Origin of the sequence: Candidatus Thermokryptus mobilis (assembly GCF_900070205.1) — a bacterium.
Classification (GTDB): domain Bacteria; phylum Bacteroidota; class Ignavibacteria; order Kryptoniales; family Kryptoniaceae; genus Kryptonium; species Kryptonium mobile.
On sequence record NZ_FAOO01000009.1, the window covers coordinates 1 to 57671 of the forward strand.

The window sequence follows — 57671 nt, forward strand, 5'->3', positions numbered from 1 at the left end:
AAAAGGGCGACAACGCCAACGACAACTGAAGTTAAAACGACCAAGGTTCTTCTTTTATTTCGCCATATGTTTCGCCAAGCAAGTTTCAGAAGCATTTATGTAAATCTTATGCCTTTTAAAGGTTCAAGCTTATATAACTTGTAAAGTGGGAATAAAGAGAAAACGATTGAAATAAATAACATACTCAATGTTGTGTTTATAAAAATTCTCGGTTTCAACGAGGATGTAAATTTTGGCTCAAAGCCAAACTCCTCATAGACAGCGATGTATTTTCCCCCAAGGTTTATAGGATTTTTAACTAAATAATAATTGAACAAAAATCCAAGAAAATTCCCAAACAAAATCCCAATCAACGCAATAAAAATTACCTCAAAAAGGACAATCAAAACAAGATCTTTATTTTTAAAGCCGATCGCAAGGCAAATGCCAAATTCATTTGAACGCTCCAAAACAGACATTGATACGGTGTTAAATATTCCAAAAGCGACAATTACAATTAGAAAAAAAAGAAATAAAATACCAGTGGCGTTATCAAAATCAATTGACTGTTTAAACTCGGGCATGGTTTCCTCCCAACTTAAAACAGCTAAACCATAATCCTTCAATCATTTCAATCACACCATAAGAGGTTTCACCCTTTATCTTCTCTTCTGAGCGCCTTATTATCTCATATGGGGTTTGCGCATAGAGGCAATTAATCAAAATTAAAACTGAAATAAGCACTTGCATCTTTAAGAAAGCTATCCTTTAATGGCTTCAAATTTAAAAATTGAACCTATATCAATCTTCATCTCCTCGCAGATCCTTTGAAGTGACTCAATCTCATCTTCAAAAAGTTCCCTCAACAACTCAACCACCGCCTTGCTTTCTTCACCGCTCCTGCAAGTCGTCCAAATATAGCGACCCTTAAAATCAAGCTCAATTCTTGTAAATCCCTCGCCGAGCTTTTGAGTCCTCAATTCAAGATAGCCAAATTTTTTCCTTTCCATATCATAACTGATTTTTATTTTTAGATTTGGATGCTTTTAAATAGAGTTCCCCGTAAAGATAATAGACAACAACATTTGCCCAAAAGGCAGTGAAAACTATGCCTATGAGAAAAATCACAAATCCAAGGGAGGCGAGAAACGAAAGAAAAACACTTAGAAGTAAAACAATTACAGCGTCACCGAAATTGTTACGAAACATTTCCAAAATTTCGGAGAAAGCAAAAGCATCGTTCAGCGATTCATTTTCAGCATACCTCCCAATGATAAATGGCAAAGCTAAATCAAACAAAATAAAATAAATGAACGCCGAAATAAGAAAAAGCCAATAAATGTCACCGGAGTTCAACATCGCCACTATCTCCCTATTCTTAAATCCATTAAAGTCCGCTTCGAAAAATGACGACAAAACTAAAAGAAGAATTGGTGGGATCAAATAGACTAAAATAACTACCAGAATCTTAAACCCGTTTGAAATTTTATGACCGATGTTGTCCCAATCTGGTAAAAGTTGTTCTTCACCTTTTATCACACGCCTTGTCACCTCAACTAAATATCCATAATAAATTAACAGCGGGATTATCAAGAAAGAGAATAAAATCATCAAACCGCCGACGACAATTTTAGCAAGCCAATTTTTCTCTTGAAAAACAAATTTAAAACCCCTCTCAATATTCATTGCTCCCTCCTTTTTGTTTTGCTATGTCAATTATCCTCCCTTCAATTTTTGAATTTATAATTCTTTGCCTTTTCACCGCCTCAATAAATACGTCTCTATCAACTGCCCCCAAATTCTCAACTTTGACGCTATTTTGCGGGATTCCGAAAAGTTCGTATAAATGATCTGCAACCCAATTGTTCGTTACGATTGAATATCTCTTATTTTCATCAAGGGGTTTCCCACCGACTTCAATTGAAATCACTCTCTCGCCGATATTCTTTCTTGAGTCAAAGACATATTTTATACCAGAAACTTGCATCAATTCAACCTTCCCAGAAGCTTGCCATTCAATCATACTTTTAAGCGTTTTACCGTCAACTTCAAACACAACAAAAGTATTTCCAAATGGGTTTATTTCCCATATATCACGGACTTTTATCTCACCTTTTGGCAGGTCCTTCCTCAACCCACCCGAATTTTGAAAAGCAATATCCGTCTTCGCAAATTCCCTCATGACATCAGCTTCCCAATTCCCAAGATTGCTTTCGCCGTAGAAGTTTCTCTTCCAATCAACTTCAAGATAGCCGATAACCTCACCAAATTCTTTATCAACAATTTTTTCAAGTTCCTCAACTTTTTTTAACGCAATTGGATCTGGCTCAATGACGCCATTTATTACACGAATTAACTTGCCATTATATGAATAAACCGAGTCACCATCAAGATCAATTTCAAGTTCAAGATATCCAAGATATTCACCTCTTGAGCCTGCTTGACAAATTATAGTTTTGTTGACATACTTCGGCTCAAATAAAGCAGTGTGACTATGCCCTCCAATTATAACGCCAATTTCAGGAAATTTAACCGCAATGATAGAATCGCCCTGAACCCCTATATGAGTTAGAGCTATAATTAAATCAACCTTTTCACTTTTCAATTTGCTGATATATTGCCTTAAAACTTTCTCAATGTCAAGAAGTTCAAGGTCCTTCAAGTTTTCTCTTAATGAAAGTTTAAAAAGTTCTGGAGTTATTAAGCCAATTATTCCAACTTTTGCCCTTCCTATTTTTTTGACTACATATGGCTTAACAAATAATTTTCCCTTTCGTTTATCCCAAAGATTTGCGCTTAAAACATTAAATTTGGCGATTTTTAAATTTTCCTCAAGTGATTCTCTTCCATAGTCAAACTCGTGATTCCCAAGCGTCATCGCATCCGGATTTATGATGTTCATCAATTCAATTTGTGATCTCCCCTTCGTTAATGATGAAACGGGCGTCCCTTGAAAATCATCTCCAGCGTTTAAAACGAGGACATTTTTTTGCTCTTTTCTAAATTTGTTTATCAACCCCAAAAGATTGGCTGTTCCTCCAACATAGCAAGGCGTATCGGCACAGATTGAACGCATCGGGTTATTTTGAGAGTGGAAATCGTTCCAATGAAGAATTAAAATTTTTTCAATGTTCTGAGAAAACAGAAACTCGTATAGGACAAGAACAAGGAAAAATAACAGTGAGGCTCTCCGTTTCATATCACAACACCTTCTTGTTTTCCGTTGCGTTAATATACAAAATGTTACCTTGATTATCAAGGAACGTTTTATTAACTTTTATCAGACCGATTAAAAAATTTTTCAACTGGAATGCGATACCTCACTTGGTTTCTGATTGGTTATTCGCTTGGTTCAATCCCAACCGCTTATATTTTCGTAAAGGTTTTCAATGGTATTGATATACGCAAAGCCGGAAGTGGAAATGTCGGTGCTCTTAATGCTTATGAAGTGTCTGGTTCTGTGTTGGTTGGTCTTTCGGTTCTTTTAATTGATATAATGAAGGGATATTTCGCTTTTAAGTTTAGCGAAAATTTATCCGATGGTGATGCGGTTGCCTGTCTGATAGCGGGAGCATCTGCTGTTTTAGGACATAATTTTTCAATTTGGATAAATTTTTACGGCGGTAGAGGTCTTGCAACCTCGCTCGGCGTCTTTTTAGCACTGAACCCGATATTAATCTTCATTTGGTGTCTCTTGTGGTTTATCGCATTTTTGAAGTTTAAATTGATCCATGCTGGAAACATATTGGCGACCGTTTCAACTCCGATAGCGATTTTACCATTTTTAAAATTTCTCAACTCATTTAGTTTCACAAAAATTGAAGACGTAAAATTCCTTGCGTTCATCTTAGTGATATCTTTGCTTATCTTTATTAAACACCTTAAACCGCTCTTTCAATTGATGCATCTGACAAAGGAAGGAAGCTATTTAAAAAATAAAAAACTTGAGTGATAGAGATGAATTCAGCGGTTAAAAAGCGAAAGGTAAGTGTGATGTTTCTTTTGTCATTTTTTATCGTTCTGCTTGTTGGAATTTTAACCGGATATTCCCTTAATCCGTTAGTGGCGAAATTTTTAAACGAAGGTTTAAATGCGAGAGTTGAAAACACAAGCGACAAATTTTACTTAGAGGCGAAGCATGACGAGAACTCGCACTATGATGTTTCGCAGGAGCTTTACGACATAAGACACAACGCCATAACAAAAGCAGTTGCGAAAGCAAGTTCCGGTGTTGTTGGGATAAATGTCACTGCAATTGAAGAATACACGGATCCATTCTTCAAATTTTTTGAAGACGACCCCTTTTTTAGATATTTCTTCGGGGATAGATTTAAATATCGCGTTCCTGTAAGAAGTTTGGGTTCTGGATTTATAATCTCCCCCGATGGTTACATTGTTACGAACGATCATGTGATTGGAAATGCAAGGGAAATAATCGTAACTCTATCAACCGGTGAAAAATATAAGGCAAAAGTCGTTGGGAAGGATTATGTCTCTGACATAGCTGTTTTAAAAATAGAGGCGGGTAAAAAACTTCCATATCTTGTTCTTGGTAACTCTGATGATATCATAATTGGTGAGTGGGTGATTGCGATGGGGAATCCATTTGGATTATTTGAGCTTGGGAATCAGCCAACGGTAACGGTTGGAGTAATAAGCGCAGTGAAAATGAACCTTCATTCGGTTGGTGGACGGATTTACAGGGATATGATCCAAACGGACGCTGCAATAAACAGCGGTAATAGTGGCGGTCCACTTTTAAACGCATTGGGTGAGGTCATTGGAATTAACACTGTCATTTACACCCCAAATCAAGGGAATGTTGGGGTTGGTTTCGCTATACCGATCAACAGGGCAAAAGCGATAATTAACGAGTTAATAAAAAAAGGTAAGATTGATAGAAACTTCAAAATAGGGATGAGAGTTCAAACGCTTGATGAGAACCTTGCGAGATATTTTAAGCTTCCCAAAGTTGAAGGCGTAATAGTTACAGATGTGGTTTCAGGAAGTCCAGCACAAAAGGCGGGATTTAAAGAAGGGGACTTAATTGTTGAAGTTAACAATGAGCCGATAAAAGATGACCAAACACTCATTGAGATAATCCAAATGGCAAAAGTTGGCGATGTTTTAAACTTTAAGGTGTTAAGGGACGGAAGAGAAATTTTCATAAAAATGAAACTTGAAAAATCATAACTTCTTCAGATATGATCCCGAGATACACAAGAGAAGAGATGGGAAGAATTTGGTCGGACGAAAACAAGTTTAACATTTGGCTTCAAATTGAGATTTTTGCCCTTGAAGCTAATTCAAAGCTTGGTCTTGTCCCAATTGATGCAGTTGATGAGATCAAGAGCAAAGCAAAATTTGACATCCAACGCATACTTGAAATTGAAAAAGTCGTTAAGCACGATGTCATTGCTTTTCTGACAAATCTCGCAGAAAATGTCGGAGAAGCGTCAAGGTATATCCATTATGGTATGACATCGTCAGATATACTTGACACATGTCTTGCGGTTCAAATGAAGCAAGCTGGTGAGTTAATAATCTCTGAGCTTGAAAAACTTTCCGAAGTTTTAAAAGGGAAAGCGAAGGAACATAAATACACATTGATGATCGGCAGAACGCATGGGGTTCACGCTGAGCCGATAACTCTTGGATTTAAATTTGCCCTTTGGTATGAGGAGACGAAAAGGAACATTGAGAGAATGAAAAGGGCTACGGAGAACATCGCATACGGAAAAATTTCTGGCGCGGTTGGAACTTATGATAATGTTGACCCATTCGTTGAAAAGTATGTATGTGAAAAGCTCGGTCTTAAAGTTGAACCTATCTCCACCCAGATAATCCAAAGGGATAGGCATGCGGAGTACTTAAACACGCTTGCTATAATTGCATCATCGCTTGAAAAGTTCGCCACAGAGATAAGACATTTACAAAGGACAGAGGTTCTTGAAGCCGAAGAATATTTTTCTGAGGGGCAAAAAGGTTCTTCAGCTATGCCACATAAAAGAAATCCTGTAAGATGTGAGAGAATAGCAGGGCTAGCTCGCATTGTGAGAGCAAACGCAATCGCTGGAATGGAAAATATACCACTTTGGCACGAAAGAGATATATCCCACTCATCTGTTGAAAGGGTCATAATCCCAGACAGCACAATCTTGGTTGATTTCATGCTTGATGAGATGATAGATATAATTGATAAACTTATCGTTTATCCGGAAAAGATGTTGAAAAATCTAAATCTGACAAACGGGTTGATCTTCTCACAAAAGGTTTTACTTGCACTTATTGAAAAAGGATTGACAAGGGAAACAGCTTATAAAATTGTCCAGAGGAATGCGATGAGATGTTGGCAAACGGGAGAAAGTTTCCTTGAGGTTTTAAAAAAAGACGAAGACATTATGAAGCATCTTGGGAACGGTGAGCTTGAAAAAATTTTTGACTATAAAAGCATCTTGGAAAAAATTGACTTCATCTTTGAAAAAATAGGAATTGAAAAATAAAAAGATTTATCTATGATCGCACAGATAGACAAGGGGAGAAATGTTTCCGACTTGACGGTTGGTGAACTTGTTGAGATAATAGAGGAAATAGTTGAGCGTAAGATTTGCGAGCTTGGTTTTGACCCCGATGAAGGTCATGAATTGAAACCCGAAATAATTGAACGACTGAAAAAATCTTTCGCCGAGACGGAATCAGGCAAGCGTGGTATAAGAAGTGGCTAAAAAACTCGGTCTTGAATGGTGATTTACTCAGTTGAATTTACAGATGAAGATGAAAAAGATTTGGCGAGAATTGATAAGAACACGGTCCAAAGGATTTTAAACAAATTGAAGCCAGAGCGATTGAAAGGTGAGATGTAGGAAGACAAATTTAAGCTCAAGGTTGGAGATTACAGTTCATCTAATTGGTCATAGAAGTGAAATTTATAAATAAAAAAAGGAGAAACGACTTATGGCAGAGGTATTCAAAAATTACATCAATGGCAAGTGGGTTGATGCAAAATCAGGGAAAACTTTTGAAAACAGAAATCCCGCCAATTGGGACGACATAATAGGAATTTTCCCGAAGTCGGGTCCTGAAGATGTTGAAGAAGCTGTTAAAGCAGCTCGTAAAGCATATCAATCTTGGCGACTTGTCCCACCGCCGAAGCGAGCCGATATAATAAAAAAAGCAGCGGACTTACTCGTCCAGCGAAAAGAAGAGATAGCTCGTGAGATGACCCGCGAGATGGGGAAAATTTTACTTGAAACCCGCGGTGATGTTCAAGAAGGAATTGACACTGGATATTATGCTGCTGGTGAGGGCAGGCGATTGTTCAGTTACACGACAACGTCTGAACTCCCGAACAAATTTGCCATGGCGATTCGCTTACCTGTCGGTGTTGCTGGGGTGATAACCCCGTGGAATTTCCCAATGGCTATCCCGACCTGGAAGATATTCCCGGCTCTTGTTGCGGGAAATACCGTTGTTTTCAAGCCAGCTTCTGATACACCTAAAACAGCAACAACGCTTGTTCAAATCCTTGAAGAAGCTGGTGTTCCAGAAGGTGTTGTGAATCTCGTCCATGGTGGTGGTAACGAAGTCGGAATGGCAATCGTAAGACATCCCGATGTTGACCTTATAAGTTTCACAGGTTCAACAGCTGTTGGAAAGGTCATCTCAAGAGAAGCAGCTGATACACTAAAACGTGTTTCTCTTGAAATGGGTGGGAAAAATGCGCAAATTGTTTTAGAAGACGCAAATCTTGAGCTTGCGCTTGACGGAGTTCTCTGGGGTGCCTTTGGAACAGCTGGTCAAAGATGCACCGCAACAAGTAGATTGATCCTTCACGAAGTGATATATGATCAATTCATTGAAATGCTTGTTGAACGCGTTAAAAAATTAAAAGTTGGGAATGGACTTGACGAATCAACTGAAATGGGACCGATAATAAACGAAGCGCAATTAAATAAAATTCATCAATATGTTGAAATTGGTAAACAAGAAGGAGCAAAACTTCTGATCGGCGGTTACAGATTAACCGGTGGTGAATATGATAAAGGTTGGTTCTATGCCCCAACGATTTTTGTTGATGTTCATCCGAAGATGAGAATAGCGCAAGAAGAGATCTTTGGTCCCGTGCTTTGTGTGATAAAAGTTAAATCATTTGAAGAGGCAATTGAAGTTTTAAATGATACGGTTTATGGCTTGTCCTCATCAATTTACACTCGTGATGTTAATAAAGCGTTCAAGGCGATTCGCGATATACAAGCTGGGATAACATATATAAACGCACCAACGATTGGCGCCGAAACGCATCTCCCATTTGGCGGAGTTAAGCAAACAGGAAACGGACACAGGGAAGGAGGATGGACAGTATTTGATTTCTTCACCGAGATAAAGACAGTTTATGTTGATTACAGCGATAAATTGCAAAGAGCACAGATTGATACTTACAAAGAGTGATGTCGCTGACTTTGAAACGAAAATTTGTCGGGGTTCGTTTAAATTTTTAGAAATAAAACTCAAAAATCACGGAGGCGTTTTAAAATGAAGCGATTTATGTTTTTCTTCATTCTTACTTTGATGCTTGCAACTATTGGCTTTGGGCAGCAAGGTCCTTTCGGAAAGAACAAGGTTCAATATAAGGATTTCAACTGGTATTTCATTCGGACTGATCATTTTGATATCTATTTCACCGACGGCGGTTATGAACTCGCTGAATATACAGCTAAGGTCGCCGAAGATGCCTATGTTAAGATAAGCAAACTTTTGAAATATGAGATAATGAATCGTATACCGATAGTTGTTTACAATTCACACAACGATTTCCAACAGACAAATGTCGTCGCAGAATATCTTGAGGAAGGCATCGGCGGAGTAACTGAGCTTTTCAAAAATAGAGTTGTTATCCCATTTGAGGGTTCATACAGGCAATTTCGCCACGTGATACATCACGAGCTTGTCCATGCTGTTATGAACGATATGTTTTACGGAGGTTCATTACAATCGGCACTAATCAACAACATCCAGCTTCAACTCCCAATGTGGATAGTTGAAGGGCTACCGGAATTTTCCGCCCTTAAATGGGATGTGAATTCAGATATGTTTATGAGAGATGCGACGATAAGCGGTTATCTCCCGCCGATACAATATCTTGATGGTTATTTTGCCTACAGAGGTGGACAATCTGTCTTTTGGTATATCTCAAGGAAATATGGCGATGAGAAGATAGGAGAGATGATAAACAGGATAAAGGGTTTAAGAAGTGTTGAAGCTGGGATAAAAAGCTCGCTCGGAATTTCGTTGAAAGAATTATCCAACCGATGGATAAAGGAGCAAAAGAAATTATATTGGGGTGATTTCGCCAAAAGGGAAGCCCCAGATGAATTTGCAAAACGATTAACAGATCACACCAAACGAGACCATTTCTACAACACAAGCCCAGCAATTTCACCAAACGGTGATAAAATTGCATTCATATCCGACAGGGACGATTATTTTGATGTTTTCATAATGTCAGCCCTTGATGGTAAAATTATAAAGAAAATAGTCAATGGAAACAGAACTAAAAATTTTGAAGAGCTTCACCTTCTAACCCCGGGGCTTACTTGGTCACCAGATGGCGAGAAAATAGCTCTTGCTGTAAAAAGTGGCGATAAAGACGCAATCTTCATAATTGATGTTAAAACGGAAAAACAGCAAAAAATAACATTTGACCTTGATGGAATCTTTTCGGTTGATTGGTCAAGGGATGGGAAAAAACTTGCATTCGTTGGCTTAAAACAAGGGCAATCAGATATATATGTTTATGACCTCTCTAATAAAACACTTGTTAATTTAACAAACGACATTTTCAGCGATTCCGATCCTGTTTGGTCATCTGATGGGAAAACAATTTACTTTTCATCCGACAGGAAGAATTTCACTTCAAAGGAAATGCTCCCGGATGACTTCAAAATGTACAACTTTGACCCAAACCAATACGATATTTATTCAATTGATATTGAAACAGGCGAAATTAAAAGGATAACTCACACTGATTACTGGGATGAAACATCCCCGGTTGTTTCACCCGACGGGAAGAAAATTTTATTTATATCAGACAGAAACGGCATAAACAACATTTACGAGAAAGACCTTGAAACAGGCATTGAGAGACCTATAACGAACTCCGTTAGTGGGATTTACCAGCTTTCAATCACTTATGACGGTTCAAAACTTGCCTTTGCATCGTTTTACAACGGTGGTTTTGATATATTTGTATTGCGCCAGCCGTTTGAGCGTAAGTTGAATGTTGAGGAACTTGAGCCGACAGTTTTCGTGACTGAATTTTTGAGGGAAAAAGAGAGAGAGCTTTCAAGAGCGAAAAAAGAACAAGAACAGAAAATCAGCGTTTCAGACACATTAACTGTACAACCTTATGGAAGTGACATAAAGATAAATCTGCGAAATTACATCTTTGCGGACATTTTCAGGCAGGATAGCTTGGCAATGACGATAAAAGCAAGATCTGATTCACTCAGAGCCCCCGATAATATTGATGAATACGGTCGCTATAAAGTTTACAGATATAAGGTTAACTTCACCCCTGATTTGATTTTCACAAATGCCAGTTATAGTACATTCTATGGTGTCCTCGGTGAAGCTTTTATGATGTTCAGCGATATGCTCGGCAATCACCAAATTTATTTAATAACAAGCTTGGTCTTTGACCTTAAAAACAGCGATTACGCTTTCGCCTACTTTTATCTTCCCAAGAGAATCAATTGGGGATTTGAAGCTTTTCATATAGCGAGATTTTTCGCCGTTGGAAATCAATATTATCCGCTCTATTACAGATATAGGTTATACGGTGGGACACTGATGGGCTCATATCCGATTGATAAATTTAGAAGAATTGATTTTGGGCTTGGATATTACAATGTCGTTGGAGAATACATAGATTTTCCAGAGATCCGAGAAACCTCTGTCATTTTGATGCCTTCTTTAACTTATGTTCACGATAACTCTATTTGGAGATATATCTTCCCATCAAATGGTGAAAGATACTATTTATCGTTTTACACAAGTCCTAAGCTTGGAACAAATGGGATACAATTTTTGACGGGAATTTTTGACTACAGAAGATATTTCAAGCTCTGGACCGATTATGGTTTAGCGTTCAGATTTACCGCTGGTGGGAGCACAGGTCAAAATAGACAAAGATTTATGCTTGGTGGAGTAGATGCCTGGATAAACTGGGCTATTAAAAATGATTACATCCCGATTGAAAACACCGCTGATTTCTTCTTCTTTGAGGCGATTAGCGGTCCGATAGTCCCACTCAGGGGTTATGTTTACAACGAACAAAACGGCTCAAAGTTTGCTCTGATGAACCTTGAATTCAGATTCCCTCTGATAAGATATTTCATAGGCGGAGCTTTACCGCTCGCTTTCAGAAATATAATGGGGGTTTTGTTCTTAGATGCTGGTTCAGCTTGGGATTCCTGGAAAACCTGGCGAGCATTTTATCAACCTGATCCATTCACTGGAACAATGACAAAAGATTTGCTTATCGGGATGGGATATGGATTCAGAATTTATATGTTTGGCTTACTGCTACGACTTGATATTGCGTGGAGATTTAATTGGGATTCGTTCTCTAAGCCAGTATATTACTTCTCATTCGGACCCGACTGGTGAAATTTTTAAACAGGAAAAATGGACGAAGTTCAACAAATCATTGAAAAGTATAACTCCGTTATCAAGAATGTTGAAGCAAAGGCATTAAGTAGCCAAGAACGAGCTTATGGAGGAGTTATAAGATCTGAAAAAGGCAAACTGGTCGAGGAAATAAGCCGTCTCATAATTACTGCTTCAAAGCAACGTTACCCAGATATAAATTTTGTCCTCATACAGCTTGAAAGTCAACTGGGTGGTGATTATTCAAAACTCCCTGCTAAACCATTGGGAAGTCTTTCAACGCACACTTTACTTTCAATTTTGATGTTGATTTGAAAATCATTACCTTATTAAAGGAAGAACGAGATATCAAAAAGCCGATACATAAGTTTTTTAAACCCCTGACAAAAAGAGTTTAAATGCAGCTATAAAAACAATTGCTGAGGTTTTAAAGAGATGGGCTATTCAAACGGGGAAATAGTTGAGGTAAAAGGAAACAAATACAAACGCATTCTAATTGACCTGACTAAAGAAGTATTAGAAGAAGATATACTACCCATCTTGATGAACTCGCTTAACGATTCAGGTTACTTTTTTAATCTTAACGGGGATAAACTTGCTTTCCTTTTTAGAGAAATTGACCTTGGGAATTTTAAGGAAAGGATAGAAAAATTCAAAAATTTTAAAAAACTCTACAAAATTCTAACTGAGTTGATAACAAAAATTGAAGCAATAAAAAGCTATGGGATAAAGGATGGGAAAAGAGTTTATATTGATTATGATGGGGAGAGGAAAGTAAAGGGGAGAAGAGACAAAGAAAATCATCGTGGGAAGTTCTTTTACGCCCTACATCACAAATTTAAAAAAGATAACAATAAGCTACCAGCTGAATTTGAAAACAAAATTATATGTGGCGATAGCGAGAAGGTTCTAAAAAAACTTCCAGATAACTGCATTGACCTCATTTTCACCTCGCCCCCTTATAATTTTGGGCTTGAATATGAAAATCACAACGATGCAATTGAATGGGAAAACTACTTTACAAAACTTTTTTCAATCTTTGATGAGTGTATAAGAGTTTTAAAATATGGAGGTAGAATAGTAATTAATGTTCAACCACTGTTTTCTGATTATATTCCGATTCATCACATCATTTCAAAGTTTTTTATGGACAAGGGACTTATATGGAAAGGGGAAATAATTTGGGAGAAACACAATTATAATTGCAAATACACTGCCTGGGGAAGTTGGAAATCTCCTTCAAATCCTTATTTAAAATATAGTTGGGAATTCCTTGAAATTTTCTGCAAAGGGAGCTTAAAGCATGAGGGCGAAACCAACGTAAGCGATCTAACATCAGATGAATTCAAAGAATGGGTATACGCAAAATGGGATATAGCCCCTGAAAGAAATATGGAAAAATGGGGACACCCCGCTATGTTTCCAGAGGAGCTAGCGAGAAGAGTTATAAAATTGTTTAGCTTCGTTGGGGATGTTGTCCTAGACCCTTTCAATGGGGTTGGAACAACCACAAAGGTAGCAAAAGAATTAAAAAGAAGGTTTGTAGGGATTGATATATCCCCTGAATATTGTAAAAAGGCAGAGATAAGGTTGAGTCAAGGATTAAGTTTATTTGACTCTGATTCATATTAAAAAATAAAAGCATTTTACAGAGGTGGCGAAATATGAAGCACCTAAAAAAACGCATCATTTTGTTTCTCCTTCTCCCATCCATCCTGCTGAGCCAATCTCTAAAGGATTATTTTGATGAGTTTGAAGGGTATTGTCGCAATGTCCGCGGTTACGCAGGCGCTTTAATAGCCGAAGTCCGGAGAGAAAATATTGTGATACCGGATGTAGCAAAGATATACGCTGAAAAGGTTGGCAATTCCCTAAAAGATGCGAAGCAAAGTTATGAAAAAATCAAGAAATCGCTAAAGAAGGGGCAGTTTGAGCTTGTCAAAGGGAATATCGCTTATCTTGATGATTATTGTAAGAGGGCTGAACTTCATTACAAAAATTTGATTGACGAGATCAACAAATCAAACCCAAAACCTGAAAGGGTGAAGGAGTTCTCAACAGCGATTTACAACGAATTTAAAAGAGCAAGTAACGAGGCACGTTTGATAAAAGAAAAGCTTGGGATCAAATAAAAAGATGGGCAGAAACATAGTCGCAATTGTTGGGAGACCGAATGTTGGTAAATCAACGCTATTTAATAGAATAATCGGGGAAAGGGATGCGATCGTTGATCCACAAAGCGGAGTTACGAGGGACAGACACTACGGCGAGGCACAATGGAATGGGAAAAAATTTACAGTTATAGATACGGGGGGTTATGTCCCTGAGTCAAAAGATGTGTTTGAAGCAGCTATAAGGGAACAGGTTTGGATAGCAATTGAGGAGGCAGATGTTATAGTTTTTGTGGTTGACGGAATTACAGGGGTTACACCCTTGGATATTGAGATTGCGAAAATTTTGAGGCAAACAAACAAAAAGGTGGTCCTTGCGGTAAATAAAATTGACAACGAAAAAAGCGAAATTTACACCGCTCAATTTTATGAGCTCGGTGTAGGTGAACCCTTCTCTATATCTGCGCTACACGGTAGGAAAATTGGTGATTTCCTTGATGAGGTTGTAAAAGATTTACCAAGCGTTGACAGCGAAGAAAAAAGTGATGAAGAAGAAATAAAAGTCGCTATCGTTGGGCAACCAAACGTAGGTAAATCATCCTTTGTGAACGCAGTCCTTGGGGAAAACAGAACAATTGTCACAGATATACCAGGGACAACGCGCGACTCAATTGATACTCGGTTTGAATACAACGGGAATAGATTTCTTTTGATTGATACCGCTGGCTTGAGAAAAAGAAGTAAAATCAAGGAGAGCATAGAATTTTATAGCGCTATAAGGGCACTCAAAGCTCTACAAAGATGCGATGTCGCTGTCGTAATGCTTGACGCAACTTGTGGCTTGGAAAGACAAGACCTTAGAATAATCGGTGAAGCAGCTGAGTTGAAGAAGGGGATTGTGATCGCTGTGAATAAATGGGACCTCATTGAGAAGGACGCAAACACAGCTCTTGAGTACGAACATGCGCTCAAATCAAGGTTGAAGGTTTTTGATTATGTCCCTGTGGTTTTCATCTCCGCGAAAACAAAACAAAGGATATTTAAAGTACTTGACCTCGCAAAAGTTGTCTATGATGAGAGAGCTAAAAGGATAAAGACAAGCGAACTTAACAAAGTTTTATTTCCAATAGTAAAAGAAACACCACCTCCGGCGGTATCTGGAAGGGAAATAAAAATCAAATATGTCACTCAGGTCAAATCATCCCCACCGGTTTTCGCTTTCTTTGCAAATTTCCCGGACGATATACCCGAACATTACAAGAGATTCCTTGAAAACAAAATCAGAGAAAATTTCGGCTTCATGGGGGTTCCACTCACAATTATTTTCAAGAAGAAATGATTGACAATTTTGGGGGCTTTTTCTATATTTTTATTGTCTCTAAAATTTTCAGCCGGTGAATTTATGAAAATTTTACTCGTTGATGATGTTCAAGAAAGCTTGGAAATTTTGAGGGAAATCTTTGAAACCCTGGGTTATACGGTTCTTACCGCAAGAAACGGTATTGATGGACTTGAGGTCTTAAAAAGGGAGAAGGTTGATTTAATCATCTCAGATGTTTTAATGCCGAAGATGGATGGTTTTCAATTCTGCAGGGAGGTGAAAAAGCATAAAAATTTTAAAAAGATCCCCTTTATTTTTTATACAGCGAATTACACCGACCCTGAAGATGAAAAATTTGGACTTGGTCTTGGAGCTGACGCCTATCTGATAAAACCCGTTGATGTTCAGGTTCTACTTAACACTGTTGAAAAGTTCCTTGAGAAAAGTAAATCAACAACGACAAAATCTGAAACGATCAGCGATGATGTTGAGTATTTAAGGGAATATAACACTGTCTTGATACGAAAGCTTGAAGATAAAATGTATGAGCTTGAACAGGCAAACGCGATGTTGAGAAAAATGAATGAGGAACTTCAAATTTCTCATGAACAATATAAAAGTTTGTTTGAAAACGCTGGCAAGGCGATATTTATAATCCAACCGGAAACTTGGATTGTGCTTGATGCGAACAATGAGGCGGAAAACCTTTTCAAATGCACAAGAGATGAAATTTTAAATTTGAATTTCATCAAGTATAAAAAATTCTTTCAGCCACTTTTTGAAGGGGAAAGGGTTGTAAATTTTGAAACGACGATATTTGATTTTGAGAATAACGAAAAAATCGTTGAAATGACGGCAAGTTTAATCGGCTACGCACATACAAGCACGATACAAGTTATAGTTTCAGACCTCACGGAGAAAAAGAAAATTCAAGATGAATTAATTCAAGCTGAGAAGTTAGCATCGCTTGGAAGATTATCAGCAGCGATAGCCCATGAAATAAGAAATCCGCTTTCAGCTATAAGTGTAAATTTGCAATTTTTACAGCGAAAATTTGATGAAGGCACAATAGAGAGAAGATACCTTGATCTCGCAATTGAGGGCGTCAAAAGGATAGAGAAAATAGTTGAAGCAACTTTAAGCTTTGCCAGACCGAGCAAGCCGATTGTGAAAGAAGAAAATATAAACGATGTCATAACATCAACACTCCCACTCGTTGAGGTCTCAACGATGAAAAAGAGGATTGAGATAATTACAAACCTTGACCCAAACTTACCGAAGGTAAAAATTGACTTTAAGCAAATTCAACAGGTTTTGCTCAACATCTTGACAAACGCCGTTGACGCGATTGAAAAATCTGGCTGGATAAAGGTAAAATCATATCTTGAGTTTGAAAGTGAGGTCCCATATATCGTCGTCTCAATAAGTGATAACGGGTGTGGGATACCGAGAGAGGACTTAAATAAAATTTTTGAGCCATTCTTTACAAAGAAAAACGATGGGACTGGATTAGGGCTTGCGATATGCAAGCAAGTCATGGCAAACCATGACGGGAAAATTGAAGTTGAAAGTGAGGTAAACCATGGAACAACATTTTATCTAAAATTTAAGGCAAAATAAGTCAGGAGGAAGAGATGAAGTTCAAAGTCATGGTAGTTGACGATGATGAACTGTTCAACAAGTCAATATCACAAGTTTTAACGGATTCTGGCTATGATGTGATCTCATATTTCTCAGGTGAAATGGCGATAAAGAACTTGAGGGAAGACCAACCCGACATAGTCCTTCTTGATATATTTCTTAAAGATGAAAACGGGCTTGACATTCTAAAGCGGATCAAAGATGAGGAGCCAATGCTTCCCGTATTGATGATCACTGCATACTCCGATGTTAGTTTAGTTGTACAGGCGATAAAACTTGGAGCTGATGATTTCATACTTAAACCTCTTGACTTTGAACAGCTTGAAATCGCGATGCAAAAAGCTGTGAAAAACCTTAAGCTTCAGAGGGAGATTCAAATCTTAAAAGAAAGATTATCCGAACAGTTTGGTGAGTATAAGATAATAGGTCAAAGCAAGGGGATAATTGAAGCACTATCACTTGCTGAAAAGTATGCCCTTGGCGATGACACCACCGTTTTGATAAGTGGAGAGACTGGCACTGGAAAGGAATTAATAGCAAGATATATACACGAGAAAAGTTCCAGGCGCGAGGGTCCTTTCATAGCGATAAATTGTGGGGCTATCCCAAAGGATTTAATTGAAAGTGAGCTTTTCGGCTATGAACGTGGTGCATTCACGGGAGCAACGGATAAAATGAAACCTGGGAAATTTGAACTTGCAAACGGCGGGACAATACTACTTGACGAAGTTGGCGAACTAAGCCCTGAAGCTCAAGTCAAACTCCTAAGGGTTCTTCAAGATAAAAAATTCTACCGACTTGGAGGGACGAAAGAAATCAAAGTTGATGTCAGAGTTATCGCATCAACAAACAAAAACTTAAAAGAAGAGGTCAATGCCGGAAGATTTAGAAGTGATCTTTTTTACCGCTTAAATGTCGCGACAATTTACCTCCCACCCCTCCGAGAGCGAAAAGAGGATATACCATTGCTTATTGATGCCTTCATTGATGAGTTCAACAAAAAATTCAGCAAAAATTTTATCGGCGTTGATGAAAAAGCAATGGAAATTTTAAAATCCTATCACTGGCCCGGAAATATCAGAGAGTTAAGAAACACAATTGAAAGAATTATCCTCGTTGAAAATGACTCAAAAATTAGACCAGAACATGTAAAACATCTACAAAGCACCCCAATTCAGCTCGTTAGTCAACAAAACGGTGAAAGTGATTTCGTCTTGAAGATTCCACCAACAGGTGTGACAATGGATAAGGTCTTGCGTGAGCTTATAATTCAAACCTTGAAGATAACAAACGGAAATCAAATTCAAGCAGCGAAAATACTCGGGATAACGCGTTCAAAGTTAAGATATAGAATGGAGCAGTTGAAAATAGAACAGAAAAAAATTTTAAAATAATTCAGGAAAAGGGGATGATTCTTAGCGATAAAAGAATACTTGAAGAAATAGCAAAAGGAAATATCGTGATTGAACCGTTTGACATAAACTGTCTTGGCACAAACAGTTATGATGTTCACCTTGGTGAATGGATGGCTGTTTACAAAAACGAAATACTTGATGCAAAAATTGAAAACGAACTTGAATATTTCAAAATTCCGCCAGAAGGGATAATTTTATACCCAAATCGCCTTTATCTTGGTGTCACGCTTGAATATACCGAGACACACGGGTTTGTTCCCTTTCTTGAAGGGAAATCAAGTGTTGGTCGCCTTGGCATTGACATACACTCAACCGCTGGGAAAGGAGATGCTGGATATTGCAACCATTGGACATTGGAAATATCAGTTAAGCAACCAGTGCGTATTTATGCGGGAATGCCGATCGGTCAATTGATCTATTTTGAAATTTCAGGTGAAATTTTAACCCCGTATAACAAGAAAAAAACGGCAAAATATATTCAACGCTCGGATAAACCAATAGGTTCAATGATGTGGAAAAATTTTCTATAAATTAGAGGAAAAGATATGGCTTCCATTTCTCATCAATTTCGCCAACGAAGTTCCTTATGAAAAATATAGGATTTGGTTTCCTTGGCTTTCTCAAAAGTCGCATTCCTGCCTCCTCAGGTGTCCTATCCCCTTTTTTGTTGTTGCATTCAACGCAGGCACATACAAGATTTTCCCAAGTGTCCTCACCACCTCGCGATTTGGGAATCACATGATCAACCGTCAAAGGAACACCACTACGACCACAGTACTGACATCTGTAATTGTCACGCTTCATTATGTTCTTCCTTGTCAAAATCACCTTGCGATACGGCATATGGATATAATACGACAATCTAACAACACTTGGGAATGGCATAACATACGAGACGGACCTTATATATTGTCCATCCCTTGCAGCGACAAGTTCTGCCTTACCAAGATAAAGAAGGGAAATCGCCTTTCGGACGGGGCAGATGCTCATTGGCTCATAATTTTGATTCAAGACGAGAACCTTCTTGTGAAGTGGATTTGACGATGCCTGTTTCTCGGCTTCGTCGTAAAGGCGGAATTTGAATTGAACTTCCTCTCTGAATTTAAATCACCTCCACTAAAATTTGCGAAATTTTCTTTTAAATTAAAACTCTTTTTGCTCCTATAAAAGTTCTCTCAAGTCGCTCGCTATAGTCAACGCTTTTTCTATCAAGTGAATTTATCTTGACGAATCCCGACGAGTGTATCACTTTTTTGTCCTTGCCGAGATATATTCCGACATGCGTTACCCTTTCGCCATCGGAGCTGAAAAATAAAAGGTCGCCTTTTTTAAACTTTGAAAAATCCATCCCTAAATCATCTCCAACTCCCCACTGCATATCAGCATCGCGGGGCAATCGCACACCGTTTATCCTGAAAACTGTCTGCACAAACCCAGAACAATCAAATCCTTTGGGCGTCTTCCCACCCCAGAGATAAGACACACCAAGAAATCTTTTAGCGGTTTGAATTATATCATTCACATTTCTTTTGTCAATAGCGCGAAATCTCCTCACCTCATTTTTTCTCATCCAGCCAACTTTACCATCAGGTAACTCAACCATAAACCAATTATTTCCCGCCTTTAAAACATTCAAAGCAGAACAAACTACAACATCTCTCACTGGGGTTGATTCTGCATTTGGTTTCTCCCTGACAAAACCAAAATTTTTCTCAAATTGAACCTTTACTTTATCAGAATACTTTGAAAATTCCTCCTGTTTCATCAAAACGACCTGACCTCTATAAATCCAACCGATATATCCATCAAAATGTAACCTTATCCTCACCCAATCATCGTTGAAAATTTCAAGCGTATCAAATGTCTCACCAAGTATAGCTTGCGTAACTTGTTCGCTTCTCATTGATGGCTCTTTAAAAACGGAAGCCGTCCCAACATTGCAAACGCCAAACCTAAACTCACCGCAGGTCTCATCGGGAAGAAGCTTAACCTTCAACTTTGAACCGCCTTGTTTCAGACGGTTCAAAAGCTTGTCCATAATTTTTTCATCGGATACTTTTAACACATTGCCAGAAATCTCAAAAACACACAACCTTGTATCAATACCAAGTTCTTGACGAATTTTCTCAATGCTTAGGGGCATCTTATTTAACCTTTATTTTGTTGAAAATTTAAACCAAAAAATGATAATTGTCAATAAAAAGTCGCTTGATAATATCGGCGTTATAATTTAAATTTTATCTAAGAGCAAATTTTTAAGGATATCGCAAATGAAGAAACAACAAAAGGAAATCAACCTTGACAGGCTCGCCTATCTTATTGCTTTTATTTACTTCATTGCTATTTTGAACTTTTCGCTTTGGATAAGGAAAGTTGGAAACTATGACATTGAAACCGATTTTTTTTGGGATTACGCCGTTGAAGCGAGAAATATATTGAATGGGATAATAAATGTTGGGGAGTTCCGCGGTCCTGGGTATCCAACAATTGTGGCTTTGTTCTCGCTCATTCTTGGCGACTTCTTCAAGTCGGGATTGGTAATCTCAGCGATTTCATCAATGCTGGTGCTCGTGATAACATTCAAATTGATAAGAAAAATTTTTGATGATAAAATAGCCATTGCTGTCTCATTAACATTAATTTTCAACCCAACCTTTTTGAGATATTCTTATGTCTGCGGGACGGACATGTTCTTCAATCTTTTAGTTTCACTTTCAATATATCTCGCTGTGATCGGGGTTTTAAAAAATTCTCCATCTTTACTTTTCATCTCAGGTCTTGCTGGGGGTTATTCATATCTTACACGCTATAACGGTATTTCTCTTTTGATCGCTTTGCCTGCGATAGTTTTAATTACGAAGGGTAAAAATCTCAAAGACGGAATTTTAAAGTCACTGATAACGCTTGCCGGTTATTTCGTTTTTCTTCTTCCGTGGTCAATTTATTCTTACATCAAGCGCGGTGAATTTTTCTATAACCGAAACTATCTTAACATTGCTTATGAAATTTACGCAAAGGGTAAAATCTCTTGGGACGAATACTGGTTTGAAGCTTCAAAAGAATATAAATCTTTCCTTGATGTTTTCATCAAGGACCCGTCGCTTTTCATTGAAAAGGTTATCTTGAACATGATTGATCATTTTTGGCGAGATTTGACTCAACTGTGCGGTTGGCAGTTTGCGATACTTTTTGTCATTGGTGTCTTTTTTATGTTCAAATGGAAAATTGAAAAAATCAAAATTGCATTTCTCTTTTCAAGTATATCTTTCTTCCTTGTTCTCGTTTTTGTATTTTACAGCGAAAGATTTTCAATGTATCTTCTCCCAACTTACCTATCCATCGGTTATTCAATCCTCATGGCAAACCAAATATCGCAGAAAAGATATGCTTGGATTGCGATAGTTGTTTTCTTAAACTTGCTTTCAATTCCAAAGCTATCGGAGATGATCAAAAGAGATATTCAAAATCAACCGATTGATATACTTTACATAGCTGAACAGTTCAATTCAAAGTTCGGTGATAGTGAAAGGGGAAAGATTATAGTTGCACGCAAGCCAAACATCGCATATTACCTTGGCATGGAATTTAAACCTTTTCCACTTGTAAACAATTACGAGCAACTTAAAAGTGAGCTCAAAAAGTTAAATGCGTCATATTTGTACTACAGTTGGATTGAGTATTACTTTCGCAGGGACTTTGAAGGACTTTTCAATTATACTTCCCCACCTTCTTTCCTTGAACCGGTTGCGGTTTCAGAAAATCCGCCAGCGGTTCTTTACAGAATCAAAAATTAAGTTTCCTCTCCTGATTTGTGAATCGGAGGGGTTTGCACATAAACAACACATTTTCTGCGATACTCAGTTACCTTTTCAATGACCTCATCAACGCTTTCCTTCACCATAATCTTTTTTCCGTTTATCAAGGCAATTATCGTATCTGGCGATGCTTCAAGATACTCAATCAAATCCGCATTTATGACTATTTCTTGACCGTTTAACCTTGTGACTTTAATCATTTTTCGTGATGAAATTTATTTTATGCTCGGGGGCGACATCGCCCCCGATTCAAATTTATCGTTTCAAGTTAACGATTTCCTGTAAAAATTCATCGCTTACGGTGATAATTCTCGCATTTGCTTGAAAACCACGCTGGGCTATAATCATACGCGTAAACTCTTCCGCAAGGTCAACATTTGATTGCTCAAGGACGCCAGACATAACCTTTGATTGAATCGCTGAACCGGGTTCATCAATTATCGGCGCTCCGGAGTTGGCTGATATGTCAAACAAGTTGTCGCCCACCCTTAACAATCCGCTTGGATTGTTAAATGTAGCTACGAGAATTTGTGCAAGCACGCGAACAGTGCCATTTGAAAAAATACCAAGAATTTTCCCATCCTCATTAACTGAAATTGTGTTTAAGAAGCCAAGCCCATATCCATCTTGATCCGCTATTAAGCTTGAGCTTCCCTCCATTTGAGTTATCCCGGCAAATTCACCAATTTTTCCAGGGTCAATTCTAATTTCAATTGTTTTGGCAGAATTGTCCCCTGGGTCAACTCTTAAAGTTGAGCTTCCATCATCAAAGAAGAAGCTTCTAATTGAGCCATCCGAGTTAAAAACAATTTTACCGCTTCCACCAGCGACGATAATCTCTTTACCGGTGACCTCCGCCTTCCAGGACCATTGATTTGGCGTGGTGGCATCTTTAACAAATCTCAAGGTTATATTATGCCTGTTTCCGAGTGAATCATAAACGGTTACGGTCGTAGAAACTTCTACATCTTCAGCACGCTGAATCTCAAGCCAATTGCCAGGTTTATTTTCAAAAATTGAATTAAACTTGTCCCTACCGGATGCGGATATACTCAATTCGGTAATTTCATAGGCTTTTCCGCCGTCGGCATAAACAACGAGCGCCCCTGTATCAGGGTCTATTTCAACTCCTTTTGAATTGCTAATTCTAAAAGCATTCTTAACAGCATCAGCAAGGTCTTTATAGGTTGATGTCCCCGAAACGGAAAAATTAACCGTGGATATTGCTCTTCCACTAACCTTTCCATCAATCGTGATCGTATCGCCAGATGTTAAGCCAAGGTCATTTCCTTGAGCATCACGCAAATTAACCAAAAGGTCATCTGGACGAGCTACATGAGAGAATTTATCGGAGTATTTACTTCCACTTGCGGTATAAGTACCACTTAAACCTGAAAGGGCGGTTTCAAAGTTGCGGTTATTACTTGAAATTGAAACGACTTGCGAAACCGCCGAAGTTATCACAATCCTTCCCTGCGAATCAATACTTGCGGAAAGTGAACCAGCAAAGTCATTGTTAATTTCATCAATTAAATCCTTCAAAGTATGGAAATTCCCATCGCCAACGCCTCCATCTTTACTAACATAGGTATATGTTTTGCTTTTAACCCCATCTTGAATTGTCAGTGTTGTTGAACCCGAAATCATACCTGTTATTACAGTGTTTGCCGTTCCGGTTGCAAGTAAATTATTTATATCCGATGTTCCATCTTCAACGGCGTAAAGTCGCGCGCTTCTCAAGATATTTCCTTTCGGAACTCCGCCCGCATCAAGATTTCCCGTCAGTTTTATCAATGATGTTGCTTTTGCCGGGGATTTTTGACCGAATGGGATTTTTATATCCTCAAGTTTTGCCCCCGGCGGGACAACACCAGAAGCATCAGCCATTTTCCCTTGAACGATCGCACCCGTTGCTGAATCAACAAGATTACCGTTCGCATCAAATCTAAATGCGCCAGCCCTCGTGAAATAATTTTTTCCGCCTTTTTTAACTATGAAAAAACCATTACCTTGAATAGCGAGGTCTGTGACTTGACCGGTCGTTTCAAGATTCCCCTGTGTAAAAATGGTATCAATTGAACTTATATTCATCCCAAGCCCAACTTGTAAAGGATTTGTCCCACCTGATTCTGAGGAAGGTTGAGTAGCCCCGCGCAATGTCTGAGCAAATGTCTCGCTAAATGAAACGCGAGCGGACTTGAAACCAATCGTATTGATGTTTGAGATATTATTCCCAATGACATCCATCATAACTTGATGATTCCTCAGCCCCGATACCCCGGAAAACAATGACCTCAAGAATGACATGGCTTCTAACCTCCTTTTAAATTTTTGTTTTACATTTTAACATTTTTTAATCTCGCCTCCGTCGTTCGGCGAGACGCGGGGCCCCCTACAGCGAGGTCCAGCCCCTTAAATTACAACAGCACCGTCAATGTTTGTGAAAACACGCTCACGCATACTATCACCATCAATAACCGTCACAACGGTTTTGTTCCTAACGCTAACGATAAAAGCCATATCCCTCAACAAAATCAAAACATCCCTTGTATTTTTTCTCTCAGCCCTTTCAAGAGCTTCATTTAAAAGCTTTAAATCATCTGCATCAAGCTTTATGTCTCTCTCCTCAAGACGTTTCAAGGCATGGGAGGAAAATTTCAAATTATCAATTTCACCCCTCAAAACTTCTTCAAAACTAACCCTTGCTTCAGGAACTCCAAATACCTCTTTTTTCAGCGCCTCAATTCCACCAGCTGGGATAAACGGAACTCTTACACCATTTATTTCAATTGCCATCTCTTCTCCCCTCTTTAATTTCAACTATGTCCGCAATGCTATACTCAACACCGTTAATTAAAATTACAGCACCATCTGGCTTATACCTGACACCTTCAACAAGCCCGATAATATATGTATCCACTGCAACCGCTTTCCCGTCTTTATCCAAGGCGCTAATTTTCACATTATAATTCCCTGCTGGCAAATCCCTTCCCGAGCTATCTTTCCCATCCCAAGCAAAATCATATCTACCCTTTTTCCTCCCATCAAGTTTAAAACTCCTGACCACATTCCCATCTGAATCATAAATTTTAATCTCAATTTCCTTTGCATCACCCTTTAACTCATAGCCAAAACTTGCACCTTGCGCTGGGTCAAGATATAAAACATCTCCATACACCGAAACGCTTTTGCCGATTAGGTTTGAAACTAAAGCGTTAGTAATTGAGCGATTCGTCGCATAACTTGCATCAATGCTCCTTAAAAGATTTGAATTGATGTTGTAAAGTTGTTCAACTGAGCTGAACTGAGCAAGTTGACTCGCAAATTCACTGCTTTGAATTGGATTCAACGGGTCTTGATAATTCAGCTGCGTTATCAAAAGCTTCAAGAAATCATCTTTGCCAAGGATACTTTTACCCGAGCCCTGAACACTGCTCCCTGTGGATGGCACGCCCTTCATATTTTCAAGTGAATTGATTCTCTCCACGAGGCTCACCTCCTTTTAAATTATCGCTTCAATTGAACTTGAACCGTAAATCTTAACTAAACTGACTTGGTCAAATTCCTTTCGCCTGCTATTACCTTTTTTGAAAAACTGTTCCCTACGCCCACCACCTGAGTTTAAGCCGTCAAACATAACCCCAACCCTTTCAAGTTTAACATCGCTTGACTCCAACATCATCTTCAAACTATCAATGCCTGACTCTATAACCTGTTTAACCTCAAAATTTTTAACCTCAAACAACACGCTAACTCCTTTATCACCCTGCGAAATTTTAACAACGACTTCGCCAAGTTCCTTTGGCTCAAGCTTTAAAACTATCTCTCCCCTTTGCAAATTCTTCCCGCTTAACGCGAATTCCCTGACGCAATCAACGACATCTTGAACTTTAATCCCTTCATAAACAACCTGAAACTTTTCCCCATCCGAATTTCCCATAACCCTTAAACCATCCGAAACAAAATCCTTCACAACAAACTTCGCCTGTGAATTTAATCTCCCAAGCGAAATTTCAAATTCATTTTTGAACTTCTCATATTCACCGAAAGATAAACCCCGTTGATTTGACTTTATATGCTCGCTCTTAATTTGGGAATTAGCCTCGGTTTTCCCCACATTAATTTTTATTTCTTGCGTTTTCTCAAACTTACTAAATTCAAAACCCGCTTCTTTAGTTAATTTGCGAATCGGTTCAAAACCAATATCGCCCAATTCAATTCTTGCTTTAACATCCAATTGACCACTTTCTTCTTCGGAAACACGAGCAATCCGAACTATCCCATCGCCACGAATTTGCTTCGGTAATTCATTCTCGTATTGGGAAAACCTCACGAAAAACTTACCATCAACAGGATCAAACTCGGAATCTAAGTTCAAATGAGATGCTACCTGCGATGAAGTTAGTGATTTCAAAACTTCAACTTCAGAGCTTGAACTTCTTAACTTAACATTCGTAAAGCGATCCAACGGAAGGGGAATTAAACGATTTTAAATTCACAAATTCAAAATCTGCTTTTGCATCTGCTTCTCCAAAACGCTCACCATCAGGCAAGGTTTTAATTTTAAATGTCAAAAGTCCCAAATCAATCTTGGGAAGTTGAGCATTTTCAAAATTTGTGGAAATAGATATCTCACTTGAATTTTTCACTTGCTCATTGGGATTTTCAAATTGAACGCTTGCTGTCTCTTTTGTTTTCTCAGAAAGGGTTGGAGATTCCTGTTTCAAAGTTGTTGAAGCGTTCAAGATATTTAATAAAACCTGCAATAAAATGAGGTCAAACTGTCCCTCAAGTTCGGACTTTTCAATTTTCACTTCCCCGTGACTTAAATCAACTGGCAAATTCAAAATTTCAGATATGTTCAAAAAGTTAAAATTCATTTTCCACTTGATGTAAGTTTCATCGCCTTTTTTGCGTTCAATTCCGCAAGTATTTTCGCTGCTTGTCTTCTTTGCATATTTAAAATTATCTCAAGCGCTTCATCATCCGGCATATTTTCAAGTATTTTAGCAGCTGCTCCCGGTTCCATTGCTTCATAAATTTTTGCAATCGCCTTAGCCCTATCCGTCTTGCTTTCATTAAGCTTCGCTTGTAATTTCTCAATCATAGCGTCTTTCTTTTGCAATTCCATTTTAACTTGCTGAATTTGTCTGTAAAGAACGACGACGCTGTCTTTGTATTTTTTCAATTCAATTAAAACCTTGTCTAACTCCTTATTCAAACTGTCAAGTTTATACGCCTCAACATATTCAAGCCCTATTGAAGTCGTGTCCTCCCAGATAATTCCAGTTGTGTCCTTTTCAATTTTCAACGAATCAACAACTGCAACGGAACTTGGCAACGGTCTAAAAAGTTGTGGATAAACTTTTGAAAGAACATACATCCCCTCAAATATCGTCACAAATGAAAATGTGAAGCCGAGTATGTATCCGAGAATTGTTTTTTCCTCCATGTATCCTACTTGTTTAAAGTTGTCCTTTGAGATATAGCATCAAGGGATAACTGCTCTTTCTTTTGTGTTTCTTTTAAAATGTTGTTGATGAATTTTTCCTTTAACTTTTCCATCATCTTTTTGTCTTGATTTACCTTAACGAGCTCACCTCTCTTCTTCTCCTCCTCTTTCAAAAATTTTTCAAGCGTTGTTCTCTGCGTCTCCACTTGTTTGGCTAAAGAGTTCAAATACGCATATTGAATTTGAAGGTCAAGCACTTTGATTTTATCTTCAACTTCCAAATCTTCCATTTGCTTTTCCTTTTGGGCTTCAAGGTCTTCTAATACTTTTTCGGCATTCTCGCGAATTACTTTAATTTCAAAGAGGTCTCTTTTATGCTTCTTTTCCTGTAATTGACGAACTTTTAAAACCGGGTCAAGTTTAAAACGAGCCATTTTAACCTCAAATTAAATTTGCAAGTTCAATTAAACGATTAACCGAGTCCTCAAACTCTGCTTTTTCCCTCATATCCTGTCTCAAAAATTCTCTTATTTTGTCAATCATTTGAATTGATTTGTCAATTTTCGGATTACTTCCACGCACATAAGCGCCAATGTTTATCAAATCCTCGGCTTCTCTATATGTTGCGAGCAAGTCAATTATCTTTTCCGCCGATTTGCGATGTTTTTCGGAAACTATATCTGGCATCAAACGGCTTATGCTTTCAAGCGGGTCAATAGCTGGGTAATGTCCCATGTTCGCAAGTTTTCTTGAAAGCACAATATGCCCATCAAGTATTGCCCTTGTGGAATCAGCTATTGGTTCAGTTAGGTCATCACCTTCAACAAGGACTGTGTAAAGAGCAGTAATGCTTCCCTTTAATGATGTTCCAGCTCTTTCAACGAGTTTGGGCAACAAAGCGAAAACAGACGGCGTATAACCTTTCGTTGTCGGTGGCTCCCCTATAGCAAGCCCCACCTCACGCTGTGCCATTGCAACACGCGTTAAGGAATCCATCATAAACATAACATCAAGACCTTGGTCTCTGAAGTACTCGGCTATTGTGATAGCAACAAGCGCTGACTTAACTCTTATAAGCGGTGGTTTATCACTCGTTGCAACGACAACTACACTTTTTGAAAGCCCACTCTCACCAAGTTCTTTTTCAATAAAGTCCCTTACTTCCCTACCCCTTTCACCTATCAAAGCAATGACATTTACATCTGCGCTTGTATTTCTCGCTATCATGCCCATCAATGTGCTTTTACCAACACCACTCCCAGCAAAAATCCCAATCCTTTGACCTTTGCCGCATGTCAAAAGTGCGTCTATCGCTCTTATCCCTGTAGCAAGTGCCTCTGTTATCCTTTTCCTTTCAAGTGGTTCTGGTGGCTGATTGTAAATTGACCTTATTTCCTCAGCTTCAATCCACCCTTTCCCATCAATGGGGCGACCAAGTCCATCTATTACCCTCCCAAGAAGTTTTTTACCAACTGGAACCGAAAAAGATTTCCCGCTTGCCACTATTTCACTCCCTGGGCTAATTCTATTTATATCGCCAAGCGCCATTGAAAGAACGCGATTATTTTTAAAGCCAACAACCTCAGCAAGGCAAATCGTCTCGTCATCCCGTGACTTTATACTGCAAACTTCTCCAAGCGATGCGGAAGGACCAATTGATTCAATCACAAGTCCTATAACCTGCGTGACCCTACCATTGACTTTGATAAGGTCAAGATGTTCAAGCCGATCAAGATATTTTTTTATCCTTGCCTCAAGGTTCATTTTTGCTCAAGCATCTCAATAAGTGAATTTTCTATAAGTGAAAATTGCGTGCCTAAACGCACATCAACATTTCCAAGGTCACTTTCAATTATACATCCACCCCTTTCAATCCCAGGGTCTGCCTCTATTATCACATCCCCGCTTGAATCAATCATCTGTAAAATTTCCGGCTTTAACTCCCTTATCAACCTTTCATCTTCGGGATTCACCCTCAACTTGATTTTTTCAACGCCTATGACTCTCTTAACAGCTTCCCTTACCTGATTCACAACGAAATCATCATCCTTTTCAATTTCCCGTTTAACTATTTTCTTTGCTATCTCAAGCGCAAGCGAAAGGATAAGCTTTTCAATTTTTTGTTCCAATCCGCTCATCTCATTGTAAAAATTTTTCAGAATTTGCTCAAAAAGTTGAACATGCTCATTCAGTTCAACCCCCAATTCATCTCGTAAAAATTTTTCAGCTTCTTGAAAACCGCGCCTATACGCTTCATTTAACTTCACCTCGTATTCTTTCCTCAACTCTTCAATTATCTTCTCAACATCCACTTTTTCAACATCCCGCGAAATTTTTTCCTCTTCAATTTTTAAATCATCATGTGAACTCACAACTTGTTCAACGATATTGCTTTCATTCTTCTCAATCTCAAGTTCCTCAAACAAAAAATTCTCGCTTAAACGAAAATTTTTTATAACCCTTTTAGTAAACAATGTCCTCTTCACCTCCCCTTCCTGCGATGACAATCTCTTGATTTTCCTCAAGTCGCTTGATCACCTCAACTATTCTCATCTGCGCTGCTTCCACCTCGCGCAACCTTACAGGTCCCATGTATTGAATTTCCTCTTGCAACATAGCAGCAGCTCTTTCGGACATATTTTTGAAAATTTTCTCCCGTATCTTCTGATCCGCTCCTTTAAGGGCAAGTGCGAGGTCTTTTCTATCAACTTCGCGCAAAATCCTTTGTATGCTTCTATCATCAATGTAAATGATGTCTTCAAACAGGAACATCAAGCGTTTTATTTCCGTGGCAAGGTCAGGGTCTTGCTCCTCTATCCTTTGCAAAAGCTCCCTTGCCTCTTGAGAACCAACCTTGTTAAGTATAGCTGCAACGGTTCTTGCCCCGCCGGTTGCGCTTACCTCTTGGCTTAAAGATGTCTCCGCCATGGAATCAACTACACCTTCAATTTCAGTTAAAATCGCCGGCGAAATTTTGCCAAGCTTCGCAATTCTATAAATAACATCAACGCGCAAATCCTCTGGAAGTTGATTTATAACTTTCGCCGCTTGTTCAAGAGGAAGATGTGAAAGTATTAAAGCGATCGTCTGAGGGTGTTCCTTCTGAAGGAAATTCGCAAGTTGCTGTGCATCCGCCTTCTTCAAAGCTGAAAAACCCTTTATCTGCGTCATGCTATGAACCTTCTCAACTATCTCACTTGCCCTCTGAGGACCTAGCGACTTCTCAAGTAATGTCTTGGCATAATCAAAACCACCAACTATGATATACTCCTGCGCCTTCATCATCTGAAAAAATTCCTCAATCACAGCAGAAACAACTGAAGAAGAAACCCCCTCAAGCGACGATATCTCTATTGCAAGTTGCTCCATCTCTTGAGGTTCAAGATGTCTGAAAACTTTTGAAGCTGTTTCAACATCAAGTGCAAGAAGTAGTATCGCCGCTTTTTGTTTGCCTGTTAAGTTCTCGTATTTTAAACTCACCGCCTTTGCCATTTCGGTTTCTCCTCTTCTAATAGCCAAACTTTGACCAACCTCGTCGCTTGTTCAGAGTTTTCCCTGATATATTCCGTCACCTTCTCTTTTATCTGTTCTTTTCTGACAAGCTCAAGCTCTAACTCTTCCTCAGAGGGTTTCACTTCTTCAACCGCAAGGGTTTCAGGCCCTTCAAGCTGTGTTTGAGGAGCAACGGGCGGGAACTCCTTCACCTCTACTTCCGGAATTTCTCTCCTAACCCTTAACCTCCCAAGAAGCATAAAAATAAGAACAATTGACAACAAAATCGCAAGCCCTATGATAATTTTCTCAACAAGTTCTCTCCATGATTCCTTCGGCGTCTCCCGATAAACAAATTCCATCTCACCCCCGACCGATTCAAATGGGATATTCACAACAGAGACCTGATCATTTCTATCTGGGTTGAAACCAACGGCGTTTTTAACTATCTGTGTAAGCTTCTCAATTTGTTGCTCATCCCTTGGGATATACTCAACTTTTTTAACCCCACCAACATCATTGACTTTATAAGTCCCATTGACAAGCACAGCAACCGAAAGCCGTTTTATATTTCCAACCCCTTCAACTATCCGTTGAAGCGTGCGTGTAACCTCATAGTTCGTTATAGTGTTATTCTTTTGCGAACTCGTAGTTAAAAAAGTTGAATCAACGGAACTGCTTCTTTCCTGAATCGTCTGCTCGCTTCTAACAACCGTTTTGTCGGGGTCATACTCTTCCATGGTTTTCTCAACCTGAGTGAAGTTAAGCTCAACATCAACCCTAACCATTGAATTTCCAGGTCCAAGGACACCATCAAGCAAACTTTGAACTTTATCCGAAAGATATTGTTCAACATTTTTCTTTAATTCATATTGCTTTGAGCTTATCTTTGCAATTGGATCAGATTCTGAATCTTCCGAAAGAAGTCGCCCCCTGGAATCAAGGATTGTGACATTCCTTGGCTCAAGCCCCTCAACGCTGTTTGCAACAAGATAAGCGATGCTTTGAACATTTTCCCTGGTCAATTTAGCCCCTTGCTTGAGCTTCAAAATCACAGATGCGGTCGGCTCTTTTTGATCCTCCTTGAAAAGCGCTTTCTCAGGGATAACGATATGAACCCTTGCAGCTTCAACACCATCAAGCTGTAAAATTGTCCTCGCAAGCTCGCCTTCAAGCGCCCTTTTGTAGTTTATTTTTTGGACGAAATCTGAAACACCGATATTCCCTTTATCAAAAATCTCATACCCAACGATACTTGAATTAGGCAAACCCTCTCCAGCCAATTGAAGCCGCAACTCATATACATTTTGCTTCGGCACAAGTATAGTCCGACCATCATCTTTTAACTTGTACTCAATCTTTCTCTCCTTCAACTTTTCAATTATCTTACTTGCGTCCCCGGGCTCAAGGTTTGAAAATAAAACCGCATATTCTGGCTCACGAACCCAGGAAATCAAAACCAAGAAAACAACAAGGCAAACAAGAACAGAACCAACGAGAATTATTTTCCTTATGTTGCTTAACCCTTTCCAAAATTCTTTTATCTGATTGAGCGAGTTCATCAATTTCTAAAAAATTTTTTTAAACCTGTAAACGCATCAATTCCTTATACGCCTCAAGCATCTTGTTCCTAACCTCCATTAAAAGCTCAAAACTCGTCTTTGCCTTTTCAACAGCTATCATCACATCATGTATATCGTTTATTTCACCGGTAATCGCTTTTTCAACGGCTTCCCCTGCCTCAAGCTGAAGTTCATTCACATCTTTGATAAATTCCTTCAATACTTGCTGAAAACTTTGAACGCTCTCCCTTACCCTCTCGCTCGCTTTTATACCCGCGATTTCACCTGAACTTAGGGAGTTTATCGCCTTGATCATACATCAAACCCTTTTGTTGATGAATTTCCCTGTATCAAAAATTTGACGCCCATTTGAATCGTAATAACTTCTTATCTCTTCAACCTTCTCATTAAAAACACTTTCAAAGTATTCCATCTCCTCCTTCGTCAATACATCTACCGGGCGTTCAACCTTCAGATTCTCCAAAAACACGAAAAAATTATTTACACTCTCAACTCTCATATCTCCAAAGCATCCTTTGCTATGTTTTTTGAAGCGTTAAAAGCGGTGACATTTGCCTCGTAAGCTCTCGTTGCGGAAATCATATCAACCATCTCAACAATTATATTGACATTCGGCATATGAACATATCCATTTTCATCCGCATCCGGATGTTCGGGGTTATAGACGAGCCGTTCAGGGGAGTCATCCTCAACAATCTCAGCTCTTACACCACTGATGGGAGCTTCGTCTTCAAAAAATTCAATCCCACCAACTGAAAAATGCTTTTCATCAGTTATCTTAAGCCCTATGGTTTCATTTCTTAAAGCAACCTGGAAACTTCCCTCAGGCGAAGCCCTCATCACAACTATTTTCCTTTTATACGGCGTTCCGTTTTCGGTCCTCGTCGTCTCAACATTTGCAATGTTTTCGGCTATCGCTGTCATCCTCTTCCTTTGAGCGCTTAATCCCATTGCACTTATGTTAAATGAAGCAAAAATTTTTTCAATCTTCATACGCCACCTCCCTTTATTGCTTTTTGAATTCCCCTGAACGACTCACCTATTAACTTAACCGCAAGCTTATACCTTATCTGATTCTTTGCAAGTTCAGCCATCTCATAATCAATGTCAACATTGTTGACACCGCTTGCCAACGGGTCTGAATTAAAAGCTGGCTTTTCTTGAACAACCTCTGCATTGACCTCGCCGATTTCCTTAGCCCCTATCTGAAAATGTTTTTCATCTGTCCTCAAACCTTTTATAAATTCACCACCCAAACTTTTCCTCAACTCCTCTTCAAAATTAACATCCATTCTTCTATACCCTATCGTCGTTATATTCGCAATGTTTGATGCCAAAACTCTCTGTCTTAGCGAGTAGGCATCAAGCGCCTTTTCAAGTAGGGGAATTTTTGTCCCGTTGAAAAGAAAAACCTTCAACATCTTAACCCACCTTTTTATTGCGCATAAAGTTCAAAGCGAATTTCATCATCTTCAAAATCCTGTCTCCGCTTTCGGCTCATCAAGAAAGCAGCGATTAACACTCCAAGCAAACCAAAAACAAGAAAAATTTTCCTCATCAGTGCCAACATCAAATTTGTTTTTGCATAAATCTCATAAAAATATTAAAGCAAAATAAATGCCATCTCAAAGTCTCCACCACAAAACAAAAAATTTATCAAAATCTAAAATCCACCTGACCAATATCATACAACTGCTGGACAATATTAAACACAGACATTTCTATTTATGCATCTGATTTGACAAACCTTTGATATACCGTTTGATGACCAAAATTAAATCCGCATTTTGCTAAAAAACATCAAAATTGATAAATTTTTACAAAATAACTCAGCATATGTGTAAAATGAAGAAGGTATCACTAAAAGGGTTGACGTTACCTGAGCTTGAAAATTTTGTCGTTGAACTCGGCTGGGAAAAATATCGCGCAAGACAAATTTTTAAATGGTTATACAACAAGCAAATAGATGACCTCTCAAAGATGACCGATCTTCCGAAAAGCTATAAGGAGAAACTTGCACAATCTGTTGATATAAACGAGCTGAAGCTTTTAACATTTGAAAGGTCTGATTGCGATGGCACGATAAAACTTTTATTTGAACTAAAAGATGGTGAAAAAATAGAAAGTGTCCTTATCCCTGATCAATCGCGACTAACATTGTGCATCTCAACCCAGGTTGGTTGCCCGATTGATTGTAAGTTCTGCGCCACAGGAGCTATGGGCTTTATGAGAAACCTCACCGCCGGCGAAATAGTTGATCAAGTGATTCAATCACAAAAAATTTCTGAAAGAAGGATAACCAACATCGTCTTTATGGGAATGGGGGAACCACTCTTAAACCTTAAAAATCTTTTAAAGGCAATTGACATCATAACAAGCAATGACGGCATAAGAATCGGCTCAAGAAAAATCACTATCTCAACGGTTGGTCTGCCAGATAAAATCAAGGAATTGGCTGATGCGGGGAGAAAGGTTAAACTTGCCATATCGCTTCACACACTCAACGAAGACCTCAGGAAGAAACTCATCCCAATAGCAAACCGATACCCAATTCAATCAATAATTGAAGCGGTCAAGTATTACTACAACAAAATCGGACTTCGCATAACATACGAATATATACTCTTTGAAGGGCTTAACGATACGGACGAGGATGTAAAAAAACTAGTTGAACTTGCTAAAATAGTTCCCTGTAAAATAAATATACTTAAATTTCACCCTGTTGACTTCATAAGGAAAGACCCGATATTAAAAAATCTCAAACCCTCAAAACGACTTGAAGAATTCGCTCAAAGGTTAAGGGAAAATAATCTAACTGTCTTCATCCGAAGCAATGCCGGGGAAGACATAAAAGCTGCTTGCGGTCAATTAGCTATCTTAACCGAAATTCAAAATTAAAAAGGGAAACCTCAAAATGCGTCTCATCCTCTTTGGTCCGCCCGGAGTTGGAAAGGGAACCCAAGCCCAAATCCTTTCTCAAAAACTTAACATCCCACATATATCAACTGGGGATATACTTCGCGAAGCGGTAAAAAATCAAACAGAACTCGGGCTTAAAGCAAAATCGTTTATGGACAAAGGTGAACTCGTCCCGGATGATGTGATGATAGGTATAATAAAAGAGGTGCTCTCATCCGAAAAATGCAAAAGCGGTTTTATACTTGATGGTTTCCCCAGAACGATAAACCAAGCAAAGGCGCTTGATGAAATTTTTGATGAGCTTAACATAAAACTTGACTATGTCATAAGCATTGAGGTTGATGACGACGAAATAATTAAACGCCTAACAAATCGGCGCACTTGCAGAAATTGCGGGGCTGTTTACAATTTGCTTATTGATCATATCCCAGAAGATAATAAATGCCCAAGGTGCGGTGGCGAACTTTATCAAAGAAGCGATGATAACCCGGATGTCATAAAAAACAGATTGAAAGTTTACAGGGAATCAACCCAAATACTACTTGAATATTATGACAAAAAAAACATCTTGAAAAAAATAAATGGCGTCGGAGAGATAAACCACATAACTAAACTAATCCTTCAAAGCATCGGAGTTAAAGATTAGAATTTTTTTGTTGCGATTTTTTTTATATTATCCACATCAATGGGTTCGTTCAACTAAAAATTTGAGAAGATGATGTCGGAACTTGAAAAACTCAAGCGGGAAAATGAGCTTCTTCGGAAAAATCTTGAAAATTTGATGCGCATAACCGAAAACCTCGTCAGTACTCTTGAAATAGATGAACTCCTTGAAACACTTGTGGGTCGCCTTGCCGAGATTACAAATTCAGATGGCACAGCGATTGCTCTCTTTGATGACGGAAACCTCACTATTAAGAAGGCAACCGGCGTAATTGCAAAACTTGCTGGCTTAAAATTACCTAAAGAAGAGAGCTTCTCGTGGAGAATTATAAATGAAGGAAAAACCATTTACCAAAGGACAGAAGAACCCACCTCTAAAATTTACATAGATATAAAAGACCTTGGTATTTCAACAAGCTTGGGTATCCCATTGAAAAGGTTTAACAGAGTGATAGGAGTTTTATCCCTGCACTGGCTCAAACCCTATACCCCAACTGAAGAAGAGATACATCTACTTGAGGTCACCGCGGAAAGAATCACTTTATCTATAATGAATGCCCAACAATTTGAGCAAATCAAGCTTCAAGCACAACTTATTGATCTTTCGCCATCTGCTTTAATAGTCGGAGATTTGAACGATATGATAATGTTCTGGAATAAATCAGCCGAGGAAATTTATGGATATACAAAAGAAGAAGCAATCGGAAAGAATATAACGGACTTAATTTACAAGCCAGAGCATCTTGAGGATTATTTCAAGGCAAAGGATATCACGCTTAAAGATGGGAAATGGAGCGGGGAGTTAAAACAAAAGACAAAAGATGGACGAACGATAACAGTTTGGTCAAATTTTAAACTTTTGATCGATGACGAGGGAAGACAGGTTAAAATTTTGGTCGCAAATACAAATATAACCGAAAAGAAGAAAATTGAAGCACTTTTAAACCGAGCCCAGCGACTTGAAGCCATTGGACGACTTGCAGCTGGGATAGCTCACGATCTAAATAACATATTACAGCCAATAACAATGGCCTCAGAGATACTCAGGCGAAGGTCAAGGGATGAGGCGGAGCAAAGATATATTGAAATAATCAATCTCTCAGCGCAAAGAGGTGCGCAACTTGTGAAACAGATCTTGACATTTTCCAAAGGGATAAGTGGTGAAAAAGGAATCGTTCAGGTCAAACACTTGATAAGGGAAGTTGAAACGATTTTGAAGGAAACCTTCCCTAAAAACATAAAGATTGAAGTTGACATCCAAAAAGACCTGTGGGAAGTCGTCGCCGACCCTAATCAAATAATGCAAGTTTTAATGAACCTATGTGTAAACGCAAAAGATGCCATGCCAAATGGCGGTAAGCTAGCTATAAAGGCACAAAACTTAACGCTTGACAATCACTATGCAACTCAAATCTCGGGTATAAAACCAGGTCCATATATACTCATAACCGTTGAAGACACAGGAGTTGGAATACCAGCGGAGATAATTGACAAAATTTTTGATCCCTTCTTCACAACTAAAGAACCAGAAAAAGGAACAGGGCTTGGTCTTTCAACTGTAAACAACATCATAAAAGAACATGATGGTTTTATAAATGTATATAGCGAGGTTGGGAAAGGAACTATTTTCAAAGTTTATCTCCCAGCATCAAGTGGGGAAATAAAACCGGCAATTGAAGAAATCACCGAGGAAATTACCGTTGGCGATCAGGAGTTAATACTCATCGCTGAAGACGAAGCTCCTATTTGCTTGATGATAAAAACAGTACTTGAAGATAATAATTATAGAACTATAACCGCAAATAACGGTGCTGAAGCGCTTGTAAAATTCATACAAAATAAAGATGAAATTGCCCTCATCATCGTCGACCTTGGGATGCCAGTTATGGATGGTGCAGAACTCATAAAAACTGTCAGAAAAATAGAGCCAAAAGCTAAAATAATAGCCACAAGTGGGCTTGCCACCCCGACAGCACTGCTTGACGAGGTTGTAAAAAATATATCTGCATTCATTCAAAAACCTTTTGATGCAAAAACCCTACTCAAAGAGACGACAAGAGTGTTAAAATCTTGAATTCAAACCTCAAAAATATTTCCTATCTTCCCTCTTGCCTTTGACGAAAATTTTGCTTATTAATAATTGGATAGCGATTTTGCTCGTGTTGATAAGTTGTGGATAACTTTAAAGATTTTTGAAATAAATTTTTAAGTAAAAAGTCGCAAACTCAAGTTTATTTTGGAAGGATGTGGATAATTTTCGTTGGAAGTTTGAAAAATTACAAAAAATCAATCGTTTTTTGCAGAATAGGGATGTGGATAACTTTGTGGATAATGTGGATAACGACTTGAATTTGACACTATGAGTTATCAACAAGTTATCCACAATTTTCGTGAAAATGTGGATAAGTCAAAAATAAAAAATTTGAATAAAAATGGACTCGTTAAACGAAAAAGAAGTTAAGGCTAATAGCGAGCTAACCAATGAACCCTCCTCCCAAAAAGGTTTGGTTGACGCAAAAGCTGTATGGGATGAATGTCTTTCAATAATCAAGGATAATATCAACCCCCTGAGCTTTAAAACATGGTTTGAACCGATTGTCCCTTTAAAAGTTGAGGGAAAACAGCTTACGATTCAAGTACCAAGTCAATTTTTTTATGAATGGCTTGAGGAACATTATTACGGGTTGATCAAGAAGACCTTGGCGAAAGTTTTAGGTGAAGGGGCAAAGCTTGTTTATTCCGTCGTGATGGAAAATTCATCAATAGACGAGCCTAAGGCGATTATAAATTTACCATCCGTTCCAAAACCGACAAAGTCACCATCAAGTCAAGTTCAAACTCACTCAATTCAAGTTAAATCCCCATCCGAATATGAAGCATTTGACGCTGATATTTTCGGAAAAACAAATTTAAATCCAAGATATACATTTGATAATTTTGTAAAAGGTGATTGCAATCAACTTGCACGAGCAGCTGCTCTTGCGGTTGCGAATAACCCTGGAGGGACATCTTTTAATCCGCTTTTGGTTTATGGAGGTGTTGGGCTTGGGAAAACACACTTGATCCAGGCGATAGGTAATTATGTGCTTGCAAATAAAAAGGCAACAAGAGTTTATTATGTATCAAGCGAAAAATTCACAATTGATTTCGTTGAGGCGATCCAAAAGGATAAGGTCAACGAGTTTTCAAATTTCTATAAAAGTATGGATGTCTTGATAGTTGATGACATTCAATTCCTTGCCGGGAAAGAAAAGACACAGGATAATTTCTTTCACATATTTAATGCTTTACATCAAGCGAGAAAACAAATAGTTCTCTCCAGCGATAGACCCCCGAAGGAGCTGAAAGGTGTTGATGAGAGATTAATTTCGCGGTTTCAATGGGGATTGATCGCTGATATTCAACCACCGGACCTTGAAACGAGAATAGCAATTTTAAAGAAAAAAGCCGAGGATAATGGGATAGAACTTCCACAAGAAGTAATTGAATATATAGCGGTTCATATAACATCAAATATAAGGGAGCTTGAAGGTTGTCTTATAAGTTTGCTTGCGAAATCGTCGCTTGAAAATAGAAAAATTGACATTGAACTTGCAAAGGAAGTCGTTAGAACAATTGTCAAAGATACATCGGTCAATGTCACAATTGAAGAGATTCAGCGAATCGTTTGTGAATATTTTGGAATCCCGACGGATATGCTTAAAGCAAAAACAAGAAAGCAAGAAGTCGCTATAGCAAGACAAATAGCGATGTATCTTTGCAAGGAACTTACCGACTCATCTTTGAAAACAATCGGTTTACACTTCGGGGGAAGAGACCATAGCACCGTAATTCATGCTTGTCAATCGGTTGAAGATGAAATGAAAAGGAACGAGAAATTCAGGAATCTCGTGGAACAATTGAGAAGAAAAATTGAATTTAACTCAAAATAACAGCAATGTTGATAACTTTGTTGATAAGTTGTTAATTGCTGTGGATTCGCTGTTGAAAAGTCATAAAGTTATCCACATTTGAGATGTGGATAACTTCAAAATGTTGATAAAGTTAGAGTTATCCACATTCAATTAACATGCCGTTATTGTTGGGTTTTATCTTGCTACCCCAAAATTAAGCGAAAACGAATTGTTTTTCAAGATAAATTTTGAAAATTCCCCACTTTGTTATTTTCTACAAAAAGTTATCCACATATCCACACTGCTAATTAATAATCTTATAATAAATAAAAGACAAAAAACTAATTAAGATTTAACTGATTCTATAGCTTGAACTATAAGTGGGTAGTACCTATCAAGTGCACACTCAACCGAATTTCTCAATTCGCAAACACCATCTTCTGTTTCCCGACATTCTTTGCAGATATTCTCTCGCAGAGCGTTTACATAGTCATCCATTTTATCGCTTTTAACCGAAAGAACAACCTTCACAATTTTTGGAAAATATTCCTTAACTCCACACATTGACCTTTCCGAAATCCTACAAATGCCATTTCCATGCGGATCGCTATCAATGCAAACTTTGCAAACTATGTTTTGAACCGCAAGCCAATATTTTTCAAGTTCAAGTGTCATAGTAGCTCCTTAAAGTTTGTTTTTCAATTCTATTTTTAAAAATTCCCGTGAAAAAAGCAAGTTAAGTGTTGTTTTGATTTTTTGAAGAGGTATTGCTACATTTAAAGTTGAAGAACAAATTTATCCTTAAGCGTGAGATTAAACGGAAATTTTCCAAGAAATTTAACGGATAGAGAGCTTGATTGGATTTTGTGGATGTTGCCATCTGAAAAATCAGGTTATAAGGATTATCGTTTGCTTATTGAGAAATCGGTTATCATTGGTTATGGAAAATTTGAAGGGGATAATTTAATTCTTGGTCAAGTTGGGGACTTACCTGATGAGGAATCTTTTTTCACACCTGTTGTTTCACTTGGTCAGATAGAGACGCTTGAGGCGAAAATTCAAATTTCAATACATAAACCGCACAAGAACCAAATTCAAATTGATATTGTAAATCTCAATGGGGAGACCATTCCTGATGAGATTACCGAGGTAAGGAGATGGAGCTATTCAAGGTGGAATCCGGGAGAGCCATCTCCAGCGACAGGGAAACCGGTAAGGGAGGTTAGAATTTTTTCAAAATCTGAAAGCAATTTAATACTTGTTTTAAGTCCGTCGGATAAGAAGATATGGTTACACGAGATTGATTCGGGGATAAATTACATAATTCCGGTTACAAACTTTTTTAACGAGTTGATGAGACAGCGAAGGGATATTTTTGAAAAGATTGGGGGATTAAATGTTCCTTTGATTTTTGAAAACATTGATAAGTTCAGCGATGCGCAGATAAACAATGCCTTTTTATCTTACAGCAAAATTTTTGGGAAGGTTGATGTTGGAGCATATGAGGAGATGAAGGAGAAAAAGGGGTTTCTTGATTTTTTGAAAAGAAAGTTTAAAGGGGGATGATTTATGGACAAAGGGAAAATTGAAACAGAAAAAGATGTAATTGAAATAGGCAAGCGAGTTATAAGGATTGAAGCAAATGCGGTTGCGGAACTTGAAGATAGGATTGATGAAAGTTTTGCAGAGGTTGTTGATTTGATTTTGGGGTCAACTGGAAGAGTTGTGATAACTGGTGTTGGTAAGTCGGGTATTATAGCGAGGAAAATAGTTGCGACTATGAATTCAACAGGAACACCTGCTCTTTATCTTCACCCAGCGGACGCCATCCATGGAGACCTTGGTGTTGTGCGAAAGGAAGATGTGGTCATTTGTATTTCAAAGAGCGGGGACACGGTTGAGGTCCTGCGTTTGATACCGATTTTTAAAAGGATCGGTGTTCCTGTGATTTCAATGGTCGGGAATTTAAATTCACAACTTGCTCGCCTTTCTGATTATGTTTTGAATGTTTCCGTTAAAGAAGAAGCGTGTCCGTATAATTTAGCTCCGACTGCTTCAACTACAGCAACTCTTGCGATGGGGGATGCGCTTGCGATTGCTCTTCTTGAAAAGAGGAACTTCACGGTTGAAAACTTCGCCTTGTTTCACCCGGGTGGAAATCTTGGGAAGAGGTTGCTTCTTAAAGTTAAGGAGTTGATGGTCTCAGGTAAAGATGTCCCCATTGTTCATACTTCAACACCTATGAAGGAGACGATAATTGAGATGACATCAAAACGACTTGGAGCAACATGTGTTGTTGATGATAAAGGAAAACTTGTCGGCATAATCACTGATGGAGATTTAAGGCGACTTCTGCATAGGACTGAAAATGTTTTTGGCTTGACCGCCGGTGAAGTCATGACGAGAAATCCGAAGACAATTAAGGAAGATGCGCTCGCTGTTGTAGCTCTTCAAGAAATGGAACATTACAACATAACTCAACTTGTTGTCATTGACGATGAGCGATTTCCCATAGGTATGATTCACATTCACGATCTTGTGAAAGCGGGGTTAAGTTCATCTGAAACAGAGAACGAATTTGATCAATGAAGATAAAAACGATGTTTTTTATTCTTGCCCTTGTATTTTCAAGTTGTGAAGAGAAAATCAAACCTTCAATCGTTCATCTTTCCGATGTTCAAATCCCATCTCAAGAGTCGTGGAATGCAACCATCGTTTTTAGCGATTCAGGAAAAATTAGGGCTGTTTTGAAGGCTAGTCATATCCTTGTATTTCAAGATCAAGATGTGACAGTTTTAAATCAAGGTTTTAGAGTTGATTTTTATGATGAAAACGGGAAGCATACATCGTATTTGATCGCAGATAGCGGTAGAGTTAACGAGAGGACCAAAAATCTTGAGGCGTATGGGAACATAGTTGCTGTCTCCGACGAGGGAACGCGTGTTGAGACAACTCGTCTTTTCTGGGATAATGAAAGAAATAAAGTCCGCTCGGATGCTTTTGTTAAGGTGACATCACCAAATGAGATTTTACAGGGTTATGGTTTTGAAGCGGACCAGGATTTGAAAAATTATGTCGTCTATAAAGTAAGTGGACAAGCGAGGGTTGAGGAAAAGTAGAAAAATTAATTGACAAATCGGAAGTTAATTGTTATATTTACACTTGAAAACAAAATGAGAATTTGCGATGGCGCTTCAAATCATAGGTCATCACATTGAGGTTTCAGATCAAATTAAAAATTATATTGAAAGGGAGATTTCACGTTTAGACAAATTTTTTGATGGCATAATAAACGCTGAAGTTATATTAAGACAGGATACTAAACACAATCACTTGAAGGAAGCAGAGATAATAGTGAAGGTATACGAGCACAGATTGACATCAAAGGCGAACGATCCGGATATACTTAAAGCGTTTGACAAATCGCTCACAAAAATTGAAAGGCAGCTTATAAAATTCAAAGATAAGTTGAAATCGCACAGGTGAGAAAATGTTTAGCAGGGAATTTAAAGAAATAAAAAAGACGCATATCACGGTTGGTTTCTTTTATGAGTCGGGGAAAGAACTGTTCAAGTTGAAGGTTTTGAATGGGGATGTCGGCTTTGATAGAAAGATAACGGATAAAAATATACATCGTCCAGGGCTTGCGCTTGCTGGATATGTTGAGCTTTTCACATACAATAGAATTCAAGTTTTCGGGAACACGGAGATAAGGTATCTTCAAAGTTTGTCGCCAGAGGGTAGAGTTAAATCAATTCAAAACATACTTAAGTTTGAAATTCCTTGCGTTGTCATAACGAATGACAATTCGCTTCCTGACAATCTCCTTGATCTTTTCACCGAGAAGAAAATTTCTGTTTTTCAGACGCCACTTGAGACCACAAAGCTTGTTTATTTCATAAGCGATTTCCTTGACGATCAATTCGCACCGCAAACGGTTGTTCACGGTGACCTTGTTGATGTCTATGGGATAGGGCTTCTATTTGTTGGGAGATCAGGAATTGGAAAAAGTGAAATAGCGCTTGATCTTGTTGAAAGAGGACATCGTCTTGTGGCTGATGATGTTGTTTTAATAACCAAGAAAGGTGAAAACATATTAATTGGCACTTGTAACACGATAACGAAGCACTTCATGGAGATAAGAGGGCTTGGAATAATTGATGTCAAGAATATGTTCGGGATAAGAGCGATAAGATATCAAAAGAGGGTTGAGGTTGTTGTTGAACTTCTTGATTGGGACCCGAAAGAGGAATATACTCGCACCGGGCTTGATGAAGAAAAAATCTCCATACTCGGTGTTGAAATCCCACTTGTTAAGCTTCCGATCTTCCCAGGGAAAAATATAACCGTTATAGCTGAAGTCATTGCGCTTAATCATTTATTGAAACATTACGGTTACGACTCAGCCAAGGAATTCAACAAAAACATTGAAACACTTCTAAGGCAAAAAGCGTCTTCCTTAAAAACAGATGATTTCCCCATTGAGAGGATAGCCAGATACTTTGAACATGACTTTGAATAAATAATAATAGAGATTAAATGCGCGTTAATCAAATTCTGTTCTTTTTGATTTTATCCTTGCTCCTCACATTGGGTTGTAGAAAGGAAATCAAAAGAAATTACATAGTTATTGGAAGCACTATTGATATTGACTCTTTTAACCCGTATCTAAGCACATCGCTTTTCACTCAAGATATACTTGATAGAGTTTACCTTCGTCTTGCTGTTGAACATGAAGATTACCGAACCTTTACGCCACTTCTTGCGAAGAGATGGGAATGGTCAAAGGACTCTCTTCAAATCACTTTTTATCTTCGCAATGATGTTTATTGGAGCGATGGTGTTAAGACGACAGCGTATGATGTTGAATATAGTTTTAAAGCAGCCATTTCTCCCGAACTTGCTTGGCTAAACGCGGAGGACATAGTTAGAAATATAGAGGATGTAAAGGCTTTGAATGAGACAACGCTTGTTGTTAAGTATCGTTATGTTTATCCATATCAGGTTATGGATATAAACGATGTCTGGATAGTCCCGCGACACATCTATGAAAAGATCCCCTTCTCCGAATGGAGGAAGAATGGTTTCTTTGATCATAATCCTGTGACAAACGGTCCATATAAAGTTGCTCGCTGGGAAAGAGGACAATTGATTGAACTTGTCAAAAATGAAAGATATTTTGATAAAAATTATCCAAAGATAGAAAGGGTTTTCGTTAAAATCGTCCCAAATGAATCAAATTTAACTTTGCAGTTCTTGAATGGTGAGATTGATGTTTTGCCTTCCGTTTCGCCATCTGTTGCTGATAAATATGGGGGAGATAAAAATTTAAAGTTTGTTAAGTATCCACACCTTGCGTATGAATATATTGGGTGGAATCAGAAAAATCCGATATTTGCCGATAAAAAGGTGAGACAAGCGCTATCATACGGGATAAATGTTGATGAGATAATAAATGTTATTTTAAAAGGGAATGCCGTTCGTTCAACTTCACCATTCCCATCAATTTTTTGGGCTCACAATGAGAAATTAAAACCATATCCATATGATATTCAAAGGGCTAAAAAACTTCTTTATGAAGCTGGCTGGCGGGATTCAGATGGGGATGGAATCCTTGACAAGGTTATAGATGGGAGAAAGGTTGATTTTAAATTTACATTGATAACGAATGCTGAGAATCAAACGAGGAGGGAGGTTGCAGTGGCTATCCAAAATGACCTTTTGAAGCTTGGTGTTAAGATGGAAATCCAGCTTTATGAATTTAACACATTTATGCGCCATATACTTGATAGAAATTTTGATGCGGTTTTATCAGGTTGGAGGATTGCGACTAAGCCAGACCTTTCTTCTTTGTTTCACACCGAGGCGATAAAATCAGGGCATAATATCGTCTCGTATTCAAATCCGTATTTTGATAAGCTTAATGATTCAGCAGCTGTTTTAAACAACCTTGCAAGTGCCAAGAAAATTTGGGATGAAATTCAAGAGATACTTTATGAGGACCAACCTTATACATTTCTTTATGAGCCAGTTCGGATAAATGGGATTAGCAAAAGGATAAAAATTGAGACCGTTAAAATGAACAGTATAAGTTTCCTTTTTAATTTGCACGAGTGGGAATTAAGGTGAAGCCGGGAGAATGAGGGTGATTTTAAAACGAATTTTAAACGCTATTTTTCTTTCCCTTGGCATATCCACGGTTGTTTTCTTGCTCTTAAGGATATTACCTTCGGTTTCGTTCGCCGATTTGTATTTAAGCCCAAGATTATCGGATGAAACGATCGCAAGGATAAAATCATCTTATGGACTTGATAAACCTGTTTTGATTCAATTTTTCGTCTGGGTAAAGGAAATCGCGATGGGTAATTTCGGGTTTTCTTTTATCTATCGCAAGCCGGTGATTGAGTGTATATTTGATGCTTTTCTTTCAACCTTGATCATCGGGCTTCCAGCGCTTATTTACAGTTTTGGTTTAGGTATTGTTGTTGGTGTTCAATTGGCTCGTAAAAAAGGGAAGGCGGTTGATAAGTTCGTAAGTGTTTTTCTCCTTATTTTATATTCAATTCCAACTTTTTGGGTTGGGATAGTTTTTATACTCATTTTTAGTTATGCGCTTGGATTTTTCCCTTCATCTGGGCTTCGTTCTTTTAATTTCAATGAGATGAGCTTTGTTGAGAAAATTTTTGATTTATTTTGGCATATTTTCCTTCCATCTTTCACACTTGGTATAGCGCCTATGTCTGCAGTTGCAAGGTTTGTAAGAAGCCACACGCTTAAGGTTTTATCGCAAACTTATGTTAAAATGGCAAAAGCGAAGGGTCTTGAAGAGCGTCTGATTTTTTATCGTCATGTTTTGCCGAACGCTTTGCTTCCCGTTGTAACTCTTTTTGGTCTTTACCTGCCTGTTTTCCTCGCTGGATCAGTCGTCGTTGAGCAAATTTTTTCAATTCCGGGGCTTGGGAAACTTGCGATTGACTCAATTTTTAAGAGGGATTATCCTCTTACCGTTGGGATAACATTGTTTGTTTCTTTCATCGTCATATTTGGGAATTTGATCTCAGATATACTATACACAATTTTTGACCCAAGGATAAGGTTGGAATGATAGCGCGGAAGAAAATATTTTGGGTTTCAATCTTTGTGGTGTTCTATCTTGTTTTAGCGGATTTGATAGCACCGTTTGATCCCATAATGTCGCTTGACAGAGAAAATCTTTCATCATTACCGCCTTTGACAAGGGTTTATGAGATAAATTTGAAAGACGGTGGGAAAGTCATCGCTTTTGATTATGTTAAGCAAGGCGAATTCGTTTATTACACACAGAAATTTTCGCGTGGCAGGGTTAAACTTGAGGATTTGAAAAATGTTAGGTCGCTTCTTTTTGTCTTCGGGACGGATAATCTCGGGCGAGATGTGTTAAGTAGGACAATTTATGGGGGCAAGATATCCCTTTTAGTTGGCATAATTGCTTCTTTTATCGCTCTTTTTGTCGGACTGATTGTTGGAGTTTTCGCTGGTTACTTCGGTGGGATAATTGATAAGGTTTTGATGCGAATTACGGATGTATTTCTTGCTTTCCCGAAATTGTTCCTTGTGCTTGTGGTTGTCTCTCTTAGTTCGGGACAAACGATTTTCTCTCTTATTTTAATTTTAGGTCTGTTAAGTTGGATGGGAATAGCAAGGTTTACAAGGGCGGAATTTTTGAAGTTAAAAAATATGGAGTTCGTCCTTGCGCTTGAAGCGATTGGTTTCCCAGATCTTAAAATTGCACTCAGACATATTTTGCCTAATGCTATATTGCCATCTCTCGTGAATATGCCCTTGCTGATTGGTGATTTGATCTTGACGGAATCAATTTTAAGCTTTATTGGCTTTGGGGTTCAACCTCCAACTCCAACTTGGGGAAGTATGATAAGTGAGGCGGAAAAGAGTTTGCTTTCAACTTGGTGGCTTCCAATCCCGCCTGGCATTTTAATCTCAGCTACTGTTTTAATTATGAATTGGGCTTCTGAAATTGAAGAATAGGTAGTGGGAAATATTGGGATTTTTTTCTTATATTTATCATAAACTCTCAAAAATTTTTCTCAATCATGAGACCGACTGAATTTATACTTGTACTTGATTTCGGCTCGCAGTATACTCAGCTTATAGCCAGAAGGATAAGAGAGCTAGGTGTCTTTTCGGAGATTCAAAGGTTTGATTTCCCCATTGATGAAATTTTAAAGTTGAAACCAAAGGGGATAATTTTATCAGGAGGGCCTTCAAGCGTTTACGAAGATGGCGCACCTCAAGTTGATGAAAAATTGTTTGAACTTGGAATTCCAGTGCTTGGAATTTGCTATGGACTTCAATTGATAGCGTATAAACTTGGTGGAATTGTTGATAAGTTTGCCAAGAGAGAATACGGGAAGGCAGTTTTAAGAGTTATAAAAGATGACGATTTATTTTATGGGTTCAATTCACAAAGCGTCGTTTGGATGAGCCATGGGGATGCACTGATAAAGGAACCGGATGGCTTTGAAGTTATAGCTTGGACTGATAATTCGCCGATTTGTGCTATAAGAAATAAAGATAAAAAGATTTACGGCGTTCAATTTCATCCGGAAGTTGCGCACACGGAAAGGGGCGATGAAATTTTGAGAAATTTTGTGTATAAGATTTGCGGTTGTAAAGGTGAGTGGAACGCTGAATTTTTCATTGAAAGGGAGATTGAGGAAATAAGGAAGATTGTTGGGGATGAAAAGGTTATTTGTGCCGTAAGTGGTGGGGTTGATTCAACAGTTCTTGCACTGCTTTTAAGTAGAGCTATCGGGGAGAATTTGATCGCTATTTTTATAGATAATGGTTTGATGCGCGAGGGTGAAACTGAAGAGGTCTTGAAAAATTTTAGGGAAATTGGGGTTAACATTTATTATGTAAATGCAAGCGAGGTCTTTCTTGAAAGATTAAAAGGTATCTTTGATCCAGAGGAAAAGAGACGAATCATTGGGAGGACATTTATTGAGATATTTGAAAGAGAGGCGGAAAAATTTGGCGATGTGAAATTCCTTGCGCAAGGGACGCTTTATCCTGATGTCATTGAATCAACGAGTTATAAAGGTCCTTCATCAAAGATAAAGACGCATCATAATGTTGGGGGTCTTCCTGAGCGTATGAATTTCAAGTTGATAGAGCCGTTTAGAGAACTTTTTAAAGATGAGGTCAGAAAGATAGGGAGGTCTTTGGGTTTAAGCAATGAAATTTTAAACCGCCATCCTTTCCCAGGTCCTGGGCTTGCTGTTAGAGTTGTTGGGGAGGTAACAAAAGATAAACTTGAAATTTTGCGCAAAGCAGATAAAATTTTCATTGAGGAGATAAAGAAAGCAAATTTATACGACAAAATTTGGCAAGCGTTTGCTGTTCTTTTGCCAATTAAAACAGTTGGTGTTATGGGGGACGAGAGAAGTTATGAGTATGTGGTAGCCCTTAGAGCTGTTTCAAGTCAAGATGGTATGACGGCGGATTGGTTCAGATTCCCGTATGATTTGCTTGAGAGGGTTTCAAATAGGATCGTCAATGAGGTAAAAGGTGTAAATCGTGTTATCTATGATATAACAACAAAACCACCGGCGACAATTGAATGGGAGTGAGAAAATGTCCAACGGGATAATAAAGAAAATGATTGAGAGAGCGAGGAAGTATTTTGACTCGGGGAAATATCTTCATTCGCTTCAGATTTATCACAGGATTATAAGTGAGTATCCGGGGTATGTTGATGCGTACTCTGAGTTGGCTTATGTTTACACAAAGCTTGGGAAGGAGGGTTATGCTGAGAAGCTTTTGAGGAAGGCGCTTCAAATAGAGCCGGGGAACGAGGAAGTGCTCTTTTTGCTTGGGACGAATTGTTTGCGCTCAAAGAAATTTGATGAAGCGATAAAATTCTTAACAAAGCTTGCTTACCTTGAATATCCAGCTGTTCATTATAACCTCGGACTTGCTTATTATTACCGTGGCGATTACCTTGAGGCCGAAGCCGAGCTTAAAAAAGTTTTAAGCCTTGACCCGGATTTTCCCAAAGCTGTTGAGTCGCTTGCCGAGATATTGATAAAGCGCGAAAGTTATGATGAGGCGGTTGATTACTTAAAGCGTGGGATAAAAAGAGAGCCCTATAATCATACGCTTTATTATCTCTTGGGCATATCATTTTGGAATTTGGGAAAGTTAAAACAAGCTCGCGAGGCAATTGAAACCGCTATTGACCTTGAACCGAATAAAGGAATCCTGTGGCAAACATGTGGTGAAATTTTACTTGAACTCGGTGAAATTGAAGAGGCGGAGAGGTATTTCAATCGCGCTATTTCACTTGATAAAGGTTTAGTTGATTCGTTCATAAATCTCGGTTTAATTCATTTGTATCGTGGTGAGGATGAGCAAGCGAGAAAGTTTTTTGATGAGGCAATTAAAATTGACCCTAAAGCGAGCGTGAAAATAGAGGAAAAAATCAAACTTTTAAGAAATGGTTAAGTTCATCCGCTTTCTTTTGCTCATTTTGATCATTAAAGAAAGTGTTTTGACTCAAGGATATAGTTTTTTTAATCCCGTTGCCGATTCGCTTTTTAAAGCAGGCGTTGAACTTTTCAAATTCGGTTTGAATTCCAGAGGACATTTAGCTGATACCTCAGGGGGGAGGGAATACTTCTTAAACGCATATTTAAAATTTGATTCCGTTATTTCTCTTGGTTTGAATCACCGAACGACAGCAAGTTATCTTATGGCTTCAAAGTCGCTTTGTTATCTTAACAGATTTGCAGATGCGGGTAACTTATTGAGGGATTTTCTGTCAAAGTTCCCCGAGAGCGAATATGTTGAAGATGCTCATTATACGCTTGGGCTGATTTACTTCAAGCTTGGAGATTTAGATGACGCTTTGCTTGAGATTGATAGGTCTATTCAAGTTTCAAAAAGTGATCCAACGAAGTATAAAAGAGTTATTTCTGCACTTATTGATTCGGTTGATTTGACCACGCTTCAAAAGCTTGCGGATAAGGTTTCATCCACCGAGGTTAAATATCTTGTAGTTGTAAAAGTAGCGGATAAAATCGCTCTTTCTGGGAAATATGAAGATGCGAAAAAATACATCGCGGACAGGTTGAGATATTTTAGTGGGACTGAATTTTACGAGAGATTGATGTTTAAAATTTCGTATTACGAACGCCTTCTAGCTCGTCCAGAGGTTAAAATAGGTGTTTTGCTCCCCGAGCGACAAAGCTTAAGTGAATCAATTTTAAAAGGTATTGAACTTGCCGTTGAGCAACATAATTTAAATTTCAGCCCCAAGGTTGGGATTGAGCTCAGGTATTATAATTCACTTGATATTGACAGGAAGGTTTTGTCTTTCAAGAAAGTTCCTGAGGTCTCTGCGATAATTGGACCAGTTTACAGTGAAGATGTTCAAATTTGTGCGAGGTTCATCAACGATTTAAAAATACCTTTGATTTCACCGACAGCCACATCGGATGGTTTAGCTGATTTAAGCGATTACATTTTTCAGTTGAATTCCGATTTTACGACTAGGGCAAGGGCTATAGCACAGTTTGCGGTTTTTTCGCTTGGGTTGAAATACTTTTTTGTTCTCGCACCGAACGATAAAAGGATAAAACCATTCGTTGATGCTTTTGTTGATGAAGTTAAGTTGGATTCCGGTCAAGTGATGAAAATTCAGTTTTACAATCCAGATGAAACGGACCTTCGCGGTTATTTTAGGGAGATGAAAGCTGTTCTTGATTCCTTTAAAGTTCCGTTGGATATTGTCGGGCTTTTTGCTCCAATTTTAAATTCCGACTTCATCGGTATAATCACCTCACAGGTCTTTTACCACGATATGAATGTTAAAATTTTGGGCAACGATATCTGGAACAATTTTAATGAACTTTACCTAAACAGGAGATACACCGATGGAGTTGTATTCACTGCTGGTTGGAAAGTTGATTTTGAGTCACAAGCATATAAAAACTTCGTAAAGGTTTTTAAAGATAGATATGGAGTTGAACCGGACGAGTTATCCATTTACGGTTATGATACTGCGAGATTTCTTTTGGAAGTGATAAAGGCGGGAATGTTAACACCTGGCGAAGTTTATAATGCGATTAAGAAAGTGGAATTTTTCGGCATAGGCAGGGATATCGTGTTTGAAGATGGGCGTGTCAACAGGTCAATTGCGATTCTTGTTTTTAAAGATAATTTAATACGGAGGTTAACTCAATGGACGATAAAAAAGTAAGTTATGAGTTGGATTCGGAGTATAGGGTTAGGGTTAAAGACCTTCCGCCTGAGACGAGACCGAGGGAGAAATTTATAAAGTATGGACCACAAGCGGTCTCAAATGCTGAGCTTCTTGCTATTTTGATCGGTTCAGGGACTAGAAAGATTTCCGCCATTGACCTTGCGAATAAAATTCTGGCTGATGCTGGTGGGTTAAGAGAACTGGCTCGTAAAGGGCTTGGTGACCTTAGGAAATACAAAGGTATAGGATTAAAAAAAGCGGTGACAGTAGCTGCTGCATTTGAGCTATCACGAAGGATTCAATCTGAACCTTTTTCACAACGCCATCAGATCACCAGCCCTGAAGACATCGTAAGGATATTTGCACCGCGACTTTCTGATTTAAATAGAGAGATTTTGATAGTCGTCCTACTTAACACTGCTAATCGCATCATAAGGGATGTTATTATTTCCGAGGGGAATTTGAACTCAAGTGTAATTCATCCCCGTGAGGTATTTAAGCCGGCGATTGATGAGCTCAGTGCAAGTGTTATTCTCGTTCATAATCATCCAAGTGGAAATCCCGAGCCAAGTCGTGCGGATATTGAAGTGACAAAGCAGATTTACCAAGCTGGCGAGATAATAGGCATAAAGCTTCTTGATCATGTCATAATAGCTGGGGACAGATACACGAGCATGGCGCAACTTGGGCTTTTAAAATAAATTTTGGAGGTAAATTATGGAGTTAAAAATTGTAAAAATTGAGAAGCCAGACAACATCAATTTCATCCTTGGGCAGTCACATTTCATAAAAACGGTTGAGGATTTGTATGAAGCGATAGTAACAACTCAACCGCATATGAAATTCGGTATAGCGTTTTGCGAGTCCTCAGGTCCAGCGCTTGTGAGATGGGCTGGAAATGATGAAGCGATGATTGAACTTGCGAAAAAAAATGCCTTAAATCTCTCCGCAGGTCATTCATTTGTAATTTTCATGGATAATGGTTATCCGATCAACATACTTAATGCGATAAAAATGGTCCCAGAGGTTTGCAGAATCTTTTGTGCGACGGCTAACCCGGTTGAGGTTATAATTGCGGAAACAGAGCAAGGTCGCGGAATACTCGGTGTAATAGATGGAGTTAAGACAAAAGGAATAGAAGGAGAGGAGGATATACAGAAGCGAAAGGAATTTTTGAGAAAAATTGGATACAAGTTTTGAAATTATTAAATTTTTTGTGCTTTGATACAATAAATTCCGCGAGAGGTTGATTTTAATGTTCGTCATTTTGAAGATTTTTAAAGTTGTGTTGCCTTTGCTTTACATAGCAACGAGTTGGCTTTACGGTCGTGCCTTTTTCAAGGATGATTTATTTGCGAAAAAATATAAAACGAAATTTCTCGTCTTTACCTTAATTTTTCACTTCGTTTATCTTATCCTCAGAACCGCTGAATTAAACCATCCACCTGTGACATCTGTTTTTGAGCTTTTATGTGTGCTTGGTTTTTCGCTTGCTCTTGCTTATGTGGTGATTGAGTACCTTACGAAAATTAAAAACACCGGCTTTTTCGCCCTTGTGATTTCGTCCCTGTTTGTTCTTGTGGCATCGCTTTTTTCAAGGGACATTTATGGTTTTGAATATGATGTTTTGAAAAATGAATTGCTCGCTTTCCATGTTACCTTTGCACTTGTTGGATATTCAGCCTTTGCTTTATCGGCGATATATGGATTGCTTTATATAATGCTTTATCACAAATTGAGGACGAAGACATTTGACACAGTTTATAAAAATCTTCCAAACCTTGAAATGATTGAATCAATGCTTCATAAATCAACCTTGGTTGGTTTTGTGGCTTTGACATTTGTGATAATTTTTGGTTTCATTTGGTTGCCGAAAGCGTTTAAGGATTTTTCATATACGGACGCAAAACTTGTTGGGACATTCATAATCTGGCTTATTTATGCTGTTGGGCTTGGTGTGATAGGTGTTGTGAATTTAACAGGTAAAAGAGTGGCGGTAATGTCAATAATTGGTTTCATCCTTGTGTTTATATTGATGGCTTTTGCGAATTCCTTGTCGGGCTTCCATAGGTTTTATTGATAATTTAAGCGACTGCTGATATGGATTTATTACTTGTTGGCTTGAATCATAAAACGGCGAGCGTTGAAGTAAGGGAGAAACTTTATTACACGCTTGATGAGACAAAAGATGTCCTGCCCGATTTGGTTCAACGATTTTTAAAGGAGGGGGTTTTGCTGTCAACTTGCAACAGGACGGAACTTTACGGGGTTTTAAAAGATGAACTTGTTAAGCCAGAGGATATAATTGACTACTTGATCAAAAGAAAAGATGCCGATGGGGTTGTCACTCGTTCGCATTTTTATGTGATGCATTCATATGATGCATTAAGGCATCTGCTTGAGGTCAGCTCTGGGATTGATTCAATGTTGATCGGTGATGTTCAGATACTTGGTCAGGTCAAGGATGCCTATGAAGTTGCTGTTGGTTGTGGGGTTGTTGGAACGCTTTTGCATGAAGTTTTTCATACTGCCTTTAGGACTGGGAAAAGAGCTAAAAGTGAGACAGCTATAAGCGAGGGAGCGGTTTCGGTTAGTTATGCAGCGGTTGAACTTGCTGAAAAGATATTCGCCAATCTTTCAAAGAAAAAAGCGATGTTGATAGGTGCTGGCGAAACAGCTGAACTTACAGCAAAACATCTCGTCTCCCGTGGGATGAGCGAAATTTTAATAGCAAATAGAACTTTTGAAAGGGCTGAAAAGCTAGCGCAACAATTTAAAGGCATCGCAATAAAACTTGATGAGATTGAAAATAAACTCTGTGAAGTTGATATAGTCATAAGCTCTGTCACGCTTGATGGTTATATTTTGAGCTATGAGCAAGTCAAAAGCGCGATGTCAAGAAGACAGAACAAACCGATTCTGATAATTGATATTGGAGTTCCGAGGAACATTGACCCCAAAGTTAGGGAGATTGAAAATGTCTTCCTTGAAGATATTGACTCGCTTGAGTCAATAGCGAGGTCAAATTATGAAAGGAGGTTAAATGAGATACCGAAGGTTCAAAGGATAATTGATGAGGAGATAAAAAATTTCATAAAATGGTATGAGGCGCATCTTGTCGCCCCGACGATAAAACTCCTCCGTGAGAAATTTGAAGAGATAAGGCGAAATGAACTTGAAAAGTATAAAAATAAATTTTCACCCGAGGATTTTCAAAGGGTAGATGTGTTGACAAAAACACTTGTTAATAAATTGCTTCACACCCCTACGGTTAGCATCAGGGAGTTATCAAATGGGAAGAGCGATTCCGAGAGGATAAAGTTTATTCAATTTGTCAAGGAATTATTCGGTTTGGGTCAATAAAAATAAAATTTTTTAAGTTTGTGAAAGTTAGAATTGGAACACGGGGTAGTAAACTTGCGCTGTGGCAGACGGAATTTGTGAGGAGAAAACTTTCAGATGTTTTCCCCGATGTTGAATTTGAAGTCAAAGTGATAAAAACTAAAGGGGATAAAATTCTTGATTCGCCACTTTCAAAAATTGGAGATAAAGGGATTTTCACCCGTGAGATTGAAATTGAGCTTTTGAATCGCGAGATTGATATTGCAGTTCACAGTTTAAAGGACCTTCCAACGAAATTACCTGAGGGGTTGATAATTGGTGCTGTCACTGAACGGGAAGATGTAAGAGATGTTTTAATTTCTAAAGATAATTTGAAACTGGCGGAGTTGCCGAAAGAAGCTGTGATTGCTACTGGGAGTTTGAGAAGAAGGGCTCAACTTCTTCACTTTAGAAGTGATTTTAAATTTGTTGATTTGCGAGGTAATATTGACACAAGATTTAGAAAGTTTGATGAGTCGAATTGGGACGCAATGGTTTTAGCATTTGCAGGGGTGCGAAGGATGAATTATGACGGTAGAACTGCTGAGTTAATTTCAACTGATATAGTGCTTCCAGCTGTTGGTCAAGGAGCGATAGCAATTGAAGTTAGAGAAGATGATATGAAAATCCTTGACTTGGTTAGACGGATAAATCATCTTGAGACGGAGCTTGCGACAAGGTCTGAGCGTGCTCTTTTGAGGCGACTTGAGGGAGGATGTCAAGTCCCAATCGGTGCTTTTGCTACTGTAAACGATGGCAAAATTAAAATTTCAGCTATGATAAGCAACTTTGATGGGACATTTTTTGTCAGGGATTCAATTGAAGGTTTTGTAAGCAATGATGTAGAAGAACTCGGTTTTGAACTTGCAGAAAAACTTCTTGAACAAGGTGGCGCGAGGATTCTTGAAGAGATAAAAAGAGCAAGTGGTTGAGATGAAAGTTTTGATAACAAGGGATAAAACACAAGCTTTGGACTTCGCAAGGGAAATTGAAACATATGGTTTTATCCCCGTCTTCTTTCCAACGATTGAAATAACAGAGCCAGATTTATGGGATGATGTTGACGAAAAAATAAACCGAATTGATGAATATACCGATTTGATTTTCACAAGCGCGAACGCAGTTAGATTTTTCCTTGAGAGATTTAAAAAATATCAGCCGATTGAAAATTTAAAGGGCAAAAAAATCCATGTCGTTGGGGTTAAAACAAAAATTGAAGTTGAAAAGTATGGACTTTTAGTTGAACCACTTCCTGAAAGGTCAGATAAGGGAAGTTTATTTGAGAAAATTTTGCTCAATGCGGTTTCCGGGAAAAAGTTTCTATTCCCGCGAGGGAATTTGTCGGAGGAGGAGTTTATTGAGTCGGCGAGAAGGAAAGGAATTGACATTGATGATGTCATCGTTTACAGGACGATTAAGCCGAATCTCGGAGAAAATTTGAAGCAAGAGGTGAAATCAATGCTTGAAAGTGGCGAAATTGGTGTTGTTACATTTTTTAGCCCGTCAAGTGTGCGAAACTTTGTTGAAATTTTTGGGGTTGCTTTGCTTCGGAAACAGCGTATAGCTGTCATAGGTGGAACTACTTTGAAAGCTTGTGAAGAACTTGGTTTAAAGGTTGATGTAAATCCGATGGAGTTTAACCCGAAGCCAGACGGTGCATTTCTTGCGAGATTACTTTGGGAAGTTTTCAAGAAAAACGGTTGAAATATGAAACAAAAAAACGACATATTTCTAAAAGCTTGCAGACGGGAAAGCACGGAGAGAACACCGATATGGATAATGCGACAGGCGGGAAGATATTTGCCTGAATACAGGAAGATCCGTCAAAGGTATGATTTTTTAACGATGATAAAAACGCCTGAAATCGCCTCCGAAGTGACGATTCAACCAATTGAAATCATCGGCGTGGATGCCGGGATAATTTTCTCGGATATACTTGTGCTTCCAGAAGCAATGGGGTTGAAACTTTATATTGATGAGGTTGGTGGTCCAAAGTTTGAGAAGAACATTCAAAATGAGGAGGATGTTGATAGATTGATTATTCCAGATCCAACGGATAAATTGAAATATGTGCTTA

At 38.4% G+C, this 57671-nt stretch carries 60 protein-coding genes and 1 pseudogene (1 of these 61 running past the window's edge); 37 read left to right on the forward strand and 24 right to left on the reverse strand.

The window, feature by feature from the left end; genetic code table 11:
• Positions 1–95: 95 nt before the first annotated feature.
• The 4 genes from FKZ43_RS06765 to FKZ43_RS06780 form a co-directional block, all read right to left on the reverse strand.
• Positions 96–563, reverse strand: a complete 468-nt coding sequence (locus FKZ43_RS06765; protein ID WP_140945124.1) for an ABC transporter permease — start codon at positions 561–563, stop codon at positions 96–98.
• 177 nt (positions 564–740) lie between these two features.
• A complete protein-coding gene (locus FKZ43_RS06770) occupies positions 741–989 on the reverse strand; it encodes a hypothetical protein (protein WP_140945125.1) in 249 nt (82 codons plus the stop codon).
• A 1-nt stretch (position 990) separates the two neighbouring features.
• Positions 991–1665 (reverse strand): DUF4013 domain-containing protein, encoded by a 675-nt coding sequence (locus FKZ43_RS06775; RefSeq protein WP_140945126.1) that lies wholly within the window; start codon positions 1663–1665, stop codon positions 991–993.
• Positions 1655–3178, reverse strand: coding sequence for a bifunctional metallophosphatase/5'-nucleotidase (locus tag FKZ43_RS06780; protein WP_140945127.1), 1524 nt, complete (start codon positions 3176–3178; stop codon positions 1655–1657). Before FKZ43_RS06780 ends, FKZ43_RS06775 begins: the two co-directional genes overlap by 11 nt.
• A gap of 111 nt (positions 3179–3289) precedes the next feature.
• Between FKZ43_RS06780 and FKZ43_RS06785 the strand changes: the two genes are divergently transcribed.
• The 14 genes and pseudogenes from FKZ43_RS06785 (at position 3290) to dcd (ending at position 18664) form a co-directional block, all read left to right on the forward strand.
• A complete protein-coding gene (locus tag FKZ43_RS06785; protein ID WP_140945128.1) occupies positions 3290–3931 on the forward strand; it encodes a glycerol-3-phosphate acyltransferase in 642 nt (213 codons plus the stop codon).
• Between the two features lie 5 nt (positions 3932–3936).
• On the forward strand, positions 3937–5172 hold the full coding sequence (locus FKZ43_RS06790) for a S1C family serine protease (RefSeq protein ID WP_235894709.1): 1236 nt from the start codon (positions 3937–3939) through the stop codon (positions 5170–5172).
• 11 nt (positions 5173–5183) lie between these two features.
• A complete protein-coding gene (gene purB, locus FKZ43_RS06795; RefSeq protein WP_140945129.1) occupies positions 5184–6482 on the forward strand; it encodes an adenylosuccinate lyase in 1299 nt (432 codons plus the stop codon).
• Between the two features lie 12 nt (positions 6483–6494).
• Positions 6495–6704 carry a hypothetical protein gene (locus FKZ43_RS06800; RefSeq protein ID WP_235894710.1) on the forward strand — a complete coding sequence of 70 codons (210 nt, stop codon included), beginning with the start codon at positions 6495–6497 and terminating at the stop codon, positions 6702–6704.
• A gap of 15 nt (positions 6705–6719) precedes the next feature.
• Positions 6720–6842, forward strand: coding sequence for a type II toxin-antitoxin system RelE family toxin (locus FKZ43_RS11660; protein WP_268904362.1), 123 nt, complete (start codon positions 6720–6722; stop codon positions 6840–6842).
• 91 nt (positions 6843–6933) lie between these two features.
• The gene (locus tag FKZ43_RS06805) at positions 6934–8427 is read left to right on the forward strand and encodes an aldehyde dehydrogenase family protein (protein ID WP_140945130.1); all 1494 of its coding nucleotides are present in this window, start codon (positions 6934–6936) and stop codon (positions 8425–8427) included.
• Between the two features lie 84 nt (positions 8428–8511).
• A complete protein-coding gene (locus tag FKZ43_RS06810) occupies positions 8512–11646 on the forward strand; it encodes a peptidase MA family metallohydrolase (protein ID WP_140945131.1) in 3135 nt (1044 codons plus the stop codon).
• 18 nt (positions 11647–11664) lie between these two features.
• Positions 11665–12044: pseudogene (locus tag FKZ43_RS06815) on the forward strand (hypothetical protein).
• A gap of 37 nt (positions 12045–12081) precedes the next feature.
• Positions 12082–13278, forward strand: coding sequence for a DNA-methyltransferase (locus FKZ43_RS06820; RefSeq protein ID WP_140945132.1), 1197 nt, complete (start codon positions 12082–12084; stop codon positions 13276–13278).
• A 32-nt stretch (positions 13279–13310) separates the two neighbouring features.
• Positions 13311–13778: a hypothetical protein gene (locus FKZ43_RS06825; RefSeq protein ID WP_140945133.1), complete on the forward strand. Its 468-nt coding sequence runs from the start codon at positions 13311–13313 to the stop codon at positions 13776–13778.
• 4 nt (positions 13779–13782) lie between these two features.
• Complete coding sequence (gene der, locus FKZ43_RS06830; protein ID WP_140945134.1) at positions 13783–15096, forward strand: ribosome biogenesis GTPase Der; 1314 nt, start codon at positions 13783–13785, stop codon at positions 15094–15096.
• 63 nt (positions 15097–15159) lie between these two features.
• Positions 15160–16698 (forward strand): ATP-binding response regulator, encoded by a 1539-nt coding sequence (locus FKZ43_RS06835; protein WP_140945135.1) that lies wholly within the window; start codon positions 15160–15162, stop codon positions 16696–16698.
• 14 nt (positions 16699–16712) lie between these two features.
• Positions 16713–18113, forward strand: a complete 1401-nt coding sequence (locus tag FKZ43_RS06840; RefSeq protein WP_140945136.1) for a sigma-54-dependent transcriptional regulator — start codon at positions 16713–16715, stop codon at positions 18111–18113.
• A 14-nt stretch (positions 18114–18127) separates the two neighbouring features.
• Complete coding sequence (dcd, locus tag FKZ43_RS06845; protein ID WP_140945137.1) at positions 18128–18664, forward strand: dCTP deaminase; 537 nt, start codon at positions 18128–18130, stop codon at positions 18662–18664.
• 1 nt (position 18665) lies between these two features.
• Here dcd and FKZ43_RS06850 read toward each other — a convergent pair whose 3' ends face one another.
• Both FKZ43_RS06850 and FKZ43_RS06855 read right to left on the reverse strand, forming a co-directional pair.
• Positions 18666–19145 carry an HNH endonuclease gene (locus FKZ43_RS06850; RefSeq protein ID WP_512698796.1) on the reverse strand — a complete coding sequence of 160 codons (480 nt, stop codon included), beginning with the start codon at positions 19143–19145 and terminating at the stop codon, positions 18666–18668.
• A 127-nt stretch (positions 19146–19272) separates the two neighbouring features.
• Positions 19273–20277, reverse strand: coding sequence for a C40 family peptidase (locus tag FKZ43_RS06855; protein WP_140945140.1), 1005 nt, complete (start codon positions 20275–20277; stop codon positions 19273–19275).
• A gap of 127 nt (positions 20278–20404) precedes the next feature.
• Between FKZ43_RS06855 and FKZ43_RS06860 the strand changes: the two genes are divergently transcribed.
• Positions 20405–21928: an ArnT family glycosyltransferase gene (locus FKZ43_RS06860; protein WP_140945141.1), complete on the forward strand. Its 1524-nt coding sequence runs from the start codon at positions 20405–20407 to the stop codon at positions 21926–21928.
• Here FKZ43_RS06860 and FKZ43_RS06865 read toward each other — a convergent pair.
• The 17 genes from FKZ43_RS06865 to FKZ43_RS06945 all read right to left on the reverse strand — a co-directional run bounded on the left by FKZ43_RS06865 (position 21925) and on the right by FKZ43_RS06945 (position 34034).
• Positions 21925–22149 carry a flagellar FlbD family protein gene (locus FKZ43_RS06865; protein WP_140945142.1) on the reverse strand — a complete coding sequence of 75 codons (225 nt, stop codon included), beginning with the start codon at positions 22147–22149 and terminating at the stop codon, positions 21925–21927. The genes FKZ43_RS06860 and FKZ43_RS06865 overlap by 4 nt on opposite strands.
• Before the next feature lie 55 nt (positions 22150–22204).
• Positions 22205–24256, reverse strand: a complete 2052-nt coding sequence (locus tag FKZ43_RS06870; RefSeq protein WP_140945143.1) for a flagellar hook-basal body complex protein — start codon at positions 24254–24256, stop codon at positions 22205–22207.
• Positions 24257–24361: 105 nt separating this feature from the next.
• Entirely contained in the window at positions 24362–24745 is a 384-nt protein-coding gene (locus tag FKZ43_RS06875) for a TIGR02530 family flagellar biosynthesis protein (RefSeq protein ID WP_140945144.1), read from the reverse strand.
• On the reverse strand, positions 24735–25436 hold the full coding sequence (locus tag FKZ43_RS06880) for a flagellar hook assembly protein FlgD (RefSeq protein ID WP_140945145.1): 702 nt from the start codon (positions 25434–25436) through the stop codon (positions 24735–24737). The genes FKZ43_RS06875 and FKZ43_RS06880 overlap by 11 nt, the downstream gene beginning before the upstream one ends.
• 15 nt (positions 25437–25451) lie before the next feature.
• A complete protein-coding gene (locus tag FKZ43_RS06885; protein WP_140945146.1) occupies positions 25452–26417 on the reverse strand; it encodes a flagellar hook-length control protein FliK in 966 nt (321 codons plus the stop codon).
• Positions 26395–26829: a hypothetical protein gene (locus FKZ43_RS06890; protein ID WP_140945147.1), complete on the reverse strand. Its 435-nt coding sequence runs from the start codon at positions 26827–26829 to the stop codon at positions 26395–26397. The genes FKZ43_RS06885 and FKZ43_RS06890 overlap by 23 nt, the downstream gene beginning before the upstream one ends.
• The gene (locus FKZ43_RS06895; protein WP_140945148.1) at positions 26826–27401 is read right to left on the reverse strand and encodes a MotE family protein; all 576 of its coding nucleotides are present in this window, start codon (positions 27399–27401) and stop codon (positions 26826–26828) included. The genes FKZ43_RS06890 and FKZ43_RS06895 overlap by 4 nt, the downstream gene beginning before the upstream one ends.
• 5 nt (positions 27402–27406) lie before the next feature.
• Positions 27407–27835, reverse strand: a complete 429-nt coding sequence (fliJ, locus tag FKZ43_RS06900) for a flagellar export protein FliJ (RefSeq protein ID WP_140945149.1) — start codon at positions 27833–27835, stop codon at positions 27407–27409.
• A 7-nt stretch (positions 27836–27842) separates the two neighbouring features.
• Entirely contained in the window at positions 27843–29165 is a 1323-nt protein-coding gene (gene fliI, locus FKZ43_RS06905; protein WP_140945150.1) for a flagellar protein export ATPase FliI, read from the reverse strand.
• A complete protein-coding gene (locus FKZ43_RS06910; protein ID WP_181180295.1) occupies positions 29162–29887 on the reverse strand; it encodes a FliH/SctL family protein in 726 nt (241 codons plus the stop codon). The genes fliI and FKZ43_RS06910 overlap by 4 nt, the downstream gene beginning before the upstream one ends.
• A complete protein-coding gene (gene fliG / locus FKZ43_RS06915) occupies positions 29865–30893 on the reverse strand; it encodes a flagellar motor switch protein FliG (RefSeq protein ID WP_140945152.1) in 1029 nt (342 codons plus the stop codon). The genes FKZ43_RS06910 and fliG overlap by 23 nt, the downstream gene beginning before the upstream one ends.
• Positions 30878–32455 (reverse strand): flagellar basal-body MS-ring/collar protein FliF, encoded by a 1578-nt coding sequence (gene fliF, locus FKZ43_RS06920; RefSeq protein WP_140945153.1) that lies wholly within the window; start codon positions 32453–32455, stop codon positions 30878–30880. The genes fliG and fliF overlap by 16 nt, the downstream gene beginning before the upstream one ends.
• Positions 32456–32474: 19 nt before the next feature.
• Complete coding sequence (gene fliE / locus FKZ43_RS06925; RefSeq protein ID WP_140945154.1) at positions 32475–32771, reverse strand: flagellar hook-basal body complex protein FliE; 297 nt, start codon at positions 32769–32771, stop codon at positions 32475–32477.
• A gap of 3 nt (positions 32772–32774) precedes the next feature.
• Positions 32775–32975, reverse strand: coding sequence for a hypothetical protein (locus FKZ43_RS06930; RefSeq protein ID WP_140945155.1), 201 nt, complete (start codon positions 32973–32975; stop codon positions 32775–32777).
• On the reverse strand, positions 32972–33469 hold the full coding sequence (gene flgC, locus FKZ43_RS06935; RefSeq protein WP_140945156.1) for a flagellar basal body rod protein FlgC: 498 nt from the start codon (positions 33467–33469) through the stop codon (positions 32972–32974). The genes FKZ43_RS06930 and flgC overlap by 4 nt, the downstream gene beginning before the upstream one ends.
• A complete protein-coding gene (flgB, locus tag FKZ43_RS06940; RefSeq protein WP_140945157.1) occupies positions 33466–33897 on the reverse strand; it encodes a flagellar basal body rod protein FlgB in 432 nt (143 codons plus the stop codon). The genes flgC and flgB overlap by 4 nt, the downstream gene beginning before the upstream one ends.
• Positions 33898–33911: 14 nt before the next feature.
• Positions 33912–34034 carry an LPXTG cell wall anchor domain-containing protein gene (locus FKZ43_RS06945; protein WP_140945158.1) on the reverse strand — a complete coding sequence of 41 codons (123 nt, stop codon included), beginning with the start codon at positions 34032–34034 and terminating at the stop codon, positions 33912–33914.
• Positions 34035–34321: 287 nt separating this feature from the next.
• Here FKZ43_RS06945 and rlmN point away from each other — a divergent pair, with 287 nt between their 5' ends.
• The 4 genes from rlmN (at position 34322) to dnaA (ending at position 39990) form a co-directional block, all read left to right on the forward strand.
• Entirely contained in the window at positions 34322–35374 is a 1053-nt protein-coding gene (gene rlmN, locus FKZ43_RS06950) for a dual-specificity RNA methyltransferase RlmN (RefSeq protein WP_181180296.1), read from the forward strand.
• Positions 35375–35390: 16 nt separating this feature from the next.
• Complete coding sequence (locus tag FKZ43_RS06955; RefSeq protein WP_140945160.1) at positions 35391–36041, forward strand: adenylate kinase; 651 nt, start codon at positions 35391–35393, stop codon at positions 36039–36041.
• 72 nt (positions 36042–36113) lie between these two features.
• The gene (locus FKZ43_RS06960) at positions 36114–38132 is read left to right on the forward strand and encodes a hybrid sensor histidine kinase/response regulator (protein WP_181180297.1); all 2019 of its coding nucleotides are present in this window, start codon (positions 36114–36116) and stop codon (positions 38130–38132) included.
• A gap of 358 nt (positions 38133–38490) precedes the next feature.
• Positions 38491–39990 (forward strand): chromosomal replication initiator protein DnaA, encoded by a 1500-nt coding sequence (dnaA, locus tag FKZ43_RS06965; RefSeq protein WP_140945162.1) that lies wholly within the window; start codon positions 38491–38493, stop codon positions 39988–39990.
• Between the two features lie 306 nt (positions 39991–40296).
• Here dnaA and FKZ43_RS06970 read toward each other — a convergent pair whose 3' ends face one another.
• Positions 40297–40626, reverse strand: coding sequence for a hypothetical protein (locus FKZ43_RS06970; protein WP_140945163.1), 330 nt, complete (start codon positions 40624–40626; stop codon positions 40297–40299).
• Between the two features lie 132 nt (positions 40627–40758).
• On the opposite strand from FKZ43_RS06970, the gene FKZ43_RS06975 reads away from it, so the two are divergent.
• The 18 genes from FKZ43_RS06975 to hemE all read left to right on the forward strand — a co-directional run.
• A complete protein-coding gene (locus tag FKZ43_RS06975; RefSeq protein ID WP_140945164.1) occupies positions 40759–41517 on the forward strand; it encodes a hypothetical protein in 759 nt (252 codons plus the stop codon).
• A gap of 3 nt (positions 41518–41520) precedes the next feature.
• Positions 41521–42540: a KpsF/GutQ family sugar-phosphate isomerase gene (locus FKZ43_RS06980; protein WP_140945165.1), complete on the forward strand. Its 1020-nt coding sequence runs from the start codon at positions 41521–41523 to the stop codon at positions 42538–42540.
• Positions 42537–43070 carry an LPS export ABC transporter periplasmic protein LptC gene (lptC, locus tag FKZ43_RS06985; RefSeq protein ID WP_140945166.1) on the forward strand — a complete coding sequence of 178 codons (534 nt, stop codon included), beginning with the start codon at positions 42537–42539 and terminating at the stop codon, positions 43068–43070. The genes FKZ43_RS06980 and lptC overlap by 4 nt, the downstream gene beginning before the upstream one ends.
• A gap of 67 nt (positions 43071–43137) precedes the next feature.
• Positions 43138–43437, forward strand: a complete 300-nt coding sequence (hpf, locus tag FKZ43_RS06990) for a ribosome hibernation-promoting factor, HPF/YfiA family (protein WP_140945167.1) — start codon at positions 43138–43140, stop codon at positions 43435–43437.
• A 4-nt stretch (positions 43438–43441) separates the two neighbouring features.
• Positions 43442–44473 (forward strand): HPr(Ser) kinase/phosphatase, encoded by a 1032-nt coding sequence (gene hprK / locus FKZ43_RS06995; RefSeq protein WP_140945168.1) that lies wholly within the window; start codon positions 43442–43444, stop codon positions 44471–44473.
• 17 nt (positions 44474–44490) lie between these two features.
• The gene (locus FKZ43_RS07000) at positions 44491–46080 is read left to right on the forward strand and encodes an ABC transporter substrate-binding protein (RefSeq protein ID WP_140945169.1); all 1590 of its coding nucleotides are present in this window, start codon (positions 44491–44493) and stop codon (positions 46078–46080) included.
• Between the two features lie 10 nt (positions 46081–46090).
• A complete protein-coding gene (locus FKZ43_RS07005; RefSeq protein ID WP_140945170.1) occupies positions 46091–47056 on the forward strand; it encodes an ABC transporter permease in 966 nt (321 codons plus the stop codon).
• The gene (locus tag FKZ43_RS07010) at positions 47053–47976 is read left to right on the forward strand and encodes an ABC transporter permease (protein ID WP_140945171.1); all 924 of its coding nucleotides are present in this window, start codon (positions 47053–47055) and stop codon (positions 47974–47976) included. The genes FKZ43_RS07005 and FKZ43_RS07010 overlap by 4 nt, the downstream gene beginning before the upstream one ends.
• 65 nt (positions 47977–48041) lie before the next feature.
• Positions 48042–49580 carry a glutamine-hydrolyzing GMP synthase gene (gene guaA, locus FKZ43_RS07015; RefSeq protein ID WP_320415053.1) on the forward strand — a complete coding sequence of 513 codons (1539 nt, stop codon included), beginning with the start codon at positions 48042–48044 and terminating at the stop codon, positions 49578–49580.
• A gap of 4 nt (positions 49581–49584) precedes the next feature.
• Positions 49585–50454 (forward strand): tetratricopeptide repeat protein, encoded by an 870-nt coding sequence (locus FKZ43_RS07020; RefSeq protein ID WP_140945173.1) that lies wholly within the window; start codon positions 49585–49587, stop codon positions 50452–50454.
• Between the two features lie 25 nt (positions 50455–50479).
• Positions 50480–52210 carry an ABC transporter substrate-binding protein gene (locus tag FKZ43_RS07025; RefSeq protein ID WP_219916511.1) on the forward strand — a complete coding sequence of 577 codons (1731 nt, stop codon included), beginning with the start codon at positions 50480–50482 and terminating at the stop codon, positions 52208–52210.
• Complete coding sequence (radC, locus tag FKZ43_RS07030) at positions 52192–52914, forward strand: RadC family protein (protein WP_140945175.1); 723 nt, start codon at positions 52192–52194, stop codon at positions 52912–52914. The genes FKZ43_RS07025 and radC overlap by 19 nt, the downstream gene beginning before the upstream one ends.
• A gap of 16 nt (positions 52915–52930) precedes the next feature.
• On the forward strand, positions 52931–53413 hold the full coding sequence (locus FKZ43_RS07035) for an adenosine-specific kinase (protein ID WP_140945176.1): 483 nt from the start codon (positions 52931–52933) through the stop codon (positions 53411–53413).
• Between the two features lie 55 nt (positions 53414–53468).
• Positions 53469–54293 (forward strand): cytochrome C assembly family protein, encoded by an 825-nt coding sequence (locus tag FKZ43_RS07040; RefSeq protein WP_140945177.1) that lies wholly within the window; start codon positions 53469–53471, stop codon positions 54291–54293.
• A gap of 20 nt (positions 54294–54313) precedes the next feature.
• Positions 54314–55576 (forward strand): glutamyl-tRNA reductase, encoded by a 1263-nt coding sequence (gene hemA / locus FKZ43_RS07045; RefSeq protein WP_140945178.1) that lies wholly within the window; start codon positions 54314–54316, stop codon positions 55574–55576.
• A gap of 20 nt (positions 55577–55596) precedes the next feature.
• Positions 55597–56526, forward strand: a complete 930-nt coding sequence (gene hemC / locus FKZ43_RS07050; RefSeq protein ID WP_140945179.1) for a hydroxymethylbilane synthase — start codon at positions 55597–55599, stop codon at positions 56524–56526.
• 1 nt (position 56527) lies between these two features.
• Positions 56528–57298 (forward strand): uroporphyrinogen-III synthase, encoded by a 771-nt coding sequence (locus FKZ43_RS07055; protein WP_140945180.1) that lies wholly within the window; start codon positions 56528–56530, stop codon positions 57296–57298.
• A gap of 3 nt (positions 57299–57301) precedes the next feature.
• Positions 57302–57671: the beginning of a uroporphyrinogen decarboxylase gene (hemE, locus tag FKZ43_RS07060; protein WP_140945181.1), read on the forward strand. The gene runs 674 nt beyond the window's last position; 370 of the gene's 1044 nt are visible here — the first part of the coding sequence; its start codon is at positions 57302–57304; its stop codon lies beyond the right edge, outside the window.

What these genes read in the sequence shown, in the direction of transcription:
- FKZ43_RS06870 (WP_140945143.1), bottom strand. Translation starts at nt 24,256, where the DNA reads ATGTCATTCTTGAGGTCATTGTTTTCCGGGGTATCGGGGCTGAGGAAT.
- hemA (WP_140945178.1), top strand. Translation starts at nt 54,314, where the DNA reads ATGGATTTATTACTTGTTGGCTTGAATCATAAAACGGCGAGCGTTGAA.
- der (WP_140945134.1), top strand. Translation starts at nt 13,783, where the DNA reads ATGGGCAGAAACATAGTCGCAATTGTTGGGAGACCGAATGTTGGTAAA.
- FKZ43_RS06960 (WP_181180297.1), top strand. Translation starts at nt 36,114, where the DNA reads ATGTCGGAACTTGAAAAACTCAAGCGGGAAAATGAGCTTCTTCGGAAA.
- lptC (WP_140945166.1), top strand. Translation starts at nt 42,537, where the DNA reads ATGAAGATAAAAACGATGTTTTTTATTCTTGCCCTTGTATTTTCAAGT.
- FKZ43_RS06895 (WP_140945148.1), bottom strand. Translation starts at nt 27,401, where the DNA reads ATGGAGGAAAAAACAATTCTCGGATACATACTCGGCTTCACATTTTCA.
- FKZ43_RS07000 (WP_140945169.1), top strand. Translation starts at nt 44,491, where the DNA reads ATGCGCGTTAATCAAATTCTGTTCTTTTTGATTTTATCCTTGCTCCTC.
- FKZ43_RS06805 (WP_140945130.1), top strand. Translation starts at nt 6,934, where the DNA reads ATGGCAGAGGTATTCAAAAATTACATCAATGGCAAGTGGGTTGATGCA.
- FKZ43_RS06970 (WP_140945163.1), bottom strand. Translation starts at nt 40,626, where the DNA reads ATGACACTTGAACTTGAAAAATATTGGCTTGCGGTTCAAAACATAGTT.
- hprK (WP_140945168.1), top strand. Translation starts at nt 43,442, where the DNA reads ATGTTTAGCAGGGAATTTAAAGAAATAAAAAAGACGCATATCACGGTT.
- FKZ43_RS07005 (WP_140945170.1), top strand. Translation starts at nt 46,091, where the DNA reads ATGAGGGTGATTTTAAAACGAATTTTAAACGCTATTTTTCTTTCCCTT.
- FKZ43_RS06835 (WP_140945135.1), top strand. Translation starts at nt 15,160, where the DNA reads ATGAAAATTTTACTCGTTGATGATGTTCAAGAAAGCTTGGAAATTTTG.
- fliE (WP_140945154.1), bottom strand. Translation starts at nt 32,771, where the DNA reads ATGATCAAGGCGATAAACTCCCTAAGTTCAGGTGAAATCGCGGGTATA.
- fliF (WP_140945153.1), bottom strand. Translation starts at nt 32,455, where the DNA reads ATGAACTCGCTCAATCAGATAAAAGAATTTTGGAAAGGGTTAAGCAAC.
- FKZ43_RS06890 (WP_140945147.1), bottom strand. Translation starts at nt 26,829, where the DNA reads ATGAATTTTAACTTTTTGAACATATCTGAAATTTTGAATTTGCCAGTT.
- FKZ43_RS06855 (WP_140945140.1), bottom strand. Translation starts at nt 20,277, where the DNA reads ATGCCCCTAAGCATTGAGAAAATTCGTCAAGAACTTGGTATTGATACA.
- dcd (WP_140945137.1), top strand. Translation starts at nt 18,128, where the DNA reads ATGATTCTTAGCGATAAAAGAATACTTGAAGAAATAGCAAAAGGAAAT.
- FKZ43_RS06860 (WP_140945141.1), top strand. Translation starts at nt 20,405, where the DNA reads ATGAAGAAACAACAAAAGGAAATCAACCTTGACAGGCTCGCCTATCTT.
- rlmN (WP_181180296.1), top strand. Translation starts at nt 34,322, where the DNA reads ATGAAGAAGGTATCACTAAAAGGGTTGACGTTACCTGAGCTTGAAAAT.
- FKZ43_RS06820 (WP_140945132.1), top strand. Translation starts at nt 12,082, where the DNA reads ATGGGCTATTCAAACGGGGAAATAGTTGAGGTAAAAGGAAACAAATAC.
- fliJ (WP_140945149.1), bottom strand. Translation starts at nt 27,835, where the DNA reads ATGGCTCGTTTTAAACTTGACCCGGTTTTAAAAGTTCGTCAATTACAG.
- purB (WP_140945129.1), top strand. Translation starts at nt 5,184, where the DNA reads ATGATCCCGAGATACACAAGAGAAGAGATGGGAAGAATTTGGTCGGAC.
- fliI (WP_140945150.1), bottom strand. Translation starts at nt 29,165, where the DNA reads ATGAACCTTGAGGCAAGGATAAAAAAATATCTTGATCGGCTTGAACAT.
- FKZ43_RS07035 (WP_140945176.1), top strand. Translation starts at nt 52,931, where the DNA reads ATGGAGTTAAAAATTGTAAAAATTGAGAAGCCAGACAACATCAATTTC.
- FKZ43_RS06840 (WP_140945136.1), top strand. Translation starts at nt 16,713, where the DNA reads ATGAAGTTCAAAGTCATGGTAGTTGACGATGATGAACTGTTCAACAAG.
- FKZ43_RS07040 (WP_140945177.1), top strand. Translation starts at nt 53,469, where the DNA reads ATGTTCGTCATTTTGAAGATTTTTAAAGTTGTGTTGCCTTTGCTTTAC.
- FKZ43_RS06800 (WP_235894710.1), top strand. Translation starts at nt 6,495, where the DNA reads ATGATCGCACAGATAGACAAGGGGAGAAATGTTTCCGACTTGACGGTT.
- FKZ43_RS11660 (WP_268904362.1), top strand. Translation starts at nt 6,720, where the DNA reads ATGGTGATTTACTCAGTTGAATTTACAGATGAAGATGAAAAAGATTTG.
- guaA (WP_320415053.1), top strand. Translation starts at nt 48,042, where the DNA reads ATGAGACCGACTGAATTTATACTTGTACTTGATTTCGGCTCGCAGTAT.
- FKZ43_RS06980 (WP_140945165.1), top strand. Translation starts at nt 41,521, where the DNA reads ATGGACAAAGGGAAAATTGAAACAGAAAAAGATGTAATTGAAATAGGC.
- hpf (WP_140945167.1), top strand. Translation starts at nt 43,138, where the DNA reads ATGGCGCTTCAAATCATAGGTCATCACATTGAGGTTTCAGATCAAATT.
- FKZ43_RS06765 (WP_140945124.1), bottom strand. Translation starts at nt 563, where the DNA reads ATGCCCGAGTTTAAACAGTCAATTGATTTTGATAACGCCACTGGTATT.
- FKZ43_RS06775 (WP_140945126.1), bottom strand. Translation starts at nt 1,665, where the DNA reads ATGAATATTGAGAGGGGTTTTAAATTTGTTTTTCAAGAGAAAAATTGG.
- FKZ43_RS07010 (WP_140945171.1), top strand. Translation starts at nt 47,053, where the DNA reads ATGATAGCGCGGAAGAAAATATTTTGGGTTTCAATCTTTGTGGTGTTC.
- FKZ43_RS06930 (WP_140945155.1), bottom strand. Translation starts at nt 32,975, where the DNA reads ATGAGAGTTGAGAGTGTAAATAATTTTTTCGTGTTTTTGGAGAATCTG.
- fliG (WP_140945152.1), bottom strand. Translation starts at nt 30,893, where the DNA reads ATGGCAAAGGCGGTGAGTTTAAAATACGAGAACTTAACAGGCAAACAA.
- FKZ43_RS06825 (WP_140945133.1), top strand. Translation starts at nt 13,311, where the DNA reads ATGAAGCACCTAAAAAAACGCATCATTTTGTTTCTCCTTCTCCCATCC.
- FKZ43_RS06865 (WP_140945142.1), bottom strand. Translation starts at nt 22,149, where the DNA reads ATGATTAAAGTCACAAGGTTAAACGGTCAAGAAATAGTCATAAATGCG.
- FKZ43_RS06955 (WP_140945160.1), top strand. Translation starts at nt 35,391, where the DNA reads ATGCGTCTCATCCTCTTTGGTCCGCCCGGAGTTGGAAAGGGAACCCAA.
- FKZ43_RS06770 (WP_140945125.1), bottom strand. Translation starts at nt 989, where the DNA reads ATGGAAAGGAAAAAATTTGGCTATCTTGAATTGAGGACTCAAAAGCTC.
- FKZ43_RS06785 (WP_140945128.1), top strand. Translation starts at nt 3,290, where the DNA reads ATGCGATACCTCACTTGGTTTCTGATTGGTTATTCGCTTGGTTCAATC.
- FKZ43_RS06875 (WP_140945144.1), bottom strand. Translation starts at nt 24,745, where the DNA reads ATGGCAATTGAAATAAATGGTGTAAGAGTTCCGTTTATCCCAGCTGGT.
- FKZ43_RS06810 (WP_140945131.1), top strand. Translation starts at nt 8,512, where the DNA reads ATGAAGCGATTTATGTTTTTCTTCATTCTTACTTTGATGCTTGCAACT.
- dnaA (WP_140945162.1), top strand. Translation starts at nt 38,491, where the DNA reads ATGGACTCGTTAAACGAAAAAGAAGTTAAGGCTAATAGCGAGCTAACC.
- FKZ43_RS07020 (WP_140945173.1), top strand. Translation starts at nt 49,585, where the DNA reads ATGTCCAACGGGATAATAAAGAAAATGATTGAGAGAGCGAGGAAGTAT.
- FKZ43_RS06780 (WP_140945127.1), bottom strand. Translation starts at nt 3,178, where the DNA reads ATGAAACGGAGAGCCTCACTGTTATTTTTCCTTGTTCTTGTCCTATAC.
- FKZ43_RS07055 (WP_140945180.1), top strand. Translation starts at nt 56,528, where the DNA reads ATGAAAGTTTTGATAACAAGGGATAAAACACAAGCTTTGGACTTCGCA.
- flgB (WP_140945157.1), bottom strand. Translation starts at nt 33,897, where the DNA reads ATGTTGAAGGTTTTTCTTTTCAACGGGACAAAAATTCCCCTACTTGAA.
- FKZ43_RS06790 (WP_235894709.1), top strand. Translation starts at nt 3,937, where the DNA reads ATGAATTCAGCGGTTAAAAAGCGAAAGGTAAGTGTGATGTTTCTTTTG.
- flgC (WP_140945156.1), bottom strand. Translation starts at nt 33,469, where the DNA reads ATGAAGATTGAAAAAATTTTTGCTTCATTTAACATAAGTGCAATGGGA.
- FKZ43_RS06945 (WP_140945158.1), bottom strand. Translation starts at nt 34,034, where the DNA reads ATGAGGAAAATTTTTCTTGTTTTTGGTTTGCTTGGAGTGTTAATCGCT.
- radC (WP_140945175.1), top strand. Translation starts at nt 52,192, where the DNA reads ATGGACGATAAAAAAGTAAGTTATGAGTTGGATTCGGAGTATAGGGTT.